The following is a 55,060-nucleotide window of genomic DNA, read 5'->3' on the forward strand; positions in this document are numbered from 1 at the left end:
CGTTGTTGCGGCATTTGCAGGAGTTGCGTTATCATTCGCATTCAGCACTATATTATATGTCGTGCCTTCCACCAGGGTATGGCCAAAACTATACAGGTCGTACGTCTGGGCGCCGGCATTAAGTTTCGAACCAGTCACCGTCAGAATATGCGGCGCGCTTGCATCCGCAGGGCCGGATATGTAATTGAACCGGATAGTCATTGAATACAGACCTTCGCTGTTTGTCCATCCTACAACCCTGCCTGTGGCATTTACTTTTGATTCCGAGACAGGCGTTACCGTGCCAAAATTCGGAATTACATTATCAAAGCTGAAGTTAACTGTAGTATACGAACTCTGCGCATTTTTCGGGTTTGAGGAGTCGATAGCTTTTACTTCAATTGTATAATTATTCGCGGTGTCCCACGTAGCATCAGCATAAGACCAGTTGGAAGTACCTGTCGCGGTCACCCAGTTTAACGTACCGGTCACCCAGGTGGTTCCGGACCAGACATAGTTATCAGTCGTTCTTTTTATATTAAGCTGCACTGTAGAGACTGCAGAACCCGTGTCGGATGCCGTACCGGTTATTACCGCCAGACTGCTGTACGAGGTTGAGGGCTGCGGAAGGACTACAGTCGAAGTAGGCACCTGGTCATCAAAGGTAAAGGTATTTCCCGCGCCGGCAGTTTCTGCAGTTCCGGTATTATCCGTCGCCTGGGATTGTATAATATATATTTTGTTCGTCGTCCAGCTGGCTGCAGGATAACTCCAATTCGACGTTCCGGTTGCAGAAAGAGTAAAGCCAGGATCTGAACCTTCCCATGAATCTCCGTCCCACCACAGGGTACTGCTCATATTTTTAATTTTTAATTTTATATTGCTCACTCCGGAACTTCCCGTATCAGAAGCAGTACCGGTTATAGTCCCCAAAGCGCCGTAGTAATTTCCGCTTACAGGGACGGTTATGATTGAACCGGGGGCCTGATTATCAAAGAGGAAGCTGTTACCATCTCCGAAACTCTCTTCGTTTAATGCAGCATCTATAGCTTTAGATTGCGCAAGATAGGTAACCCCGCTTGCCGGTGTCGGAATTTCCCAGGACCAGTTAGCCGTCCCGGTGGCATTTAGCCATACTTGCGGCGTATCCCATGCTCCACCGTTCCAGTATTTGGTATCCGAGAATCTCTTGTAGCTCACTTGTACAGTTACAACTCCGGTCCCGGTAGCCGGATCGCTTGCCGTACCTGTTATCAAAGATATAGTGTTAAGCTTTGAACCATTAACCGGATCAACTATAACAGAGGACGGTGCCACATTATCAAAGGTGAATGTTTTACCTGCCCCGGGTGTCTCTTCATTTCCGGCGAGGTCAACAGCCATTGACTTTACTATATATGTCTTACCGCTGGCCCACGCAGGCGAGGTTTTATTCCAGGAAGTCGTCCCCTCAGTAGCCGGCAGCCAGGTCTCTGTCCCTCCCCAGGTCCCGCCGTCATAATAATTATTATTTGTATCATTCCTTATTGAGATTTTAATAACACTGAGACCGTGAGTATCGGAAGCCGTACCGGTTATCCCCGCAAGAATTTTGAGTTTGGAACCGCTCAAAGGACTCGTTATAGTAGAGTTGGGTGCAGACGTATCATAAGTGAAAGTACTGCCGGTTCCTAGTGACTCCGTATTGGTGGCGTTATCTATTGCCTGCGACTGTATTTGATACACCTTATCGTTCGTAACAGTTACCGACCCGGTTGAATATGTCCAGTTAGCGCCTGTTGTAGTAATATAGGTAGAGGTTCCGCTCCAACTTCCTCCGTTCCACCATTGCGTATCTGTAACGTTCTTAATATATACCCTGACCAGGGAAAGCCCTGACATATTCGGGGCTACATCATTGGCCGTACCGCTAACCGAAGAGAAGGTTTTAATAACAGCTCCGTTTGCGGGAGAAACAACAGCAGATTCCGGAGAAGTCGAATCTGCAATATAAGTAAAGGTCACTCCGGAAGACGGTGTTTCCCAGAGCAAACCGTTATCCTGCGCCTTACTTCTTAACTGATAATCCTTGTTTGAGGTCCATACCGTTACGGTAGAACTCCAGGTGGTGGTCCCGTCAGCATCAACCCAGGTATCCGCACCCCAGGTGCTTCCGGTCCAGTAGGTTGTATCCGTAATATTTTTTATGTTGACCTGAACCTTCTTAACACCGGCAAGATTATCCGACGCGGTACCGGCAGGCGCAGGCGCAGAGTATAACGTCTGTCCGTTGGTAGGACTCGTTATGGCAGAAGACGGCGGTGTCGTATCAAATTTAAAGGAGTTCCCAACCCCCGCTGTTTCAGTATTGCCCGCAAAGTCCGTACCTTGCACCTGAATAAGATATATCTTTCCGCTGGTCCACGCAGGCGTCGCATAAGTCCAATTATCAGTACCAACAACACTAAGGTTATACCCGGGATCTGAAGAAGTCCAGCTCCCGTCATAGTAAGTTGTATCTGTGATGTTTTTTATCCTGAGTTTTACAAGAGTAACCCCGCTGGTAGTATCGGTAGAGGTACCGGTAATTCCCGCAAGAGCGGTAAAACTACTGCCGTTTGCCGGTGACGTCACGACAGAAACGGGCGCAGAGGTATCATATTTAAATGTCTTTCCCTCAGCGGCGGTCTCATTGTTTGCAGCGCCGTCTATAGCCCTGGAAGAGACAACATAAGTCTTGCCGTCAGTAAGTGCAGGTACCGTGAAAGTCCAGGCCGTGGTTCCGGCAGCGTTTATCCAGGTATCAACAATATCCCAGACAGAACCGCCCTGGAAATATAAAGTATCAGTTACATTGTAAATCCTTATCTTAACAAGGGTAACTGTAGCTGCATTGTCCGAAGCCGTGCCGCTAAACTCCGAAGGCTGTGTCTTTATATTCGCGCCTGCTGACGGATAAGTTATCGTGGAAGAAGGATTCGTACTGTCGAAAAGGAAACTGTTTCCCGTTCCGGCTGTTTCCACGTTCCCGGCTGTATCTGTATTTCTGGCCTGAATGAGGTAACTGACACCGCTTGCAAGCGTAGGCAGCGTATAAGTCCAATTAGTAGTTCCTGTCGTTGCAGGAAGCCAGGTTAAATTATCCCCCCACGGAGTTGTGATATCATAGTAGGTGTTATTCTGCATATTCTTTACGGAAACTTCGACCAAGGCCACACTCCTGTTATCCGCTGCGGTTCCGGTTAACGCCGCGATAGCTTTTAATTTAGCGCTGTTTGCCGGCACGGTTATCGTAGTAGTACCGGCAATTCTGTCTATTGTAAAAGTATTTCCTGAACCGGGAGTTTCAATGTTATTTGCGTAGTCCATGGCTTTTGTCGTAATCTGGTAGGTCTTACCGTCAGTCCACGTCGGGATTGTTCCGTTATACAGCCAGGCAGTCGATCCGCTTGTTGAAAGCCAGTTTATTCCGGCCAACCAGGCTCCACCCTGCCAATATTCGTTATCGGTAACGTTCTTAACAGCAACCTCCACACTGGAAACACCTGCCCCGGGCATCGTATCGGAGCTGGTACCGCTTATAACCGCGGGACTGAAGTAGTTGCCAGAATTAGCCGGGAAGGTAACTACTGAAGCCGGCTGTGTGGAATCGGCAAGATACTGGAAAGTTATACCTGATCCGGGAGTTTCGCTATTTATTGCGCCGTCAACAGCCTTCGAACGGATAAGATACCAGTGTGTTGTTGTATAAGTCGGTCCTGAATAAGTCCACGTTGTCGTTCCCCCGGCATTAAAGGCAAAATCCGGATCAGTGGTGACCCAGGTTGAGCCGGTCCAGTAAGTAGTATTGTCCAGGTCCTTGATATTCAGCAGGATAGTTACTATTCCCGTTGAGGCATCATATGCCGTACCTGAAAGTGTCGGTGAAGCATATATCTGCGAACCGGTAACGGGACTGGTCACGCTGGAAGTAGGAGCAGTAGTATCAAAGGTAAACGAATTACCGGTACCAGGAGTCTCGGAATTACCCGCATTATCAATGCCATATTTACGGATGAGGTAGCTCTTCCCATCTCCCCACGTTGGCGCGGTGTAGTTCCAGTTCTGAAGCCCTGCCGTCGGGGAAAGCCACGTTTCAGAAGCATCCACAAAAGAAGAGCCATTATACCATTTTGTATCCGCAAGGCTCTTTATGGAAATATAGAGAGCGCTCATGCCGCTCGTGGCGTCCGAGGACGTTCCGGTTATAACCGTCAAGGCCTTGATTTTTCCGCCATTTGAAGGCGAAACTATAGTTGTAGTGGGCACTGTAGTATCATACTTAAAGGTTATAAGAGCGGAGCCGGTCTCTGTATTATTTGCGCCGTCCTTACCTCTGGACTTTACTATATATGTCTTACCATCTTCCCAGAGAACCACTGCCCCGTTATAGTTCCAAGCAGTGGTGCCGCCGACATTTACCCAGGCCAGCGGTGTGTCCCAAACAGTGCCTGACCAGTATTTTGTATCTGTTTCGCACTTTAACTGCATTTGAACGAGAGAAACTCCTGTATTTCCGTAAGCAGCATCGGAACAGGTACCGGTAATCCCTTCCGGCGCGATTTTAAGATTTGCATTGCTTGCGGGATAGGTAACCGCGGAAACCGGTGCAAGAGCATCGTAAGTAAAGGACCACGCGGTCCCTACCGTTTCAAGGTTGCCTGCATTATCCTTTGCCATTGTGCTTATTTTATATGTGACGCCGGTGCTCCAGGCAGGAGAAGAGTACGTCCAGCCGGTTGTGCCGGTACAGAAAAGCCAGGACGAACCCGGCTCCCATGAATCTCCGTCCCAATATTGCGTATTATTATTATCAAATATATTAATGGAAACCGAGGAGGTGTCTGACGAAGCCGTTCCTGAAAGAACGGTAAGTGAACTCTTCTTGTCTCCATTCGTAAAAGCAGTTATCGTAGAAGTCGGTTTTGTCGTATCATAAGTAAAGGTGCTGTATGTGCCGGGAGCTTCAATATTGCCTGCGTTATCTTTTGCTTTCGTGTGTATTATATAATCCCCGTCCGAAGGTAACGCCGGCGGGGTGTAACTCCAGGCAGCCGTACCGGTACATACCAACCAGTATTCTACCGGAGAGGAGAAGGAGGTATTATTGTACCAGTTACCGCCCACAAACAATAAACTTATTGAAACACCGGTAGCAGCCGTATCAGAGGAAGACGTACCCGAAATTACGGTAAGCGTGCTTCGCAGAGAGCCGGTAGCGGGATATGCTATCACAGTTGTCGGCGGAGTATTATCAAAACTAAACGAGGATTCCGTAAATGCGCTTTGTGTATTGCTTGCAGCATCTGCCGCCTTAGACTGCACGGTGTAAACTTTGCCTGTTACCCAGGAGGAGATATTATAAATCCAGTTGTTAGTACCGGTTGCACCCAGCCAGTTAAGCGAACCACTAACCCAACTGCCCCCGTTCCATACGGTGCTATCGGTAATATTTTTAATGTTTACCTGGACGCTTACTACCGAAGAAGAAGCATCGGTAGCCGTACCCGAAATCTGACTCAGGGTATTATAGGTGGTTCCATTCAGAGGCGGGTTGATAGTAGAAGAAGGCGGTACATTATCCAGTCTGAAAGTATTACCTGTTCCCGGAGTTTCTACATTGGCAATATTATCCTCAGCCATAGTAACCAGCAAGTAATTCTTATCGGATTCCAGCGCAAACGGAGCCGTACTATAACTCCAGTTTAGCGTACCCGTAGCAGTATGCCAGTAATCTGTTGATCCGCTTACCCAGGAAAGACCGGTGGTAAAGGTTTCCGTATCTGTAAGATTTTTTATAGTAAACTTGACATTATTGACTCCGGCTGTCGCATCCGTTGCCGTACCTGTAAGGTACGGCAGACTATTATAGGTCTGGCTTAAAGGAGCTGCTACTGTTGAAACAGGTTTGGTTGTGTCTATCTTGAACGTAGTGCCAAATCCCGGAGTCTCTATGTTTTCAGTCGGAGTAACAAGATCCTTCGCTCTTGACTGGATAACATAGGTTCTATCGGATGTAAGCGGAGTTACTGAAGTGTCGTAAGTCCATGCAGCAAGACCGGTTGCGCTAACCCAGGCGCTTCCCGCCTGCCAGGTACCTACCCCATCCCAATATAAATTATCAGTAACGTTATAGATCCGTGTTTGAACAACCTGAAGACCTGAGCCGCCGGAGTCTGTCGCAGTTCCAGTAATCCCTGCCAGTGCAGTTTTTACATCATTATTTGAAGGATAAGTTATCACGGAAGAAGGAGAATTATCATCATAGATAAATGTCACACTTGTCCCGGAAGTAGCGGCGTTTGTAGCCGTATCCACGGCTTTTGTCCTGATTATATACTGCTGGTTTGTCCAAGTTGGCGCAGGATAACTCCAGCTTGTTGTTCCGGTTACTCCCTGCCATTGCGTTCCTGCTCCCCCGGAAAAATCAGAGCCGTTATAATACCCGCCAATCTGGTCCTTGATACTTACATATACATTAGTCAAAACACCGGGGGAGGTATCTGAACCAGTACCTGTTATTCCGGCGAGTGTTTTTATCTTTGCTTCGTTTGCAGGTACAGATATTGTTGACAAAGGATTTGTTGTATCATATATAAAACTGACACCTGCGCCGGGAGTTTCAACATTTCCCGCCTGGTCTGTGGCTTTTCCTCTAATAAGAAAATTACCATCACCAGAAATGTTTGTTAGAGTCTTTGTCCAAGTATTTAAACCTGTTACAGTAAGCCAAGTTTCCACACCGGCCGTCCAATCTGTACCACCTGCATACCACTTACCCAAATCGGTATTCTTTACGCTTATTTTTACATCACTTACCAACGCTGCATTATCAGAAGCCGTACCGGAGATAGTAAAAAGCGAATTAAACTGTGAGTTTGTTGCAGGATTGGTTACACTTGAAACTGGTGCTCCATTGTCAAAAAGAAAGCTGTTTGTTGTTGTTGTTGAGACATTTCCGCCATAGTCAGCAGAGTAAAAACTTACATCATAGTTCTTTCCGTTTGAAAACGTTACACTGCTTGTATCGTGCGTCCATGTCGGATCGGCATAAGAAGAGGGGCTTAACCAGGTATCAACGCCCCACGCCGCGCCGGTCCAGTAAAGCGTATCTGTTGTATTCTTAATTTTGAGATAGTTTGTTTTAACGCCGGTCGAAGCCGTATCCGTAGCAAGACCTGTTATCGCAGATAACGCATTGTATTTACCGCCGTTTGAAGGCATAGTAATTGAGGATGTGGGGTTGGTATTGTCTATTCCCCAATAGAAAGGAGCATCACCGTAAGTGACATCCGTCTGTCCTGTCCAATTATTGGTCGTAAGGGAAAAGTAACCTTGATTCTCAGAGGACCCGCCTTGAAAGCCCACCCTGAAATAAGGCGAGGTCGGCGTTGTATCATAATAGGTGTTTGCCAGTATATAATAGCCCGTTCCGGACGCTGAACCCGGAGAGGTAAAATACAACCTGTATTTTTTGTTAGCAAGCAGCGTTATTGGAGAAGGCAATACTTTTGATATCCAGGAATAAGATGTTGTTACATCACCGCTATTGCAAAAGAGTACACCGGTTGTTACAGAGGTAGTATCTGTAATATTATACAGGTTCCAGTACAAACTATCCGCCGGGCTTGAAACCTTTGCAACGTAAGCATAGAGTCTTGCAACATTTGTCTTGGGACCGCCTGTAACTGTGAATATCTCCCCCGCTGAACGAACCGTAGCCCCGGTACCGCAGATATTAACATTAGTTGTCGCTGCGATGGTGGCATCAGCGACAAGAACCAGGCTTCCTTCATAATCAGTAGTACCATAATCAATTACAAATTGCGGCTTACCATCACCAGCAACCCATGCACTTCCATCATAATATTCCGTTTGCAGATCCGGATCATCATACTCTGCAGTTATCGGAGTTGCGGTATTGCACTGATACGTCTGAGAATCAAAAGGAGATTTCTGTCTAAGAGTGGCATAGTCAGACGCACCTAGACTGCCGCCCGATTGATATTGAGTAACTATGTGGTAAACTGTTCCCTGGGTAAGAGTAACGTCCGGGAAATTTATAGTTGTGGTACGTTCCCCATTTCCACCCGTGGTAGCATCCAAAGAACAAAGCCAGGTACCTGTCGGCTCACCGTTGCTGTCGGCTTGAATACCCCATCGGTGTGTTCCCGAGGTACCCGCTTCAGTGGTGCGAAGCCTCATTTGAGTGGCAGTACCGCCCACCCTGCAGGTAAACCTTATACCGTTTTTAATCGTACTATTGGTAATATTGTAAAGATTTGAGCCGGAATTAAAAGCATTTGTATTACCCCAGGTGGTATCAGCAAAGGATTTTATAGGCAGAGAAATAATAAATGAAACTAATACAAATGCAAAAAGAGTTCTTAATAAAATATTAAGAGGGTTGGTGGTTGGTGCCTTCCTTCGGTATGTCCACCCTGCTCTTCTCATGGTCTCCTCGGGTTCGGTAGAACTTTTCCTGATTCTACAGCTATATTATAGCAAACGCTGTGCCAGTTGTCAACAAATACATAGAAATTTGTTATTGTACTGATTCCTAAATACTTCTACGATATTTTTAAAGTAATACTTTAACACACCTACCCCTATTTCTATGGATTCTCTTCCATACATATGGATTCCTTTCCATACAAGCGATATCATCCCCTAAATACAACTTTACAAACCTTAAAAACCTTTTATAATGGTGACAGTCACCGCAAATGCGTTATAGCATAAACTTTTTCTAGTTTTTAGATTTTTTAGACAAAACCTCACCTAAACCCCAATTGTAGCTGCTTGCAGATAGCACCAGCATCCAAAGCTTCAGCAATCACAATGGAATGGTTTCCATATCGCTATTTAGCCTATAATAATCAGTGTTATTCAGCTATTTTCTCCGTGTTTTAGTTATTAATACATTCCGTTGTCTATAAGCAAAACTTTTCTCGATATGTAAGATATATACATGCCAACATCCGTTGACAAAACGAGATAAAAGTCCGTAAGGTCTAAGGTCCATAAAGTAAAATCTTAAAAATATTTTTTAAGATCAAATACCTAAAATATATCAATACCACCTCTAAAAATAACCTTATAAACCTTACAAACCTTTTCTAGCCATCTTTCTCTCGACCCTATGTCCTATAATTCTAAGCTTACCTTTTGCATCGCAGCCAATTACTACATATGACAGATAATCCTGTCCTAAATGATCGTCAATTTCACGTTTTACCCAAATTCCGTAGTTATTTTTGTCCGATAGCACCATTTTTAATAGCTTCTGCACCTCATTCCTGTCAACCGGGATTCCGTGTTTTAACCTATCCACCAGGAAGTGAACTTCGTTTATAGAGTGAGGCACATGGCTGAGCATAAGCACCTCCGGTGAAAACTATTCCACTGATTACAAAGCTACCGGATTCCACTGATACAAACTAGTTCTCTTTTGCTTCTTTCCTTTCGTCTGCTTTCTTTGCCGTACGTCCTGTTTTCTTCTCCTGCTTCTTTTCCTTCACTTTCTTTACTTTTCCCACTTTCTCCACTTTTTTATTGAGCATTTTCCATGCCAGCTTCAAAACATATTACAAAACCTGAATTCTCGCCCTCGCGACCTCAAATACTGTGGAAGTATTTACATATAATGAGGAAGCAATTCCATATTATACCGATAAGAACCGATTGCTATTGACATAAGCGCACATAATGTATATACTTACTAACAAGTAGTGCATATATGTGCGGAGGTAATATGTCAATTAACACACAAAATATCTTAAAATTTTTTAAAGCTACTGGAGGAATAGCTAAATTTTCTGTACTAAGAAAAGCCGGGTTCCATCATGATACAATTAACGCTGTTGTAGCAGAAGATAGAGTAAAAATAATTTCACGCGGGATATATCAGCTGAGCGACCATGATATTGGAACATACCCGGATCTGGTTCTTGCTTCTCTTCAGTCACCGAAGGGAATTATCTGTCTGGCTTCCGCTCTTGCGTTTCATGAAGCAACAACCGAGATTCCCGGTTATGTGGAAATAGCTATCCCCGCACAGACACGAGCAAATAAAATTAAATACCCGCCGGTAAGATTTTACCGATTTGATGAAAATGCGTATAACGCCGGTATTGAAGAACATAAGATCGGATCACAAAAAATAAGGGTTTACTCTCTTGCCAAAACAATAGCTGATTGTTTTAAATTCAGAAGCAAAATAGGCATGGGTATTATCAGGAACGCCATGAAAACAGCAATAATGGAAAAAAATGTAAATCTGAATGAGTTGATAAAACACGCGAAAATTTGCCGGGTTGATAATGTAATTAAACCGGTCCTTGAGGCCATGCTATGAAAGATAATGTCAGGAATATTGCGGCTTCTGTGAAAGCCCGTTTAATGAGTAAAGCGAAGGAAACTAACCGGCCTTTTGCGGAAGTTTTGCAGTATTTTGGTATGGAGAGGTTTCTTTACAGACTCAGCCGGTCAAAATATTCAGAGAAGTTCATTCTTAAAGGCGCCTTAATGTTTACTGTCTGGCAAATTCCGGAGAGAAGAACAACTCTGGACATTGATTTCTTAGCACGTTATGACAATCAAATAGACTCAATTGAAAATGCTATGAAAGATATCTGTGAAATAAGCATTGAATCTGACGGTATTGTTTTTGACCTTTCTACCGTAAAAGGGACCAGAATAAAAGCAGATGCGGATTACGAAGGAGTGCGAATAAAACTTATTGGATTTCTGGAACAGTCAAGAATTCCATTACAAATTGATATAGGATTTGGTGATGTAGTCTATCCAAATCCAAAGACTATAGATTACCCTGTTGTTTTGGATTTTCCCAAACCGCATCTTAAGGGATATCCCGCTGAAAACACTATCAGTGAAAAGTTTGAAGCTATGATAACGCTTGGTTCTTTGAACAGCCGTATGAAGGATTTCTATGATATCTGGCTTTTAATGAGACAGCATGACTTTGACGGAACAAACCTTGCCGCAGCTATTCAAAATACATTTACGCAAAGAAAGATTGAACTTCCGGCGAAGAAACCACTTTTTGCCGAAGAAATCTACGATCACGGCTCCGATCGTCAAAAGCTCTGGAAGGCTTTCATCGTTAAAGAAGAAAGTAAAATCGCACCGGAGCACTTATCTAGTGTAGCAAAAGAGATAGAGGATTTTCTTATTCTACCTGTAAAGGCAATAGCCAAAACAAAAGAATTTAACAAACACTGGAAAGCTCCAGGCCCATGGAAATAGAGTATTTTTTTAATTCAGACTTTGTACTTTCACTTCCAGACTCTGTCTTCCCCTTTTCACTTGCAAATCCTCCAAACATCTAATCTTCAAACCCTCAAACCATCGGACTTCGTCCTTCACGGCCTCGGATGATATTTTTTATGCACTTCACGGAGGCGGGATCTGTCCACATGCGTATATATCTGCGTCGTCGAAATACTTGAATGCCCGAGCATCTCCTGCACGCTTCTGAGATCGGCACCGTGAGTGAGAAGATGCGTGGCAAAGGAATGTCTTAAAGTGTGAGGAGTCACGTGTTTTGCTATACCTGCCGCCGCGGCACGCTTCACTATTATCTTCCAGAGCCAGACCCTGCTGAATTTTTTTCCTCTTTTATTTAAAAATAGCTCTCCGGAAGAGGAGGAGGTTTTCTCGACTAATTCAATGCGTATTTTTCCTATGTATTCATCCACCCAATCCGCCGCTACCTTTCCTACCGGAACTATCCTTTCTTTGCTCCCCTTCCCCATGCACCTTATATACTGCGCAACTGTATCATAGTCATATATTTTCAGATTAGAAACCTCGGAGATGCGCATACCTGTGGCATACATCAACTCGAGGAGCGCGCGGTCCCGGAGATCATCTTTGTCTTTTTGATTTACAGACTCCAGCAGCCTGACAATCTCCTGTTCCGAAAGAACATCCGGCAGTTTTTTCATAAGCCGGGGAGATTCCAGTTCTGCCGCGGGATTTTCCTCCATCTTTTTTTCCAGAGAAAGAAATTTAAAAAAAGTTTTGATCGCAGAAAGTTTTCTTGCAGAAGAAGAGGGATCATATTTCTCCTTCACGGATGAAAAATAATCCAATATGTCATGCTTGGTGATTTTTGCCGCATCACCAATACCTTTTTTTTCGATGAACAGTAAAAACTGATTAATATCATTTTTGTACGAACTCACCGTACTGACAGGATATCGGCGTTCGGTGGAGAGGTACATTAAGAATTCAGGAACTAGTTCCAGCATGAAAACCTCACAAAAAAATGACTAAGGACTATTGACTAATGACTATTTATTGTTGGCGGAAAAACCCCGCCTCATATTTATATTTACACTTTATAATATCGCGGCGCTCTTTTGCCGCGTTCATCAAATAGTCATTAGTCAATAGTCACTAGTACTTTCTTTATTTGATTTCAAATCCGTTGAATTCTTCCGTCGCCTTTTCCCACTCTATCTCCGTATACTTTATATGTGTCGCAAAATATTCCTCTATTTTTTTAAGAAATTCAATCAGATGCTTTTTCTCGCCTTCGGCAATGAGCTCTACCCTGCCGCCTGAAAGATTTTCAACCGTACCCGTAACATTTCCGAGCCGTTCGGCGATATCCTGACAGGTAAAACGAAAACCCACGCCCTGCACGGTACCTGTAAAATAGACATGAACCCTACTAGACATTTAACCCCCCGGGTAAAGCAATCACTAACCTTAAATAATCACTAAGATCTAAGCACTAAATTCTAAACAAAAAACAAATACTTAATAATTAAATCTCAAACTAAATCGTTGGAACTATATTAATATCTTCCTTTTTAGTGCTTAGTGCTTTAATCTTAGTCATTGTTCTTCTTAGTGCTTAGTGCTTTAATCTTAGTCATTGCTTTACTCTTTCGTCCATATTCTTGTATTTAAATTCAAATCTTCTACTATCCCTGTCAAAAGCGCAAGGTCATTATAATACTCCAGCACTACATTAAAATCCAGAAGGGTGGTAAAAAGTTTGGGCTCGAAAAGGTTTTTATTATAAGAAAGGGCAATATAAACTTTTGAATCCACAAACGACATATGTAGAGGCCTTCCTGTTTTTTTCTTGAACTCCATTATTCTTTCCATTAAACTCGTAGAAAGGATGTATCTTGCAGTTACCTGGTTGTCACCGTAGACTGCGAACTCTTTTTCAAACTTCGGATCTTCAAGTTTTATCAGCTTTCCCCTCGTGAAATTATATTCCTGAAGCATCGTTCCGAGAAAACCAAACATTCTTTCAGCCGTATCGGGAAGCACAACCGTAACACCGGCAAAAGTCTTATTAAAATCTGCGATAAAGAAGATACCTCTGAAAATAGTATGCCAGGTGGTACGGACATTCCCTTTACTGTCACGTGATTCCGTCTTATACTCCGAATGCACCTCTGAGAATTCTATCGCAGTTTTATCCAGTTTACCTCCGACATAATCCTCCCCTTTATACCTGTCGGGATTCTTCGGAAATATCCGGCTCGTCATATACTGTGACCCGGGAATACAGGACCCCTGGTCAAAAAAGAGGCTGTCATCAAAAAACTTAACAAGCTTTCCTATTATTTCACTTTTGAACTGCCGTTTGTAACTTTTCGATACAATATAATATACCAATGCAAATATTGCCGCACCGATTAGAACGGGAATAAACACAAAATAGAGGCCTGAGTTCCCGGCAGAAGCAAGAATTATGAGACAAATGACAAGCACCATAACTGCTGTCACTGCTCCGGATATTCCTACAACACTGACAATCTTTTTACGCTGCCTCTCCAGAGGAAGGAGAGATATATACAGTTTTTCCCTATAGAATATTTTTAACTCTTCAATACTTTTCATTTTTTCCACTGCTCCGCGACATTAATATTCTCCCTGCCTTTTTCCGTAATAGAAAAATAGTCACCTTCTTTAAATCCGAGAAGACCGGCGAGAATATTGAACGGGAACAGCATAACCGCATTATTATAATCATTTACCGAGGCGTTATAGGCGCGCCTTTCGGCGGAAATTTGTTCCTCCACTTCATTAAGAGTTTTTTGCAGGTGCATAAAATTATTACTTGCTTTTAACTCGGGATAACTTTCGGAAACAGCCATTATGCTTTTTAGAGTATTTCCCATTTCATTATCAATTCCTTCTTTTTCTTTTCCGCTTTTTTGTCCGGAGATTGCCGCAGACCTCAGTTTTGCTATCTCGGTTAAGAGCGCGCTCTCATGCTTTACATAACCCTTTACCGCTTCAACGAGATTTGGTATCAAATCATACCGCTTTTTCAAAAGCGCATCAATCGAGGCAAAAGCATTTTTCACCTGGTTCCGTTTTGTAATCAAAAGATTAAAAATAAAAACAACTGCGACAAACAGAAGGCACAGCCCGATTATAAAATAATTACCCATTTAACCCCCATGCTATGGCACAAGCATTAAGAATAACCCTTTGAAAGACTGGCGGGTGGTTTAATAAATTCTTTATTGTTTAGAAACTATCTCTCCCTGTCAAAAGTTGTCTCTTTTTTTTCAGGAATGAATTCTTCATACTTTACTTCATATTTATAATTGGAAGGCATTATTTCCCCTTCATAAACTATATTAAATTCCTTTTCCGCCTTTGAATAAATGGATTCGTTAAATTTATATGTTTTGAGAAGCGCTTCGTTATTTTTACCGGTCAAAAGAGAGTAGTAGACCGTCACGTCCCTGATAGAAAGCATTTTACCGTTTCTTATCCTGGCCTTGACTTCCAGCGAACCCGGTTTTTTTAAAAATCTGCATTTTGCCACTTCGACCTCTTCGCCTGCAGTAAAACTACCGTACTCGATATCCCCAAAATCATATTGTTTATCTTTGGCCTGAAACGAATCGACTAATACTTTTTCTTCCTTCAGTACCGAGTATTTTATTAACACCTGATAGCTTGTATAATCGGGAAGATTATTTATCTTAATATTATAGGTCTTTGTTTTGCCTTTCCCTATTTTACCGTCTTCAAGCAAAACATCCTTTTCCTTCATAAGTTTTCTTTCAACATTAAGAAACTTTATATTAAGGGTTAAATCTCCGGCATCTGATTCACCGCTGTTTCTCACTATGCATTTAAGATACCCATTCTCATCTATATATTGGCTTAAAATGGTTATTACCGCTTCGTCTTTTTTTTCACCGTCCTGCTGCGGAGGGTTAAACAGGTCTGAACCGTGGAAAATAATCTCTTTTTTTCCTTTTTTATCGGAGTAATTTATCTTTAGATCATAGACTTCAAAATAAGGACAACCTTTTATATTTATATTAAAATCTTTTTTTGAATTTACATATATATACGGCAGGATAACAGGGTCGGACTCTTTTAAAACTTTCAAATCCCTGTCAAGAACTACAAGCTTTATACTGACATCCCGGAAACTGCTTTCGAAATTACTTCCAATACTGCCGCTAAAAAATACCTGATGTTCAAGTCTTGATCTTGCTACAGATATATTGGATACCTCTATACCGGCTTCACAGAAATTATTAGCCTCAAGGAATATAAATAATAGTATAAACAATTTTTTCATCAGACACTTCTTTCTTGTAACTTTAAAATTTCAGGGCGAATGCTACTCGGACACAAATGAAATATTCTTAATTCCGCTCTTTGCGCATAAATTCAAAACATCAATGACTTCCTGATAAAACACTGAGTCTCTTCCTTTTATGGATACAGATACGGTATCTGCAACAAGTGAAAGACCTTCTAATGTTCCCGCAAACACGCTAAGATCCTGCTCTTCATCATTAACTATCAGTTTTCCTTTTCCGACAACTTCAACATTCATAGCGGTAAAAGCATCCGTATCAGCCGCAGATTCCTGAATAATAGGCAATACAGCATCAAGTTTCAGCTCATCTTTAACCAGTTTGCCAAAAGTCATGTAAAATATCAGGAGCATGAGTATTGTATCAATGAGAGGGATTAATTCTATCCTGCCTTTTTTCAAAGCTCTTCTGGCTATTCTCACGTTTACTCCTTTTTACTCACTCTCTAAAGTCGCAAAAGTAATATTTGATATTCTGTTTCTGGAGCATAACCCCAGTATCTTTGATATTTCCCTGTACTGAAGCTTGGTATCCCCTCTGACCGCTATTGACATTTTCGGATTCTGCTTCATGTAACCGTTTATAAGTTTTTCCAGGGAATCCAGATCATATTTTTCTTTATTGACCAGGATCTGACCTGAAACAGGAATATTAATAATTAACGCATCGGGAGCTTTTTTCCACTTACTGGCCTCTGCAGCAACCGGAAGCTTAACGCCATACTCAAGCTCCATTTCGGCAAATGTCGAAAAACTCATATAAAAGATCAGAAGTATCAGCATTGAGTCAATCATAGGGATCAACTCTACTCTGCCTTTTTTTACAGGTCTCCTCTCAAATCTCATTAGCACTCCTTAGTTTTATTGTACAGGATTCGCGCTTGCTTCTCCTGTGCTTTCCGGTTGTTTTCCTGCTTCTACTTTGAACTCCTCTAATCTTAAAAGAAGCAAGGTAACATTTTTTTCAATACTCATCAGGATCTGTTCTTTTCTTCCGTTTAATAAATTATAGCAAAACAAAGACGGGATAGCTACTGCAAGTCCACCGGCTGTGTTTATCAGAGCTTCAGCGATACCGCCTGCCAAAAGCTCAGGTTTACCCATACCGACAGAAGCAACGACGTTAAACGATCCGATCATACCTATAACGGTACCAAGTAACCCAAGAAGCGGGGTCAGGGTAACCATGGTATCAAGTTGAGGAAGCCGTCTTTCCATGCCTATTGTTTCAGACAGTATCTGAGCTTCAATTTCTTCTTCCATTTTCTTTCTGTCAGAGCCTTTTTCATACTGCACCAAAGCTACTTTTACGACCCTTGGAAGAGCACCTGTAGTTCTATCACAAAGTGTCATTGACATTTTTATATTTGACGTTTTCATAAGAGCATCAATAAATTTCTTTTCTTCCTTTACAGTAGCATTTTTAAAATACGTAAACCTGTCAAAGATAAGCCCTACTGCAAACATAGAACAAATCAGTATTACTGCAAAGATCGGACCGCCGCCCTTAATAAACTGGAAAAAGGTCAGTTTTTTTTGTCCTAACCCGTCACCGCCGGCTTTTCCGTCCTGGGCATTTTCTATACCCGCGCCATCGGCTTTTGCCTCCTGAGCATTTACCATACTTGAGAACTGCAAACAAAGAAACAATGCAAGTATGCTCATTACTATAAAACTTATTTTTCTGTTAAACATTTTCCTTCCTCCTTTAGTTATTTTTAATTCTTTATTTTAAATTCGGCGTCTTTCTTGTATTTTCCATTAGGATATCTTTGAATTAATGCCTCATAGTACTTTTTTGCATCGTCCTTCTGTTCTAAAAATTCTGCGCACCTCCCTGCCTTAAACAAAGCTTCTTCCGCAATATCCTTATAGGCCGCATAAACAAACGCGACTTTTGCATACTGCGTCAGCGCTTCTTTGTACTTGTTTAATTTAAAATAACTGCTTGCAAGCTTATAAGTACTTTCTGCCGCCGTTTTTCCCCGGGCCTTATTAATAGACTTTTTGTAATATTTTATCGCCTCTTCCATATTTCCTTTATCAAAATTAACTTCAGCGAGCACCAGACTTATCTCCGGCAGGGAGTTCATATCTTTAAATTTTACCATAGGCTTTTTCAAGAACTCATAAACATCACTTGCTTTTTTTCCCGAATCAAGCTGATGGTAAGCTATTCTTGCATAAATATACGGCAAAACGCCATCATCAGTATACCTCGATATTGCCTCGTTGTAAAGTGTAAAAGCTTCTTTTCCTCTATCTATGGACTCTAAATTACTTGCAACAATATAATAATTCCTTGCAGAAAAATACTCTTTTGGTATGCTATTACTTACCTCTCCCCACAATTTCAGCGCCTGCTCCACCTTCTTTTGCCTGAAATATAAGTCTATCATTGCCATTTTTATTTTACCGAGTAAAGTATTATTGTTTTTTTTCTTTTCAGCAAATTTAGTAAACCTGGCAATTCCTTCATCCAGCGCCTTCTGTCTTGCATAGATCTCTGCCAGTCTGTCCAGACTGGTATCTACTATTGCGTAGTCGTTCACCTTGTCAACCAGATCTTCATAGTCTTTTTTAGCTTTCTCAAATTCTTTTTCGGAAAAATTATATTCCGCAATTTTGAATTGTATCTTTCTTCCAATTTCTGTATCATTCCACTTTTTAGCCTCATCAAAACTTTTATATCCCTGTTCTTTTTTGCCGTCAGTAATCAAACTCCAGCCAATCCAGTAATACGCTTCCGCGCAATACGGACTATCAGGATAATCTTTAAGCAGTATCTCATACATCTTTGACATATCTTTATATTTTCCTTGTTTATAATAAAGATCCCCCATTTGAGTCCTTATTCTCGGAGATGCAGGAGACTTGGGATAATCTTCCAATGCTCTTTCATATATATCGTAAGCTTCTTTATATTTCTGATCAGCCATATAAATATCGCCTATGGAAGAAAACACATTTGGACTCATCTCATCTTTGGGATATTTCTGGACAAATAACTTTAAATACTCTACCGCTTTTACATAGGCGCCTTTTTTTCCGTATGAAAAACCAATCTGATAGAGCGTATTTTTATAGTACTCTTCCTGCGGATACTCATCAATTATTCTCTGATAGGAAGCATTGGCTTTATCGAATTCCGATAAATTGTAATATGCATTCCCCTGATAAAACAAAGACCACCCGGTGAACAAGCTTTTTTCCTCTTTTTTTATTATTCCTTCAAAAATATTCGAAGCTTCATTGTAGTCTTCCAGTCCATAAAAGGCCAGACCTATCTTATACAGACCCTCATCTTCTATCTTTTTTGTATTAAACTTCAGCAGTCCGCTCTTGTACTCCGAAACTACGTCACTGTAATTCTTGGATTTTAAAAGAGAATCGATATAACCAAGCCTAATGTTGTCTCCCAATTCGGTATCCGCATTCTCTTTTATGAACTTTTGCGCATTTCTTTTGAACTCCTCGGTTTTTCCTTCAAGCAAATAGCTTACCGCTATGGCATAACTTGCATCCTTCACAAGATCGCCTTTGGGATCAAGAGTCAGAATCTCATTGAAACTTTTTCTTGCCTCTTCAAACTTTTTCAATTCGACAAAACACTGACCAATCTTGAGTTTGCTTAAAAAAGACGGATCCTTGCCGGCTTTAGCATTCTCCAGCGCTTTTTTCAAATCAGTTTCTTTCTTTTTTAAAAGACCTATAGCTTTTTCCATACCCGGAGCTCTTGTTTTCTCTATACCTTTGACCTTTTTAGAAACTTCATCTATTTGCTTTTGTATCGCAGCTAAGGTTATATCTTTGCCGGGAACTTTATTAAAGAAAATAATAGCATGTTCATAGCTTTTTGCCGCAACTAATTGATCGGCAATCTGATATATGATATTTGCTATCAGCGGATTTTTCCTCATATCCGCAATTTTACTTTCAAATATCTTATTTGCCCCTGCCGGATCTTTTTCATCAACAAGTATTCTTGCGAGTAATAACTCGGCATTATCCAGCATCTCATGTCCGGGAAATCTGTTTATTAAATATTTAATTGTTTCCTTGGCTTTTGAATTGTCTTTTTGGATAAATTGAAGGTTAGCTATGGCAACATACAGCTCCGGGGATCCGCCGGCTATTGCCTTATTGCCTCTTTCATAACTTGCCATCGCCTTGTCATAATCTTTCTGGTCTATGTAGCATTCACCCAGTGCCGTATAAATCATTACTTTCATATCCGAATTAAGTTTGCTCAATTCTTCAAGTTCTTTTATCGCTTCACCAACTTTTTTTTGCATAAAGTAGCAGATAGCAAGATCGTATTTTACATAAGGAATGAGCTCGGACTTGGAAAAGTCCGTCAAGAATTTTTGATACGCAGCTTCGGCTTTTGCATACTCGCCTTTTGAAGCTAATTCCGAGGCTTCTTTGTACACCGCATCAGGCCAAATTATCTCATCCTTAGCTCTTAGATTTGCAATAAACACAAAAAACAAAATAACAGAAAGAATTATCCTCATATTTCTCCTTAATATAAATCTATAATACTCTCCTGCATTTTTTTTAACTGCAAGATAGAGATATAAAAATCCGCGGCTAAAACCGGTTCATACCACTTTGCGGACCAGCTGCCGTCTTCTAATTGTTCCTTCATCAATTTTTCCACCAATTCCTTATAGTAATAATGTATATTATTATCCTTATCGGTTATAGTATCAAGCCCATACAGATTAAGCGACTCTGCTAATGCTTTCAAATAATAAGGATAATGCTTGTCGGATTTAGCTTTTGGATTCTCTTTCAAAGTATAATTTTTAGATAACCAGTCTATTGATTTTTTTACTTCATCAGAAGAAAGAGGTTTTTTAAAAAGTGATTGCAGAGAAAGTCCGACAGCAGTCATTGAACCGTATGAGCTCCTTGTGGTTTCATTGTCATCGGCATAACCAAAACCGCCGTCCTCATTCTGATGATTCTTCAAATAATCCAGCATCTTTATCCACATCTCGTCGTTTTTTTGGATATTCAAAAAATTATATCCTTCTTCCAGTCCCTTGGCTACATTTTCTGTTGCGCTCATATCAGCCCGGCTTCCTTTATAGTAGCCGAACCCGCCCTCTTTGTCCTGAATGCTTTTCATAAATTCAACAGATTTTTTCACTTTTTCTTTATATACAGGATTACCTGTCTTCGAAAGCACTTTTATAGCCATTCCTGTAAGGTATGAAACTTTTTCTTTTTCCACTTCATTATTCGAGAAATAGGAGCCATCCGCTTGTTCGTGTTTAAGCATGAAATCCACTGCTTTTTTCACCGGCTTATCTTCTTCACTCCATCCCTGTTTAAACAATACCAGAAGCGCCATTTGCGTGGCGCCTAAAGGAAAATATGCGCTTTTAAAACTGCCATTTTCCTCCTGCTGTGAAAGTAAGAACCTTATACCTTTCCTTATAGAAGCTTCTTTGCTTTGTTCAAATACTTTTCCGGTAGTTAATGTAAAATTCAAAGCAAGTAAATCCAGCTTTTCCTGTTTCTTTTTTATAATACCGGAAGTTATCTCGTCATAATTCATCCTTTCTATATCAAGCGCAGCAGCAGCAGCGGAACTGACCCATAAATCTTTGTCCTCCAAAAGTTCTTTGAGTTTTAAAATATCCTGTTTTTTAAAATTCTCACCCAAAGCTTTTATGGCAAACCATCTTACGGTAACATCCTTATTCAAATCTCCTGCTATAGCCAAAAGAAGGTCTTTAACCTCGCTAAGATTAAATTTACCCAGGGCATAGACAGCTCTTTGCGCCACATTTTTATCCGTATCCGAAAGCATTTCCAGCAGTTTTTCTTTTGATTCTTTCGTCCGGTTATCACCAAGCAGGGAAATTATCTCGTATCTCACAAGAGGGCTCTTGTCGGAAGCAAGGCTGAATAACTTCGGAAAAAGTTTTTCGTCCTTCAAATCTACAAGCAATTTTACGGCGATTAATCTTACTTTATCATCCTTATCTGCGAGAGAAGTCAGGAAAAGGTCCTTTACTTCCTGACTCATCGGTTTGATCATGCTTAATGCCGTAAAAACATACCACTTTATATCAGGTTTATTTAAAAATTCTATCAAAGGCCTGACGGCTTTCTCTTTAAAATCATGAGCCAATACTTCCGCGGCTTTTTCCCTGACCTTAAACTTGCCTTCGTAATGGCTATAATACGCATCAGAAAAAGTTTCTATAATGTATTTTATGGATGTTTCATTACCTATGCTGCCTAAAGCTTCCAGGGCGGATATTTTCAGCGAAGGCCTTGAAGTATTAAGAATCTCAATCAAATATTTTTCCGCGGCTTTTTCCTTGTTTTTTCCCAGTATGCCGGCTGAAAAACAGGCCCGGTAAATATTAATGCTGTTAAGCGCTTTTATCAAAGCATCCGTATTGCTTTTAGATATTTTTTGAAGTTTTGCTGCAGCTTTATTGCGGATATTGTAATCATCGGATCCCAGTTCTTTTATCAATAAATTTGTAAGCTCGTCGCCGGAATAGACCTCTTTTTCCTCTTCTTTTGCCTGCCATGCCGAGGTTTCAAGCAGAACTTTATACCTTGTCTCTATCTTTTTATAATTTACGTCATCTTTCTTCTCTTTGTAAATCTTCATAAGCTCTGCATATGCTTCCGGAAATGTCGAATCATAGAAGTCAATTATCTCTATTAGCATTCTTTCGGCTTCTGCGAGGTTTTTCTCTTTTTTATTCAATCCTTCAAGGACGATATTAAAATGCCATCTGGCTTCTTCACGGTAATCTATCTCGGGCAGAACCTGTTTCACATCCTCTGATGCGCTTTTTTCTTTTGCCTGAATACTGCAAGCCAGAAATAATACTAAAAATAATAATACTGCCTTTTTCACTACATCTCCTTTTGCTTGTTTATTTTAAATATTACATAAGCAGATGTCGAAGAGAAAATAAACAGGCTGACTATAACCATGACTGTGAGCCCCATATATAAGGCAACATCCTCATCATTCAAAAAATCCAACCCGCCGAACAGATATGATCTTATAAATAAAAATCCCGCAAGTAAAATTAAAATAGCCGCTCCCTGCAAAGTAAGGATTATGGTCAATTGAATATTTATTTTCTTTTTGCCGATAGAAGAGCTAATACTCGTAAAATCCTGCTGCTTACCCAGAAATTTAAGCAAATCATCTTGAGTTATAAAATTCATTTCCACAAGAACATCTCCGAGCCTTTTTTCTATACTGGTTTTCTGCCTTGCAACAGCCTTTTCTAATTGATCCGGAGTTATCAGATTTTCCTGAACAAGCATATCTCCTAAATGTTGTTTTGCCATAAAACGCCTCCAAGTATTTTACTTTTTTTCCTTCTTTTTTGATTCAATCAGCAAGACGCCCCTGAAGGCAACCTGCCTTATGAGCTCGTCATCATCATTTTTTGAAATATATTTCAGTCTTTTATATGATTCTTCATCGGCAAGATTGCTCAAGACATTCACGCAGGCACCGCGGATTGTCTTGTCACTTGCCGCAAGGCCCTCGCGTATGATAGATACATAGCCCAAATCCCCTGTTGCCGCAAGCATAGCGGCCGAATAGATCCTTACATCTTTATTCCTGTCTTTAGTCAGAGCTCTTACAGTTTCCAAGCCGGAAGAATCTCCAAAACTGTTCAGTGAAACGGCTGCCGCAGCTTTAACCATTGAATCCTTATCGCTCTGCATCAAGACCCTGAGAGCAGGAATGCATTTTTTCTCACCAAGGATGGCCAGGCTGCTTGCAGCCGATGCCCTCACCACTCCAAATTTATCTTTTAAACCCAGTATAATAATGTTAGTTATGGAAGGCTTGTCCTGCAAAAGCGACAATGAACTGATCGCCGCCGCTCTCACATTTTCATCCGGGTCTTCAAGTAACTCCCTGATAGACGGCAGCGCCGAAGTATCACCCGCAACTCCCAAAGCCATACAAGCATCCTGTCTTATAAAACTGTCCGGGCTTTTCAGCTCTGTTTTAAATTTTTCAAGATTGGCCTTGTATTCTTCCATTTTCTTGTCAAAATTTACGTCAACCTGAGCAAAAATACTGAAGCAAAAAACAAAACCAAAAATTATTCCGGGCATTTTTCTCATTTTTTTATCTCCTTTTCCGCGATCTGATATAAAGGGATGTACCTGTAATACACTTCAAGAGAAAGAACTACCATCGCTGTTGAATATGTAAGCGGAAGAGTTTTCTCCGTATAATTAATACGGGGAAGCTGTTGAAAACTTCCGTCTTCATTCTGAAGGGATACAATATAATCTCTGAATTGCTTGTTCCATCTTTCCCAGGTAGCTCCGCCTGCCTGGAACGAAGCCAGGTTCATGTAATAAATCGTATAAAAATCAGTTAACCTGGAAATTTCCACTTTATCGATCTGCCGTATCAGATCATTCGCCAGGGGGGTTTTCATTTTATTTCCCAAAGCAAGACAGAATAAACCTACCCAGGGAAGCGGAGGACCTTTTCCATCTTTCAGATAACAGCCTTTTGTTTTAATTACAAATTTAATCGCATCATCCAAAGCCGTTTTCGTTTCAGCCGGCATTATTCCGGCATAGTAAGCATCCTTCAATGCCATAATACCCCAGCCTGTAACGGAAAGATCCGCATCAGTTGAAGCCGATCCATATCTCCATGCTTTTTCAAGATTGTTACCTTGAGCATTTAATACAAATTCAGTTGCTTTTTGTACATTTGTTTTGATACCGCTGGCTCCGCCGACTGAATATGCTTCTGATAGAGCAATCATATCAATAAAGTGAGTATACATAGAATTTTTATTCGGAGTCCCAATCCCGCCGCTTTCATCCTGCTGGTTAACTAAATAAGACACGGCGTTTCTTAAGGTCTTCGCATATTTATGAGGAGAATCTACCCTGTAACCGGCTCCAAGAAACGCAAGAGTACAGAGGCCTGAGATCCCGTTAGTCGTATTTGCGCAGCTTCCCATGCCATATTTTTCTTTGCCTTCCCATGAACCGTCAGCTTTTTGTACTTTAAATAAGTATTCAAGTCCTTTATTTACCGCTGCTTCTGTCACCGGCGATCCGCCGTATTTTTTCGCCATTTCTGTCCTGTTCATCCTGGCAGAAAATATACCTATACCTGCTCCGATACCTTTACCAATACCGGTGCCCATACCGCCGCCCTCACCGCCTCCGGCTCCGACAATATCCAGCGGCTTAATGGCAGCAGCGGTTGATTTAGTTGAATCTGCAATCTTTGTGTTAATGACGACTTTCGCATCAGTAACTTTGATCTCTTGCTTTGCCGTTGAAGGAATATCCACGGGTTTTGAAGTCGGAAGTTGTTTTTGTGTTTCCCACTCCGGCGTCTCTGCCTTTCCGCCGCCGCCCATCTGAAGGATACCTCTAAAAACTGTTTTTCTCATTGTCGGATTTACTATAACTATCCCGCTGACTAAAAAGAGGATCAGAAGGTGCGCCGTGAAGGAAACAAAGAAAAACTTTGATTCTTTGATCTTTTCTTTAATTTTTTTCATTAGACCCATTAAAGCTCCTCTATTCTATGACTTCTTGGAATATTTTTGTTCTTTTAAACCTGTTTACAAGAGATACTTTTCCGGCAAATGTTACTTAAATTTATCTGCGCCTATATACCCCGTATATTCTTTATTATTATATTATATGGTCTGGATAAACGCAAGTGGTATCTCCTGAAATCCGAAGTAGAAAACATACCTTTATTGGCTCGCATAATATTAAGGTTTAGCGGGATTTTGGGTTCGATTCCCACTCAATACTTTCGGGTACAGGGCCATGAATCTGAAGTATGTCTTTGTTACAAAGCTACGGGAATCTCCGCTCTTGGCCCGCCTATTGGCGAGGTCTCGCACAGCATTGTAGCGGACGAGATCTCACCATAGGTGGACACTGATTAGGCAATAGACATTATGGTTTATGACGTTATGCCATAAACTGGTTATTTCTCCGCTCCTCTCCTATCGTGGTAAGATACCCGTGTCCGGGATAAACTTTTGTTGCATCCGGCAGCTTCATGAGCTTTTTAAGCGACTCCATGATAACGTAAAAGGACGCATTAGCAAAATCAGTTCTTCCTATGGAACGATAAAACAAAGTATCCCCGGAAAACAGCTCCTCCCCTGTTAATAAGCAGATGCCTCCGGGACTATGTCCGGGTGTATGGATCACTTTTAACTCCAGGTTACCCGCCTTAACCGTGTCACCTTCTTTCAGAAAAGCATCCGCCTTCGCGGAAACCGTACCGTCCCCGAATAAAGCAGAACCGTTTGCTTCCGGGTGCTCGGCAAAAATAACATCTTCTTTATGAATTAAGAACTCCGCCTTTGTCTTTTTTCTAAGCTCGTTTACCGCGCCCAGATGGTCATAATGACCGTGAGTTGCTACTATTTTTTTAACTATAACACCGTTTTTCTCTATATTTTTCCAGATCTTTTCAAAATCCGCGCCTGGATCAATAACTACGCCTTCTTTTGTTTCAGGATCGGCTAAAATATAGCAATTAGTCAGTATTTCCCCTACAATCACCGGTTTAATTAAATTAGGGACAGCGACCAATTAATTTCTCCTTTAACCCAAGTTCCGCTGAATTAGGCATATTTAGACTCATTTCCCTTATTTAAAGCCTTTTTTTATTAAAGGTCTGTACCACATTTCAATTTCAAATCGATTGAGAGTTTTTCAGGAATTCGGATTTTCAAAGCATTTAATAATAATCGTTCTTCCTCATCCGGTCGAAATACTCTACGCAATCGTAGTCTATATCTTTCTACTAAAGACCAGTAAACATGATCCTTGCCGTCTTTATTATGATTTTGTTTTTTTAAAAACATATTATGAGTATTTTCTAATACCCGCGCCAATATGTCAATATACTAGGTCTGTACCACACGCTATTTTAAAACTTTTTATGACAAAAATGCTGCTTTTATATGAACTAAATATTTTTAAAATCGCACTTTTAACATAATTCAGCGGAACTTGGGTTAAACAAGCTTATCTGTTATTTTCCAGCGTGTTCTTTTTCATCAGATAATAAGCAGCTTTGTTCGGGAACCCTCTGCTTGCAAACATTTCAGAGTTCATCTTGAGCAACTCTACTACTTTAGCCCTGGAATCTTTTGTGTTTTTCCCCGCAAAACGTTTGTTTTGCAGCAATACGCCGTCATAATACTTCTTTGCCATATCATAATTCTTTTCGGAAAGCTCCGCAAGCCGCCCCATGCTGATTAAGGCTTCCATATATGTAGGATAAATACTAAGGGCTTTTTCAAACATCAAAGAAGCATCGCTGTAAAACCGGTTTTTCAAGTAAAACTCCCCCTGCATAGTCATTGCCCAAGCATAATGCTCCAGTGTCATTTTTTCCCTTTCATAACCTGGAGAGTTTTTATCCGTGCCGCTTCCGTTTAATCCCTTATAGGAAGACCAGAGAGCGTCAACTTTCACTTTATCATATATGGTTGTCACGCCTTTTTTTTCAATCCGGTACATCATTCCAAAAGGGGCAATTTCATGTTCCGTCCATAAAGCGCTTTCGAAAGGAAAGTAATTTAAAAAGATATTTTTCTTCCCATAATTTTGTTTTAAAAATTCCGGAAGCACCAGCATATTACCCGGAATTATCTCAATACTTCTGTCGTAACCCTGCGCAAACTCAAGGTACCAGAGGGAAAATATCGGCAAGTCCCCGTTAACGACCACCACGGAATCTTCCTCCACGGTCTTTAATATATTTTTTCCGAAATTATAATCTGCAAAATAGTTCTTCATGTCAACTGTAGCATAATTACCGGGAATAAAAGAAATAGCGAATACAGAAAAACCGGCATAAGCGTATTTTTTATATCTCCCAAGATTTGCCATAAGCCATTTAATACCAAAGGCCATGATCACCGCCGCCGAGACAAAAGAGGCAAAATAGTAAGTTGCAATATTTTGAGGGTCTACAATATTGTAATTTACAAACAGAAAGGTGTTAACAACTATCACACCGAGGAGAAAATACCCTATTCTTGCTCTCTCAATATATATACGCCATAGACCGAGAAGTAAAAGTAAAAACCCTCCCGGAGTAAATTCATTCACATAATTTTTAATCAGATGCAGATAAAGTTTTTTAAAAATAGATACAGGCGCCGCCGTGAACATTGCATACCGGTAGTCCTTCGCAGAGATATGATTAATTATTTTTTCTATCGTATCCGGGGTCCCCCATTTCAAAGGCGTTGCAGAAGCGCGGAGCGGCAAGTACAGGTAAAGAAGTAAGGGAAGTAAAAAAAGCAGGGAAAGAAAAAGCCATTTTTTAGGATTATAACACTTCTTTCCGGTTAGAAATAAAAGGAATAGTACAGGTAAAACAAAAGCAACGATGGCAAGGTGGTGAGTGAGAGCCAATCCCAGAATGAAAACAATCAGTGGAATTGTTTTTTCTCTCAAATTAACCACAAGCCATATCAAAAGCGCCGCAAAGAAAGCGTAAAGAGAATATTTTTCCGCAAATATTGAATACGCCCAAAACGTAACGGAAAACGCAAGCATCAAAGAAACAATAGCTGAAATAAAGCTGCTCTTTAACAGCCTCTTGACCGAAAAAAACACCAAAATCACAGCTAGAGCCCCGAATAATGCCGACATCAGATTATATCGAAACGCTATCTCCGAAACAGGCATAAACGAAAACGCTTTTCCAATAAGCATATAAAGAGGAAACCCCGAAGGGTGCGATATCCCCAGAAGATACGAAGCCGTAACCATATCCCCCGAATCCCTAAAACCTATTGTGGGGGCAAGCGTTAAAAGGTAGACCGACAAGATGAATACGAATAGGACTGGAGCTATTAACTTGTTAATCAGCATACTTGTTACTGCAGGTTTTTTCCTTTTTTTCATACCTTACCTTCGTTGCCGACCGTCTAAAAGTCCATAAAGGTCTTTAAAAGTCTATAAGCCAAGCTTTTCTCGATATGTAAGATATATCCTTGTCAACATCCGTTGACAAAACGAGATAAAAGTAAAATCTCGAAATTAATTTATCTTGTCATCCTGAAATATATTCAGGATCCAGTGTCTTTATTATTAAATAACATTCCAGCTTTTACTTTTATAGACGTTATGGACTTTTACAGACCTTTATGGACAATCCTATATTATATTTCTGATCGCTTCAATAACTTCCCCTGCACCAATTTTCTCCGCACACCTATAATGTCTCATCCGGCATCTTTTTCCTCCATGCAACGAACACGGCTTGCACGGGAGCTCTACGTTCATTATTTTGTTTGTCTTCGCCCTTACGGCAAAACCAAATTTCGGGGTCGTGGCGCAGAATATTGATACTGCGGGGGTTTTTACGGCTGTTGCTATATGAAAAGGAGCTGAGTCGTTCGTAACAAGCACCGAGCACTCTTTTATCTTTAAGATCATATCTTTAAGTGTAGTTTTCCCCGACAGGTCATATATATTCTGTTTGTTTTTTACGCCAGAAAGTATCTTTGCATTTATTTCTTTATCTTTCTCATCTCCAAATAAAACAACTTTAACTCCCTTTCCCGAAAAATACTCCGCAACTTCAGTATAACTTTCCACCGGCCATCTTTTGGTGTTCTGTTTTCCGCCGGCATGAATTCCTATTGTTTTTACGAGTGATTTTTTAATTTCCGGCATTTTTATCTCCGGAAGTTCACCGGCGTAAGTTATACCGAGTGTTTTTAACGCTTTGAAATAATTTTTAATAACATTATCTTCTTTCTTGTAAATCTCCGGCAGGAACGGGAACAATCCCCGCATATACGCATGTCCAACCAGACCCCGGCGCCGCAGCACCCCTTTTTTATACCTGAGCGTTTTAATATCAGAATAAAGAGAAACAATAAAACTTCTCAGATTTGCATGCAGGTCAATTATCAGGTCGTAATCCTTATTCAGCCCTTCCGCAAACTTGATAAGCGCTTTCAGTTTAAGTTCTTCTTTTGAAAGTCCGATAACTTTATTAAAGGCCGTATTCCCTTCCAGCACTTCCGTATACTCTTTCTTTGTAAGAAAAGTAATAGTACTCTCCGGAAATTTCTTTTTTATCGCCGGCAGCACTGAAGTTGCAAGAATAACATCGCCGAGAGAGCTGAACCGGATTATCAATATATTCTTTGGATTCAAGAGAACTCCTCCATGTAGTTCATAAAGTTTTTAAAGTTTGTAAGGTTTGTAAAGTTTTACATTAATGTAACTTTATTATATAAATACCTCAACTGAAAAAGACCTTACAAACCTTACGAACCTTATAAACCTTTAACTTGGCGCGTTTTCCAGCGCCTATGCACCCAGAACCACTGCTCCGGATATTTCCTTACATATCTTTCCAGCACGGCTGACCAGTTCTCGGTATTTTTCTTTACATCTGATTCAAAATCCCCCGTTTTCACAAGCGGGAGCTCCGGTTCGATATGAAGAGTAAAAGTATTGTCCTTTTCCCTTACGATGAAAGACGTTATTATTGCTGCTTTTGTCTTGAGCGCCATTACGGCGGGGCCCCTGTTCGTGGAAGCCGGCCTTCCAAAGAAATCAATGAAAACGCCTTCCCCGTGCGCATCCTGATCCGCCAGAAAGCCCACCATACCTTTATTTTTCAACGCACGAAATATTTCTTTTACTGCATTTCCTGTAAAAATAATGCGTATACCTGCGTTTGTCCTGTATTTTGTGATTACTTTATCGGTTAGACTGTTACTTTGTGGAAAAGCTATCACGGTACTGGACCCATACTCTGTGTAACGGGCGCCCATAAGTTCCCAGTTGCCGAAATGCGAAACGATAACAATCACGCCTTTACCTTTATTTAGCGCGGCTTTAAGATACTCTTCACCCTGCACTTTTATAAGTTTCTTGATTTTCTCCGGAGATAATTTGGGAAGATATAAGAACTCGGCAAGACCCCGCCCCATATTATCGTAAACTTTTTTAATTATACTCTCTAGCTCCGTCTCGCTTTTTTCAGGAAATGACGGTTTTAAATTATCAAACGCTATAGTCCGGTGTTTTTTATCAAAAAGATAAAGAACCTTCCCAAAAAAAGCTCCTATCCCGGAAGCAGTACTGTACGGCAACCGTCTGAGTATAAAGCCGGTTGTGACAAAAAATATGTACTCTAAAAAATGAAATATTTTCCTCATATATTATTTATGGCGAGTATGCCGCAGAAAACCACGGAGGTAACTCCGTGGATGAATGCGGCATGAATAATAAATTGAATTCCATTCGCCGAAACTCCGGACGTAAGTCCGCAGAGGTTCATTTTATCCTGCAACTCTTTTTCGCCTTTCAATATTTTTAATTCCACATTTAAGGCATAGATCTTCTTTGATAATCCGGTTTTGTCAAGTAACTCAAGCTTAACTGCGTCTTTTTCCGTAGTTATAACAATATCGAATAAAGAAGAATTTTCATTTATTGTTTTTATATCTCTTTCAGAATATGAATAATGATCAGGATAAGACAACCATGTTATGCTCCCTGGGTTTAGACCGGAAATAACTTTTCCAAAATACTTAGGATTACCTATTGCAGACAAAGCCAATACTTTTTTCCCGCCAACCGAAGAAAGCGGAAGCTTGTCATTGTTATCGAAAATATTGTAAAGTTCATACGGTTCATAAATGCTTTCCGCTATTTTCGCATGATCATTCCATTTTTGAATTACCGCCAAAAGCTCTTTCATATTAACGGCGTCATTAGTTTTTGTAAGTATTATCATATCCGCATCCGCCAGGTTTTCCATCTTTTCCCTTAGAATTCCCGCAGGCAAAAGCTTTCCATTCCCGAAAGGATTTGAAGCATCAATAACAAGAAGCTCCAGATTGCGATATAGAGAATGTCTTCTCTGAAAACCATCGTCTAAAACACAAAACTGCACGCCATATTTTTCTATTGCGTACAAACCGCCCTTATACCTGTTAACCGCGGCAATTACAGGCACATTTGTTTTTCTTGCCAGTAATACCGCTTCATCCCCGCATTCCTTAGGGCTGCTTTCAGGTTTTACATCGAGAAGTTCCGCCTTATTCTCACGCTTATAACCTCTGGTAAGTATTGCCGCTTTTCCTGTTTTTGAAAGTTGTTTTACCACATATTCGGTTACAGGAGTCTTCCCTGTCCCTCCTGCTGTAATATTTCCCACGCTGATGACTTTGCATTGTAAACTCTTAAGCTTAAGTACGCCCAATTTATAAAGCGCTTCTTTTATTTTAAGCCCCAGTAGGTAAACCATAGCCAAAATACTTTTCATTTAAATCATCCTCTTTGAAACATTATAGACTTTTAAAGACTTTTACGGACCTTTGGACTGTCTTTTAAAATATCACCTGAAAATAGTAATCAAATTTAATATCTTTTATTTCCTTTTTTTCTTCAGGTATTTTTGGGGCAGTAAGATAGCTTTTATCTACGAAAAGCTTTCTAAACCAATCCTCCGGAACTTCGCAAAACACCCCGTAAACAACAGCTTCTTTTGTCCAATCTTTTGCCCAGCCGGGAGAGTAAAAATCATACCGCTTCTGCAAACCGCCTTGAGGGGTTCCGTCATCGACAAAAATTGAGGTATCATGAACATCCACTTTTATGAACTGCAAGTCCGTACCTCCCCATTTCAGCGCAACCAGCTTCCAGATATACTTTTGCCTGTTTTGTACAAGCTCGTCGGTCCTTACGACAGGAACACGGCTTTCTTCATCCGAACTTTCAAGTTCTTTTTCAGAATACTGCTTAAATTTTTCATTCCCTTTTCCAAGAGTTTCCTGCAATATAACCTGCTCCCAATAACTCTGTGATATATAAACACCTCTGTCAAAATAGCTCCCGTTAAGTTTTACGGAATAAAAAATCAGTTTGTGTAATCTTACGTCTTTCTTTACTGCAAAAAAATCCGGTTTTCCGGGATAGAACCTGAAATTAAGAACCTTTTTATTTACATCAATAAGTTCTACCACATAACCCAAAATATCAAGATCCCTGCTGTCCGGATAAAGATCAAAAACATAAAACCCTCTATACTCCCGGATATTCGGAAGTTTTTCAAAGGGCTTATAATAACCGGAGGCATAATAACCTTCATGTCCGTAGTCATACCTATCAAGCAGGTATTTAAAGCCCGGCACTTTTTCCGCCTCAGGAGAGGTAAGACCCCTGCCTCTTGTTTTTAACAGAGCTGTATCCTTAATATCTTTATTGTTCCCGCAGGACAGAAAAAAGATCAAAAGAAAAATAGAACCACCCTGAATAATTATTTTTTTCATTTATTTAACGCCTTCTTAGCCATCAGTATATTTTCTTTAACCCTAGGATAGTCCGGCTTCAAAGAGTAAACAATCTCCCACTCCCGCAGGGCTTCAGTATACATATTTTTCTTATAATATATTACTCCGATATTATGGTGGGATTCCACCTTGGAGTGATCAAATCCGGCTGCTTTTTTATATTCAATAAGCGCCCTGTCAAGATCCCCGATATTTTCGTAGGCTACGCCAAGATTATTACACGCATCGGAATTGCCCGGATTCAGAGCCAGCGCTTTGTTGTAGTATTCAACGGCTTTTTTAAATTCTTTTTTCTGATGATAAAGTATTCCCATATTAGCAAAGGGTTCGGAATAATCAGGCCTGAGCGCTATTGCATTTTCATAAGCTTTTATTGCCAATACATCCTTGTTTTGTATGGCATAGATTGTCCCGATACCGTTATATGCTTCGGCATAATTGGGATTAAAACCCAGGGCTTTATTGTAGAATTCCAGCGCCTTATCGTAATCCCCCTGCTGGTAGTAAATCACGCCCATATTAGTATAATCTCTTGCAGAAGAAGGACTGTTACTCACAGATTTTTGCGTATACTTTATCGCCCGTTCTTTATCCCCCATACCCATAAAGATTACGCCTAGATTATTTGGAACCCATTCGGAGTCATAGCCCGCCAGCCCGCATTTTTCATAAGCTTCAATTGCTTTTTCCTTAGCCCCTATTTTCATGTAATATTCACCATAAGCATAGTAATACTGCGCCACAACATCTCTAAGGAGATAATCCTTATGGTAATTCTCAGAGCCGGAAAGATCATATCTTAGTCCGGGATCTGCCGGTTTTCCGGGCTCGCCTTTTACAAGTTTTAAAAGTATCCCATGCTGTTCTTTTCTGAAATCCTGGAACAGGTAATCTTTACTTCCTATTATGGGAATATATACCGGCCTGGAAGTTTCCGAAACTATATCCCTGTGCATCTTATTCCGGAGAACATCCCTGTCTCTTCTCGGCATTTTAAGAAAATCTTCGCCATAAATATTTTTAAAGACAATTCCTATTTCATCGTAAATCGTAACATCCGGACGGAGTTTATCTACATATTTAAGGTAACCAAGAACGAACATCTGATTATCTCCCTCGCAGAAAAATATTGCATTTTTTTCCAGAGATTTTAAAATATTAATCCCGTAATTATACGCGATCTTATTGTTCCCGAGATTGTTAATTTTAATATTATTTATGAAGGTCGGCAGCAGCAGCAGGGGGATAAACATAAAAGTATATCTTATTTTTCGGGCAATTAACGTATATCCGAATCCCGCGAAAACAGCTATAAAAGCAAAAGCCGGAATGAAAAACACTTCATTGACATAAACATTTTTCGGGTTAATCTCGTAGTTAATCATATACATCATCCCAAAAACGGAAGTTAACAATAAAAGCATGAAGATATAAAATAACTTCTTATCTTTTTTATAAAAAGCGTAAATTCCCGGGAAAGCAAGAAGGAGCGGGAAAATAGTAAAATCAGAACCGAGCCATTTAATAAACACTTTTGTCATGGCATAAAAACTCGAAAATGACCTTGCTAAAGTTGTCAGCTCTCCATATTGTTTCCTGAAGATATGATATAGCATTCTTTCAATGTTATACGGGTTCCCCCAGTTCATCGGCGGATTCGAGTTTGCGCTGACTATCAGATAGAAATAAGAAGAGAGACCGATAAGGGAAAGGGAAAGTATCTTTAATACCGTAACCAGCTTTAACCAATCTTTTCTTGCAAGATAAATATACAGCAATAACCCCGGAAAAACAACTGCCACAGTATGGTGATTGGCCAGAGAAAAGCCAAGAAGTATCCCGAATAAATATTTTTTATTATACTGCACCGCAAGTATAAGGCTGAAGATAAAAAGAATATTTAAAGTATAGATTCCGCCTTTGGAATGAAGCGCCTGCACCCAGAAAGTCTCGCCCAACAGCATCATAAAAGAAGTGAAAGCAGAAGCAGTCAAAGCATACTTTTCTTCCTTTAATAATTTTCTCATTATTAAGAACAGAAAAACAATTGAAAGCGCGCCGCAAAGGACGGAAAGCAGATTTATCCTGTAAGCAACATTGGCTAAAGGTAAATACGTAAACAGATGGGAGAACATCGTAAAGACAGGATAACCCGGAGGATGTCCGACTCCTAATGTGTAGGCAGCGGCATTCAACTCGCCGTCATCTCCTATATATATAGTAGGACAGGCGGTATAGACCAGAAGAAGAAGAGAACAAATCAGTATTGCCGAGGATAAATACTTTCGCATTTAACCTTCCTTTTCTCTCAACTTTTTAACTTTAGCAAAAACTGCAAAAACAAGGTCTTTCAGCCCTTCTCCTTTCATCGCACAGATGGAATAAACTTTTCCCTTTCTTTTTGAACTCAGATACTTCTGTAGTTTTTTCAAATTTTCTTCGGCACCGGGCATGTCCATCTTATTTGCGACTATTACTTGCGGCTTTTTGAGTAACTCTTTACTATAAGCGCCCAGCTCTTTATTAATTGCTTCGTAATCTTTCCTGGCATCCCTTCCATAAGCGGAAATATCTATCATATGCACAAGAATTTTTGTCCTCTCAATATGTCTTAAAAATTCATCTCCGAGCCCGACCCCGAGAGAGGCGCCTTCAATAAGTCCCGGAAGGTCTGCCCAGACAAAACTGGTATATTCGTCAATTTTTACAACACCCAGATTCGGGGAGAGCGTAGTAAAAGGGTAATTTGCAATCTTTGGATTGGCATTGGAAACCTTTGAAAGCAAAGTGGATTTTCCCGCATTCGGATAGCCGATAACTCCGACATCCGCAATAGTCTTTAATTCAAGGAGAAGTTCGCGTGACTCTCCCCGTTCTCCGTTTTCCGCTATCCTTGGTGTCTGAAAGGTGGAAGTTTTATAAGAAGCATTCCCCCTCCCGCCTTTTCCTCCCTTAGCAACAAGAAGTTTTTGGCCCTCTTTTAAAATATCACCGAGAAGCTCTTCTGTCTCAAAATCCCTGACAACAGTACCAAGCGGTACGTTGATTATTATATCTTTAGCGTTTTTTCCGAACATATTACTGCCCAGGCCATGCTCACCGTGAATGGATTTGTAATAAGGCTTGAATTTAAAATCAATAAGCGTAGCCATACTGCTGTTTCCAACAATGATAATATCCCCGCCCTTCCCGCCGTTTCCGCCGTCCGGACCGCCCTTTGGAATGTACTTCTCCCGCCTGAAACTTATACAGCCCCGCCCGCCCGCTCCCGCCTCAACGTATATTTTTACTTTATCTATAAACATAAGTGTATTTTAGCATATTTTGGGGGATTTTTCCATGAACCATTCACAAATTTTGGAAATGGGGAGGTAATTTGTCCGGTTCCCACCCCTCCAAAGTAACAGACGGGCAAAAAAGAATCAGGCGTAAAAGGAGCAAAAATATTCCTTATGCTCTAAATAATATTTGGAACAGATTTACCGCCCAGGAGTAAACTATAGAATTAAGATCTCTTTTTTCCAACACTCTTACCTTTTAATCCGTTAAATCCCTCTTTTTTATTCGGAAAATCAGAGTCCGCAGCTTTGCTAAGGACTCTTTTTTCTTCCGCCACTACTGCTTCAGCGGCTCTTTTAAACCAATTTGAAGGATTTAAATATCTTTTATATTTTTTATACGTTTCTTCCCCGACCAAGAACACTCCTATCCAAAATATTATTTCAGCAAAAACGAAAAGCACGGTAACAATTGACAGCTTGACTTTATCGGAATACGGAAGAAAAGGTATATAAGCCCCGATCACCCACTTTAAAAAAGACAGTATTATGAGTACAACCCCCAATTTAAAAAGAAAGGTGGTTTTCTTCAAACGCCGGTTATTTTCTTTATCTTCCACTTCTCATCCTTTAAAACAGCAGATTTATTTATGCAAACATATAAATTCTAAGCACTAAATTCGAAACTCGAAACAAAACTAATAAAAAATCAAACAAAAGCAATATCAAACTCAATTTCTTTTTTTATTACTTTTCCTCTTCGGATTTGTTTCGAGTTTCGAGCTTAGAATTTCGAATTTCCAGCACCTGACAGCAAAAGCTTAGAAAACATCAAAAAGTCACTTCATCTCACTTGTTTACTTCGTAATACGAATAAAGACATCCTTGGCAATATTTTCATCCACCGCAAACTGGCTGTTACCGACTTTAAACAAATACGATGGGAAATTCTGAAGAAGAGCTATCTCCATGCCGGGAAGTATTCCCATTGCCATAATTGTCTGGAGTTTATCCTTGTCTTCAGACTGAATGTAAGAGATCTTTCCTTTTTCCCCCGGTTTTACAAGGGAAAGAGGAGCCATTACTCTTATATCCTTTATTCCCCGCTCTTTGCAACACTTTCCTTCCGGTATTTTCGTCCCGTGCGGACAGGTAGTCGGATGTCCGAGAAGCCTGCATATCTGCTCGTCAATACCTCTATGCAAAATATGCTCGAACTCACAAGCCGATTCGTGTACGCAAACACCTTTCATATCAAAAATGTCGGTCATGAGCCTTTCTGCCAGACGGTGCCGCCTGACAACATCTCTTGCCTCGACCTCGCCTTCTTTTGTCAGTTTTATAATCCCGTTTTTATCTGTTACCAGGTTTTTCTTTATCAGTTCTCCGTACACTGCCCCGTCCTGCTTGATCTTTAATTGCTCGCAGGTAAGGCCTTTTCTTTTTTGTTCGATAATTTCTATATATAACCTTTCCAGTATCTCTTCTGTCTCATGCGAAATAGTCATAATACACCTCGATTAAAGCGTGATTTTAAATAAATTTAATAATAAATTAAGAACAAATCCGGTAGTAAATGAAATGACGGTAACAACTCCGGTAAGAGCCATTGCCGTGCCGAATTTTCTTTCTTTGATCATCATGATTAGCTGGGCAATACACGGCAAGAACAATGTCATGACCACTATAGCTACAAGTATCTGATTGTGTGACAGCAAGCCCGCTCTTTGCATATCAAATAAACCGGCCGCTCCGTAATCTCTCCTGAAAAATCCCATAATAAATATAGCTGCAGTGTTTACCGGAAGGCCGATGACTTTAAGCGGATACTCCACAGTTTTTATTAAGAAAGCCAGCAGATGCGTATGATCGGCCGCCCACATGGCGACACTGACTATTAAAAACACCGGTATTACTTCCTTTATATACCACTCCATTCTGGTATAGGTTTTTACGAATAAATTGGAAAGTTTAGGGAGCCTTAGAGGCGGTACTTCCATGAAGAAAACAGGCGCTTCCCCGGGCAATATCTTTGCAGCAAGAAATCCCGCTGTTATAAAAATTACGTTTATTACACCGAGCCATATCCCGAGTATCACCGGAAGTCCGCTTAACATTGCCATAATAACCCCAAGCTGGGCGGAGCAGGGAATTGCAAGAGCCAGAAGTAATGTTGCAATAAGGCGTTCTCTCTTGGTTGCCAGAGTTCTGGTAACCATCGTCGCCATAGTACCGCAGCCAAGTCCAAGCACCATAGGTATTACCGCTCTTCCTGAAAGTCCCATTTTTTTAAACACCCTGTCTATTAACATTGCAAGCCGCGGCAAATAACCGGTGTCTTCAATAATTGCAAAAACAAAAAAGAAAGTAGCAACAATAGGAAGAATTATCGCAAAAGCGTACCGGAGGCCCAGAGTCACCAACCCGTATTCATGCACAAATAAATCCTGCGCGATTCTCCAGGGCAGAGCGTGTTCAACAAAATTCGCAACGGGAGGAATTATCCATTTATCAAACATTGTTTTTTCCAAAAAGTCGACGAACACACCGGCACCAAGCTTACCTACGAACAGATAAAGCCCAAAGTAAAGGACCGAAAATAAAATGATATAACCGCCAAAAGAGCTCATGGTAAGACGGCTTAGCCATTCGGCAAACCCGCCCATCTGCTTGCCTTTGTTAACACCCGCTCTATCAAGTATTAAAGAAGCTTTGGCCTGTCTTTCCAGCGCAATGAGATAACTTAATGGTTTGGAATATTTCTTTTTTAGTTTTTCAATTTCTTTTTCGGCGTTCTTTGCAGCTGTTTTATTTTCTTTGGAAAGTTTTTCCGCAATTTCTGTATCTTCCTGAAGAAGGAGCAAAGAATTAAGCCTGCCAAATTCTGACTTTGATAAAAACTCTTCAAGACGGGCGTCATACTTAACAATATCATTTTTACTCCCGCCTTGCTTATAATTTGCTATTTTATCTTTTAGATTGGAAAGTCCCTGCCCCATAGTGCCGATTGCGGTAAGCACGGGAACCCCGAGTTCGGCTTCTAATAGTTTTGTGTCAAGTTTTATGCCCAAACGCTCAGCTTCATCCATTATATTTAAAACGAGGATAACAGGTAGGTCCGCCTCAATAAGCTGGAGAGTAAACGGCAGCATTCTTTCAATATTTTTTGCATCCAGGACGTGAATAATAACAAACGGTTTTTCCGCAAAGATAATGTTTCTGGAAACCCTCTCTTCCTCCGTAACCGGTACAAAAGAGTACATACCCGGAGTGTCTATTACTTCATACTCCTGTCCGCCTATCTTTGAATTGCCGCGAAAAACTTCCACCGTCGTCCCCGGATAATTAGACACCGTAGCATAGCTTCCTGTCAGCGCGTTAAAAATAACGCTCTTCCCGACATTAGGATTCCCCGCTATTATTATCTTCTTAACTTCCATATAGTTATTTTACAGGTTTTAACAAGCTTTTTATATGATATTTATCACACGAAATTCAAATGCTGTCTTTGATGAATTTCGTGTTCGATTCCGCTGATTTTAAGAGCGGATTCCACTGATAAAAGATAAGACAGTTCTGAATTTTTGTAGTGTCCGTTTTCTAAGACAGAAGAATCTTTCTCTTTTGTCAGCGCAATATTTTAGCTTATAAATCATTCGTTTTGAATCAGCGAAATCCCGTAGCTTTGCAATCAGTGGAATCGGACCCCGGATTTAGAACATACCGAAGTATTCTCTATAATTAAGAAACCAGTTGGCAAACAGTAGTTTTCAGGTTGCGCTGTCGGGGTCCCATATGTTATTATATTTTTACTATGACAGTAGACACAAAATCTATAGCTTTAATATTAGTTTCTGTACTTATGATAGCCCTTGGACAGGTTTTCTGGAAATTAGGGACCAATCAGACAGGCGCCGGAGCTTCTCTTATTAAAACAATCACCAATATCTGGTTTATTCTCGGTTGTTTAATGCTTCTCGGCAGTTCCTGGGTATGGATTTTAGCTCTTCAACGTGTTGATCTTAGTTACGCCTTCCCCTTTCAAGCCCTAGCCTATGCCCTGATATTTTTCTTCTCCATCTTCCTCTTTAAAGAAAAAATAACCCTTCTAAAAGTTATAGGCACATCCCTTATCATCATCGGAGTATTATTTGTAGCTAAAAGCAAATAAATTAGGGACAGCGACCAATTAAATTAATTGGTCGCTGTCCCTAATTTTCTCTCCTTGCTTCTCTTTCTTTGTTTGCTGTCTTTGCTTTCTCCGCTTTACTTGCTTTTTCACGCATCATGCGCTGAGACCGGCAAGCCATTTGCCGGCGGGGGTAACGAGTATACCGTCAGGTTCGCTCGTCTTGTCAAGATTGTGAACAAGCTGGACCGCTTTTGCTTTTTTAAAATGTTCTGCAAAATATCTCAATCCGGGGGCAAGGCTCCTGTCAGAGAGTTTCACCTCTATAAGTTCTGTCAAACTGCCGCTTTCTGCGATCGCAAAATCTGTTTCTTTTCCTTCTTTGGTTTTTACATATTTTAAACTGATATCGGATCCCTTGGTGTCCTGCAGATACTGAACATGCTTTAAAAGAGAAACAGCAACGGTATTCTCCAGCTTTATTCCTTCATCCCCATCAACATAACCGGTATCATAGAAGTAAACTTTTGGTTCCTTTAGTATGGACCTTGCGATGTTCTGATGAAAAGGGTGAACCACAATAATAATAAAAAGATCTTCCAGCACCTGCAGATATTTTTTTACCGTGACGGGAGAAACCTGCATATCAACGGCCAGACCGCTGTAAGATATGGGTGAGCCGACCCGCTTTCTGAGAAGTTCAAGCAGAAGCTTCATAGCCCGGAGTTCCGTCACTTTCCCAAATTCAAGAATGTCTTCTCTTATAATATTTGAGAAATACTGAGCTCTCCATTTATTCGCATAATCCAGAGAGCCTGAGAGAAAAGGCTCGGGAAATCCGCCCAGCCGGTTCAAAGTTTCAAGCGTTTCAAAAGGATCCCTGCCTGCAGATAATTCTTTTACACTGAGAGGATTAAGCCTATAACCAAAATATCTCCCGGCCAGAGAATCACCTGCTTTTTTAAAGGTCTCAAGTCTCGCGCTTCCGGTTACCAAAAAGGTCTGTTTCCCCGACCTGGTATCAAACACCCCTTTTAGATAGTTTTTCCAGTCTTTCTGCTTATGTATCTCATCGAATATTACAAGATCGGTTTTTAAAGACCATGTACGATTTAGTATTGTCTTGGCATCATTAATATCGTCATAATTTAAATACAGAGGTTCCTCAAATGACTCAGCTAACTGCTTGGCAATGTAAGTTTTGCCAACCTGCCTCGGACCTGTAATAAAGACCATCTTCTTTTTCAAGTCTTTTACTATGTCTGTTTCCGTATATCTTTTCATGTGACTATTATACACGCAATTATTGTTTAGTCAAGATTATTCGATAATACACTTTAGTTTGGTCAGAAGTATTGCAATATAAGGAGTATTCTATGTCTTTTTTGCCAAGTATATTTAATTTATTGAAGACAGATCTTTTTTTAGAGACTTTCTCAAAGATATCTTCATCACTGTAGATATCACCTTTCTTTACTGCTTCCAGCAAAGCCTTTTTTCTCACTCAAGCGCAAAAACTTTTCCTTGCTCACTTTCTTTTCTTCCTCCGCCTAGGCGGATTTTGCAAAGGATTAATGGTTAGATATTTATACCTTTGCTCACCTTCGTACTTTCGCCCGCTACCCTAACACGATACCCGCCGCCTCCTTTTATAATTCTTCAGGTCCTGCTATTACCGGCCTTTTCAGGCTTTAGCTTATGCCCTAATTTTCTTTTTTTCCATCTTTCTTTTTAAAGAACCGGTAACACTTCTAAAAGTTATTGGTACGGTCATGATCATCGCAGGAGTCATTGTCGTATCCAAAAGCAAATGAGATTTTATATTTACAATACTTTTAAAAAATTTGTATATATTATCTGAGCCCGCCGTTCATATTCCACCTTGTTTTTATAGGATTCCAGTATTATTTTAGAGCGCTCCCGGGATAACAGTTCGTTTTTTAGCCAGCCTTCTATCATCTGTGGTGTTGCTTCTATATGAAACTGAAACCCATATGCATTTTCTCCGTATTTAAAAGCCTGACTTACCTCTGTATCAGAAACCGAGAGTAAAGTACTTTTTTTAGGGAGTTCGAACATATCCTCATGCCACTGGAAGACATTAAATTTATGGGAAATATTTTTAAAGAAAGGATCCTCTTTTCCTTCTTTTGTCAGACTGATCTCATACCATCCAATTTCTTTTACAGGAGCCTTTTTTATCTTTGCTCCAAGCGCTTTTGCCAGAAGCTGGGCTCCGAAACAAATTCCGAGAAAAGGGATCTTTTCCCGGAGAATTTCCTTTATAAATATATTTTCTTCCTTAAGAAAATAATATTTATCTTCTTCGTAAACATTCATCGGACCGCCCATTATCACTACAGCTTTATATTCTTTGATATTTTCCGGAAAGGATTCTCCTTTTGCCAATTCGAGAATGACAGGAACAAAACCTCTTCCCTTAAAAAATGTTTCAAGCGTTCCGGCTCCCTCATTTTCAATATGTTTGACTATTAAGATCTTATTATACATATATTTATTCTCCGCATTTGTTTTTTTAATCTGCATATTGTCAGTAGAATTTCAAAATGACCGCTAATTCGAAATTGTTTTTACCGCTTCTTCGGCTGCCTCGGCTACTCCGGGGTCGGGATCTTTCATGCCTTCATATATTACAGACAGAAATAGTTTATCATTCAGGTTTTCAAAACCTTGCATTGCTGCTTCCCTCGTTAATGGATTCCAATCCTTAGCGGCCGTCAGCAGTATCGGAATAACTGCTTTTTCTTTGAGCTTTCCAAGCGCTCTAATCTCAACAGGGCGGAGATTGAATCTAAAATCCTGTTTATTAATTATTTTAAGTATATCTTTCGAAGTTTCCTTCATTATTTTATTGCCGTCTTTCACAGACACCTCATAGACTTTTTGTGCGGCATCCGCACCGGCTGCTCTCGCATAGGCAGTCAGCGCCGTAACTTTTATAAGACGATCCCGGTCGTTAATGCATTTTTCCAATATTTCCATAATTTTCGCTTTGTCACTCTTATAATAATTCATCAATAAATAACCAAGAGCCCTTATGGCCGTAAACTTTATCTCTTTCGAAGAAGTTTCTGTTAAGGCTAAAGCCACTTCTTTGGCTGCATCCGGATAAAACACATTTGAAACTGCTTGAATGGCTTTTCTTTTAATATCATCCTCCGGGTCTTTAACTGCCTCCAGAAGAGCAGGAAAAGTCTTAGGATCATTTAACCTCTCAAGAGCGCGGACAGCATACCATCTGACATTCTTTTCCGGATCTTTTAATTTTTCCGCTACTTTTAACGTTATTTTTTCCGTACCTATTCTCCCAAGAAGTTTTACCGTATTGCATCTTATATTTACATCCTTGCTGTCTAAATCTTTGACCAACACCGCAATATCATACGTCTTCTCTCCTAAATTGGCAAGTCCTACAGCTCCGCCGATTTTTGCTTCTATTTCACTATCACCAACCATCCATTTTAACGGATCTCTGGCCTCCATTACTTTCAGTTTTCCGAGAGATATTGCGGCATACATTCTGACAATTTTATTCTTATCGCGCAACGCTTTAAGCAAAGGCCTTGCCGCTTCCTTGCTCCCTTTTCCCGGCATACCCAGATTAAGAGCCGCCTCCGCCCTTACTGTTTCATCAGGGTCATTTAACAGGCCGATTACAGTTTGTATCTCCTCCTTTCCTTTAATTTCGATTAGAGTTTGAATAGCCTGTATTCTTAGAAGCCGGTCCTTATCTTTCGCGGCATCTAAGGCGCTTACCGGGGTAACAAACCTGCTAAATCCGGAAATCACGGTCATATTCCCTTTTGTAAGCTGGGTCTTTTCCGAGCGTCCCTTTACAGATACATTTCCCTCTATTACGCTGACAATAGTTTTAAATTTCATTGCCGAGACTATAAAACCGGTACCAAGCACCATTATCTCACCATTGTCCGTCTTTACGGTAAATTCCTGGCCCGGATACTTTCTAATGTCTGCTTTCATCTCTCCAAAAAGCGAACATGTTTTTTTACGCCGTCCAAAAGTATTTATTACAAACCTTGCACCCTTAGTAAGTTTTATCATACTTCCGTCATTCAACAAAAGTTCAAGGTCGGAACTTCCTGCATATACCGGTTCGCCCGTCTTTATCACAAACACCCGGCCTTCTTCAAATGCAATTTTATCTCCGGTTTCTTTTCCCTGTCCGACAATAACAGGAAGAGAAAAATAATAAACCGCCGTCAGGATTATTATTAATATAATAGCAATAAAACCGGCAAACGCCGGCTTAAAGAATGAAAAAAGGAAAGACTTGCTTTTTTTAGTTTTTTTATCTGTAAGCGCTGATATTACTTTTTCTTCAAAGTTTCCGTTTACCGGAGGGACTCTCCATTTTGAAAGGATTTCATTCATCTTCTCATATTCTCTGAAAAACCAGGAACAATCCGCGCATTCCTGCAGGTGCTTTTCCGTGTTTTCATACGCTTGTTTTGAAAGAGATTTTTCAAAATAGCTCTGAATATTTTCCCTTATTTTTTCACATTGTTTTTCCATGATCCTCTTTAAGATACGGCCAAAGCAAATCTTTTAGTTTTATTTTGGCCCGGTTCAATTTTGATTTTACAACAACAGAAGGTGTATTCATCAGACCTGCTATTTCTTCATAAGAAAACCTTTCATATTCTTTCAGGATAAAGAACATTCGCTGATCATCAGGAAGCGTTTCGATACATTTTTCTACTCTTTGCTTTAATTCTCCTGTAAGTTCTTCGCTCTCCGTACCGTCATCCAAATAAATATTTTCTTCCACAGGATCCAGCTGGAGCCGCTTAATCCTCAACTCATTAAAGCAATAATTTCTGACAACAGTAAAAACACATGCTGAGAACTCACCCCCCCCGTCCGTATCATACTTTTTCATAAAATCATAAAGACGTACAAATATTTCCTGTACATAGCCTTCAACTTCATTGGCATACTTCCCGCCTAAAAATCTATAAACAACTGAAAAAACAAAGCCCTGATAATGACGAATAACAAGGCGGTATGCTTCCATATCGTTTTTCTTGCATTTTATTAGTATTTCATTACTTATATTTTCCATTAATTATATAATACAATATTTTCTGTGTTAAGTAAACGACGTTGAAACTTTATTTTACATAATTGGTCAGTCAACAGAGGTAGGCGCAGGCTTTAGCCTGCGAAAAGTACAGGTAAATACGGATTTATGAAAATCGAAGAAAAGAAAGACGATAGCAACACGAAAAATAAGAAAGTACATTAAAGGGGACTGTACCGACCTTGGGGCTGTCCCCTATCTTTTCTTTTTTATTAATATTTTCATTACACTTCCCAAGATAAATTTAAAGTCGCTGTCCCGATTATTGGTATGGTAAGTGTTTCTTTTCCTTCATCCACGCTTTCTTCACGCTCTCTTATGCTCGTGAGGTAGCTTTGAGAAACTTGTTTTTTCAAGGCTTTTATGCCGTTTTCAATATCTTTGTTTTCTATCGCTCTGATCTCTTTTATAAACCTGCTATGTTTTAGTGCTTGGAAGGATGTTATTAATGACTTCGGCAAGTACTTTTTCCTGATCTGTTATGAACTTTATATTCATCTATTCTCCCCCCAAGAGCCGGAATATTTACTTGATTTTACCACAAAAGCTGTGCGTTTTACAGGTTAAAGCTAAACAAAACCTTTGTCTATCAAAGTAAAAAAATAATAAGAGCAGATTATTTATGATGCCTTACCGATAGTATAATTCTATTTATCCGTGTCATCTCTTTTAATTATCAGCGCCATCAGACCCTGAATTCCGGGTCTTTTTTTCATACATATATACGCATAATATATGGTAAAATATTTAGACTTATTTAAAATCTCTATTTTTCAACGGAGAAAGGCTTATGAAAGCTAAATTTCTGACCAGGGAGCAGTTTGAAAAGGAAGAATATCTTTTTCTTGCCCCTTATGCAATGAAAAGCGGGGATTCCAAAGGCAGGGAATATCCGGAACCGGAGCATAATTTACGCTCGGCTTTTCAAAGAGACAGGGACAGGATAGTTCATTGCAATGCTTTCCGCCGTCTGGAATATAAAACCCAGGTATTTGTTATCCATGAAGGGGATTACTACAGGACCCGTTTAACCCATACCATTGAAGTATCCCAGGTAGCACGTTCTCTTGCCAGGAATCTCAGATTAAATGAGGACCTGACGGAGGCAATTGCACTCGCGCACGATCTCGGGCATACGCCTTTTGGCCATTCCGGCGAAGAAGTATTAAACAGACTGATGAAAACTCACGGTAAATTTGAACACAACCAGCAAAGTTTAAGAATTGTAACAAAACTAGAAAAACGCTATCCGGATTTCCCCGGCCTAAACCTTACTTTTGAAGTAAGGGATGGCTTGGATAAACACAAATCAGATTATGATATTCCGGCAGCAAAAGGAACTACAACAACACTGGAGGCAGAGATAGTAAATCTTTCGGATGAGATCGCATATCATACACATGATCTTGATGACGGGATAAAATCCCAGTTAATAAACATTGAGGATCTGAGTAAAGTCAGGATTTGCAAGGAATTACTGGGGAAAATACAGACAAAAGAGGATGAGCTTAGAAGGTATGAACTGGTTAAACTGCTTATCAACTATTTTTGTAAAGATCTTATTACCCAGACCCTGGCAAACATAGAAAAATGCAATATTAACAGTATTGCCGACGTGGAAAGATCAAAGATCAAGGTCGTTTCTTTTTCCAAGGAAATGAATGAAAAAAAACGGGAGCTCAGGGATTTTCTTTATAAAAATCTATACAAGCATTACAGGGTCGTCAGAATGGAAGTAAAGCATCAGAACATTCTTGAACAACTGTTTGAAAAATACGATAAATTTTTTGAACATAATCCTGCAAAAGGAAAATACAGCATGCTGCCTCAGGAGATCAGAAACAGAGTGTCAAAAGATTCTGACAAATACAGGGTTATTTGCGACCACATTGCGAACATGACGGACAGATACGCACTGGATGAACATAAAAAGCTTTTTGACGCGTCGGAAAAAGTCTAGAAAAGCAAAATCACTAAGAATTAAGCACTAATCACTAAAAAGACATATAATATAGGTTCGATGATTTTGTTTAGAATTTAGAATTTTGATTTTAGTGATTGAATTTACATTTGTATCAATGTAATCTAATTCGTATAGGAGAACAAATGTTAACAGAAATAACATTAGAAACAACCGTTGAAGCCGGGGTAAGTGCCGGAATAATCGGAAAAATTATCGGTGTTTTGGCGGGATTTATAATCGGCACTATATCTACATTGGGTTATTCCGGAATCGTTTTAATGATGGCCATTGAGTCCGCCTGCATTCCCCTTCCCTCCGAGATAATAATGCCTTTTTCCGGATATCTGGCGGCAAAAGGGCAGTTTACACTCTTCTGGGTATCTTTCGCGGGAGCACTCGGTTGTCTGGTCGGCTCTATTCCTACATATCTTGTCGGTCTTTACGGCGGCAGACCTTTGCTTGAAAAGTACGGCAAATACGTACTTATTTCTCATCATGACATGAAGATCGCCGATAAATTCTTCGAAAAATACGGTGACCTGGCAACTTTCATCAGCAGATTACTTCCGGTAGTACGCACCTTTATCTCGCTTCCTTCCGGAATAGCCAAAACAAATTTCCCAAAATTCTGTCTGTATACTTTTCTCGGATCTTTTGTCTGGTGCTGGTTTCTGGCCTGGGTCGGTTTTAAAATGGGCGAGAACTGGGACACGCTCGGGGTATATTTCCACCGATTTGACGCCGTTATCGGAATAGTAATCCTTGCCGGAGCGATCTGGTATGTAAGAAGGCACTTGAAACAAAAATAGCAGAAAAGCTGAGGCTTAGAGGTTTAGATGGTTGGAGGCTTAGCAAAATCTCGAGGACAGAGGTCGGGTAAAGCAAATAATACCTCCTCTAAAGAAAACTTTACAAACTGGTTTTCATTTTATACCAGTGTAATAATTTAAAGGAAAACCTATGACAACAGTACGCTTTGCTCCTTCACCTACGGGGAATCTTCATATCGGGGGCGCCAGGACGGCGCTTTTTAATTATTTATTTGCCAAACATACAGGCGGGAAGTTTATTTTAAGGATTGAAGATACGGATCAGGAAAGATCCAAAAAAGAGTTTGAAATAAATATTCTTGAGTCAATGAATTGGCTGAGACTGGATCACGACGAATTATACCGGCAGTCGGAGCGCATGGATATTTACAAAGAGTACGCTAAAAGACTTGAGGATAACAACAGCACATATAAATGTTTTTGCACAAAAGACGAACTGGAACAGAAGAGAAAACTTTTCGAAAAACTGAAAAGACCCTACAAATACGACGGTACGTGCAGAAAACTATCAAAAGAAAAAGCTGAAGAATTCAAAAACGCCGGCAAGCCGTTCGTAGTCCGCTTTAAGATGCCCGAAGAGGGTGAAACGGTGATAAACGACCTTGTCAGGGGTAAAATAACTTTTAATAATAAAGAACTTGACGATATCATCCTTGAAAGAACCGACGGTGTGCCGACTTATAATTTCTGCGTGGTCGTAGACGACGCCTTAATGAAAGTAACGCACATCATTCGCGGTGAGGACCATATCTCCAACACTCCCCGCCAGATACAGCTCTATAAAGCGATGGGGTTTGAGCTTCCGGAGTTTGCCCATATACCTTTGATACTTGCCTCCGACAAGACCCGTCTTTCAAAAAGAGCGGGAGCCGCGGCAGTCACAGAGTATCAGGAGGAAGGTTATATTCCTGTTGCCGTGGTTAATTTTCTGGCGCTACTCGGGTGTTCCTACAGCGCAACGGAAGAAATATTCCCTTTAAGCGAACTTATCAAAAGATTTGAGATGAAACAGGTGAATAGAAGCCCTGCGATTTTTGATTTTACAAAACTGGATTTTTTGAACGGCTATTATATAAGGCAAAAAACTGAACCGGAGATAGCAGATTTAGTCCGGCCTTTTTTGTTAAAAGCAGGAATAACCCCGGAAGAAAATCTTCTCTTAAAGGTCGTCAAACTAGAGAAAGAACGCCTTAAAAAGCTTACGGACATTATTGATTCCAAATATTTCTTCACCGACGTTACGGAATATGACCCGGCGGCCTTTGAGAAACACTTTAAAGATCCGGCCAAGATAGAACTTTTTAAGAGATACCGCACCGAAGTCGCCGCTCTCTCCTTCACCGCCGCGGAACTGGAAGCTTTTACAAGGTCCTTTGCAGAGAAAAACGGTAAAAAACTCGGAGAACTGGTGCATCCAGTACGTCTGGCTTTAACAGGAAAACTTATCTCCCCCGGACTCTTTGAAGTAATGGAAGTGCTTGGGAAAGAGATTTGTTTGAAAAGATTTGACGTAATACTATCTAAAAATTAATATAAGCGGTTTACATCTACATTAAATTGTCAATCGTAAATCTAGACTGTGTCGCAATGTAGTTGATTCCCTCCTTAAAGATTGGCGGGCAAGCATCAGGCACGCTCGCCTTCGCCGGAACGGCCTAAATCGAGCAACTACAACCTATGAAATATCTTGTATCTCTTCGCTCCAACAAAAAAGCCCGGCTGGAATTAACCAACCGGGCTTGATTTTTTTAAGTTAGAGTTTTACTACTTTCGTAGCCTGCTCACCCTTGGGACCGTTTTCGATTTCGAATTCGACAGCCTGTCCTTCGCTTAAGGTCTTGAATCCGTCACCCTGGATCGCGGAATGATGTACGAATACATCTTTTCCTGATTCCGGAGTAATGAAACCATAGCCTTTCTGGTCGTTAAACCATTTCACTTTTCCTGTTGCCATTTTGTTGTATCACTTCCCTTTTTATTAGATTCTTGGAACAAAAAGCCCGACCGGCGTAAACCAACCGGGCTTTATTTTTTAGGTTAGAGTTTAACTACTTTAGTAGCTTGCTCACCCTTGGGGCCGTTTTCGATTTCGAATTCGACGTCCTGTCCTTCTCTCAAGGTCTTGAATCCTTCACCCTGGATTGCGGTATGATGTACGAATACATCTTTTCCCGATTCCGGAGTTATGAAGCCATAACCCTTCTGGTCGTTAAACCATTTTACTTTTCCCTTTGCCATTTCTTGTCTCACTTCCTTTTCCTTAAGATTTTACCAACAAAAAAACCGCCCGGAGAAGCATTTTCTCCTTGCGGTCGAAAACTGCTCTTGCTGGTACTGTTAGGTACATTTACAGTATACACTATAATTCCGGTTTTGACAAGCCCCCCTGCCTTATTTTGATCTAAAAGCTTATAATGAAACGTGTTTTTAGCCTTTAAAAACTACAATTAGTAGTGGTTTTGAAGATTTATTGTCAATATATAGTATTTTGATAATTCTTGCATTTTTGACGGTTTTTCAACAAAAAGGGCGCGATTTTCACCGCGCCCCGTAATTCTTTACTGAGAAATAGCAACCTATTTTTTTGCCGCTATGGCTTCTTTAATATTCTCCACAAAAGGCTTAAGTAACGTTGTAAACTCCATCGGGAAGATATATTTCGTTGACGGAGAAGCACCAAGTGCTTTTAGTGTATCGAGATACTGCAAACTCATTGTCTTTGCATCAATTGATTTCGCGGCGCCAAATATGCTCTCAAGCGCCTTCGCATAACCTTCAGCTTTCAGTATCTGCGACTGTCTTTCACCTTCGGCTCTAAGTATCGCTGACTGCTTTTCGCCCTCGGCAATCGTAACAGCGGCCTGTTTTGTACCGTCTGATTCGGTTACCACCGCTCTTCTGTGTCTTTCTGCCGCCATCTGCTTGGTCATTGCGGACTGAACTTCCGTCGGCGGAAGAATTTCACGGATTTCTACGGAGGTTACTTTCCCTCCCCATCTGCCGGTTACTTCATCTAATTTGGTTCTTAGAATGACATTTATCTGTTCTCTCTTGGAAAGTACTTCATCAAGTGCCATATCGCCGACAACAGCTCTTAAGGTTGTTGTTGCTATACCCTGCAAAGCTCCCGCGAAATTGCGTACCTGAATAACGGAAAGCGCCGGGTCAATAACCTTCCAGTAAATAAGAAAATCAACGGAAACAGGCGCATTATCCTTGGTAATGCAGGTCTGCTCAGGAATTTCAAGAAAGGATTCTCGAAGGTCCACCCAGACTATCTGATCCATTATCGGCCAGACAAAAGTAATCCCGGGACCAAGAACGCCGCCGGGAGCATGTTTTCCGAATCGGAATAAAACTAACCGTTGATACTCCCTTACGATCTTTATTGCATTGAACAACACCAATAGTACAAATATTATTGGCACAACTACAAAAACAAAAAACGTCCCCATGTGCTACCTCCTTAAATCTATTTTAATATATTTTCTCCACAATTATTTTTACTCCATCAACAGCCACAACTTTTACTTTTGCTCCAACTTCAATCGTGTCCTGATTCTTACTTCTTGCCGTATAATCCTCACGGCTGACATATACGATGCCTTCCGGTTTTAGAATCTTTGTTACCTTCCCTGTTTCTCCGAGCAAACTTTCAGCTCCGCTCACCGCTTTACTACGTAACGCCTTAATACCAAGTAACGCAAGAAAACAGACAAAAATAAAACATAGTACAGCAAGAACTATCGAGATTAAAGACATATTTTTCACCTCTTCTTATCGCTTTATATTAGATATTTTAACATATTTTTACGCAATATTTCCTGCTTTTATTTTATTTTCCTAAACCCTTTTTCCCTTAACAAGCACGAATCACACACCCCGCAAGGCTTTTTACCGCCGTTATAGCAAGACCAGGTTAACTCGTAAGGCACTTTAAGCTTAATCCCTAATTTAATTATCTCCGCTTTTGTCAGATTAATCAACGGCGTTTCTATCTTTAATTTATTTCCGGAGACACCGCTTTTAGTTCCGAGGTTCACTGCTTTTTCATAGGCCTTAATATAATTCGGACGGCAGTCAGGGTATCCGCTGTAATCCAATGCATTTGCTCCTATGAAAATCTTTTTAGCACCGATTGATTCGGCATAAGACGCGGCAAAACCTAAAAATATTGTATTTCTCGCCGGAACATAAGTAACGGGTATATCTTTTCCGATTTGCTTATTCTTCACCGGTACTTTAACCTTCCTATCCGTTAATGCGCTCTTAGACCATGGCAGCGCTATTTTAACTACGATGTAGATACATTTGTTCATTTTTGCCAGTTTTACAGCCGCTTTTAACTCTTTCTTGTGCCTTTGCCCGTAGTCGAAAAGGAGGCAAAAACATTTAAAGCCCTTTGCTTTTGCATAATACAGAGTTGTTGTGGAATCTAGCCCGCCTGACAGTAATATTACCGCTTTTTTATTCGCCATAAGATTTTATACTCTCCATTACTTTTAAGCTTTTTAATTTCAGCTCAAAGTTATATTCAAGAAAATGTTCCACTACTTTTTCTATCTCCATATGAGATTGATTATCTATGGTTATTTTAGAAAGTGTATCAAATGTTTTCCTGTGAAGAAAATCCATAAGTTTAAGCGTATTATTATACACTTCGACCGTTGAAACTCCGCTTGCGCACGTTTCGCAAACTACACCCCCGTGTTTGGGACTTACGGACATCCGTTTATTCTGTTTTAAATCAGAGCCGCAAGAGGTGCAGGAATCAAGCGCGATTCTGAAACCCACCTGGGTGAGGAACTTCACCATAAACATTGAAAATATCTTGTCTTCATGTTTTTGCGTATCCAATCTATGCAGAGTATGAATGAAAAGTTCATACAAAGAATGACTTTTTTCCCCGAACGGTACAAAAGTATTCACAAAATCAGAGACCGCAGAAGCATAAGTATATTTTTTTACGTCTTTGGAGATATTCTTAAAATGCGTGGCAATCTGACTTTGAGTTAACAGATAAAGATCCGCGTATGTTTGCTTATACAAAAACAATTTTGTCTCCGTAAAAAGTTCCACCGTAGAGCCAAACCGGCTCTTCATCTTCTTTGCACCCTTCGCCACCGCGTGGATCTTCCCGTATGCCTTGGTATAAATAGTAAGGTGTTTGTTCGCTTCGCCATAGCTTCTGACTTTAATGATTATGCCGGTAGTTTTATGATACGGATTCATTTTTTCCTTGGTGCAAACGTTTTCATCGTATATTTATACTTCGCTTATTTATTAGCAGTTACTTATTTGCTAGCAATGATTACGCATCCGCCAGTTATTTTAGGCGGATCTTTCGAAGAGATTACAAAGCTAGCTGATTCCGCTGATTTAGTAAAAGCGTGTTCACTTTATATATAGTATTATAGCAAAAAAACAGATTATAATGCTATTTTACAATGAAAGGCCGTTTCTTGCGGAAATTGGAGGTCGCAATTTTCTACCTCAAATTTGATTAATACGGCGGAAAGTACTATTCCGCTTTCACTAAATCGTCATTTGTCATTTGTAAATCGTAAATATCTTTACTAGTAGTACATCTTTAGTTTGCCTTTTATTACCAGTTTGCCACTATAGTCATTTGTTATACAACTCAATACTTTTCGAATTTATAGTTCGACTTACTTTAATATATTAGATATTGTCGTCCGCCGGTCTTTATGCCTGCCCGCCAGTTATTTTTGGAGGGGAGGATAGTGCTTAGTTATTTATCTTTGATGGGGTCTATCGGCTGCGGGCCGTCTTCCACCGGTTTACTTTCCGGTTTTACTTCGGGAAGCGGGGCAACAGGACTGATATCAAAGTTATAGCAGAGAGATATCACAACATAAGGCGAGAAAGTGGTAGGGAATCTGTAATAAAAATAATCTGTGTTTGCAAAGTCGTAGAACAGGTAGTTTTTATAGGGATAAACAGTGAGGCCAAGGCCGATATCCAGCCACCAACCCTTGGCAATCGTATTTCTAAGTCCCGCTGAAACACCGTTATGCACTTCCCCGATGAACCTCATCGTGTCGGAAAGTTTTGTTTCAATACTTGCAAAGACAAAATACGGAAAAGGATTTATGCCGATAGAAAGCTCTCCAAGATCAATATTTTTTGTCCAGACCGCGTAAGGGTAAAGTCCGAAAACAAAGGAAGCGCCGAGAGCCAGCCGTCCGCCTTCAAAATCTTTTAAAAGCTGGTATTTTATCCCGTGCGCTCCTATTTCCAGACTGTCAGCGATGGAGAGATCCAGATAGATAATGCCGGCGGATAAAGTATTTTTTGGAAGGACATTTGCAGTAGGAACTGACATAAGCCAGGTAGGCTCATTGTCTGAATATGCCATGCCAGAAAGTATAACAATCAGTATTAATATTTTTCTCATAGTTTAACCCCCTAAAACGATTCCTCCAAACTCGAAGCACAATCCTCCCCTCCAAAAATAACTGGCGGGCAGGCATAAAGACTGGCGGACGACCAGTTTCTATTAAATCAAGGTCAGTCGAATTCGAAACTCGAAACAAAACTAATAAAAAGAAAACAAAAGAAACACTAACCTCGGCTTCTCTTTTATTTATTTTTTTTCGAATTTGTTTAGTCCGCCAATTATTAGGGCGGATAGAATTTTGTACTTTTTAACGCCATCTATTATCCCATGCTTAACCCAAGTTCCGCTGAATTAGGCATATTTAGACTCATTTCCCTTATTTAAAGCCTTTTTTTATTAAA

44 protein-coding genes and 1 pseudogene are annotated in these 55,060 nt (G+C 40.3%); 6 read left to right on the forward strand and 39 right to left on the reverse strand.

The features are described from left to right. Together A2536_10755 and A2536_10760 are read right to left on the reverse strand one after the other, a co-directional pair. A pseudogene (locus A2536_10755) lies at window positions 1-8,451 on the reverse strand (hypothetical protein). 652 nt (window positions 8,452-9,103) lie between these two features. After that, window positions 9,104-9,376, reverse strand: a complete 273-nt coding sequence (locus A2536_10760) for a hypothetical protein (GenBank protein ID OGF46367.1) — start codon at window positions 9,374-9,376, stop codon at window positions 9,104-9,106. Window positions 9,377-9,751: 375 nt separating this feature from the next. On the opposite strand from A2536_10760, the gene A2536_10765 reads away from it, so the two are divergent. After that, window positions 9,752-10,354, forward strand: a complete 603-nt coding sequence (locus A2536_10765; protein ID OGF46368.1) for a hypothetical protein — start codon at window positions 9,752-9,754, stop codon at window positions 10,352-10,354. Continuing rightward, on the forward strand, window positions 10,351-11,265 hold the full coding sequence (locus tag A2536_10770) for a hypothetical protein (protein OGF46369.1): 915 nt from the start codon (window positions 10,351-10,353) through the stop codon (window positions 11,263-11,265). The genes A2536_10765 and A2536_10770 overlap by 4 nt, the downstream gene beginning before the upstream one ends. A 116-nt stretch (window positions 11,266-11,381) precedes the next feature. Here A2536_10770 and A2536_10775 read toward each other — a convergent pair whose 3' ends face one another. The 24 genes from A2536_10775 to A2536_10890 all read right to left on the reverse strand — a co-directional run bounded on the left by A2536_10775 (window position 11,382) and on the right by A2536_10890 (window position 39,694). Next, window positions 11,382-12,272 carry a site-specific tyrosine recombinase XerD gene (locus tag A2536_10775; GenBank protein ID OGF46370.1) on the reverse strand — a complete coding sequence of 297 codons (891 nt, stop codon included), beginning with the start codon at window positions 12,270-12,272 and terminating at the stop codon, window positions 11,382-11,384. A gap of 160 nt (window positions 12,273-12,432) precedes the next feature. Continuing rightward, the gene (locus A2536_10780; GenBank protein ID OGF46371.1) at window positions 12,433-12,705 is read right to left on the reverse strand and encodes a hypothetical protein; all 273 of its coding nucleotides are present in this window, start codon (window positions 12,703-12,705) and stop codon (window positions 12,433-12,435) included. 204 nt (window positions 12,706-12,909) lie between these two features. Continuing rightward, on the reverse strand, window positions 12,910-13,887 hold the full coding sequence (locus A2536_10785) for a hypothetical protein (GenBank protein OGF46372.1): 978 nt from the start codon (window positions 13,885-13,887) through the stop codon (window positions 12,910-12,912). Then, window positions 13,884-14,444, reverse strand: coding sequence for a LemA family protein (locus A2536_10790; protein ID OGF46373.1), 561 nt, complete (start codon window positions 14,442-14,444; stop codon window positions 13,884-13,886). Before A2536_10790 ends, A2536_10785 begins: the two co-directional genes overlap by 4 nt. An 86-nt stretch (window positions 14,445-14,530) precedes the next feature. Then, the gene (locus A2536_10795; protein ID OGF46374.1) at window positions 14,531-15,598 is read right to left on the reverse strand and encodes a hypothetical protein; all 1,068 of its coding nucleotides are present in this window, start codon (window positions 15,596-15,598) and stop codon (window positions 14,531-14,533) included. Window positions 15,599-15,640: 42 nt separating this feature from the next. Then, window positions 15,641-16,042, reverse strand: coding sequence for a hypothetical protein (locus tag A2536_10800; protein ID OGF46375.1), 402 nt, complete (start codon window positions 16,040-16,042; stop codon window positions 15,641-15,643). A gap of 12 nt (window positions 16,043-16,054) precedes the next feature. Next, a complete protein-coding gene (locus A2536_10805; GenBank protein OGF46376.1) occupies window positions 16,055-16,465 on the reverse strand; it encodes a hypothetical protein in 411 nt (136 codons plus the stop codon). Window positions 16,466-16,480: 15 nt separating this feature from the next. Further along, window positions 16,481-17,314 carry a hypothetical protein gene (locus tag A2536_10810; GenBank protein ID OGF46377.1) on the reverse strand — a complete coding sequence of 278 codons (834 nt, stop codon included), beginning with the start codon at window positions 17,312-17,314 and terminating at the stop codon, window positions 16,481-16,483. Window positions 17,315-17,337: 23 nt separating this feature from the next. Further along, window positions 17,338-20,136: a hypothetical protein gene (locus A2536_10815; protein ID OGF46378.1), complete on the reverse strand. Its 2,799-nt coding sequence runs from the start codon at window positions 20,134-20,136 to the stop codon at window positions 17,338-17,340. A gap of 8 nt (window positions 20,137-20,144) precedes the next feature. Continuing rightward, window positions 20,145-22,514: a hypothetical protein gene (locus A2536_10820; protein ID OGF46379.1), complete on the reverse strand. Its 2,370-nt coding sequence runs from the start codon at window positions 22,512-22,514 to the stop codon at window positions 20,145-20,147. Further along, the gene (locus A2536_10825; GenBank protein OGF46380.1) at window positions 22,514-22,960 is read right to left on the reverse strand and encodes a hypothetical protein; all 447 of its coding nucleotides are present in this window, start codon (window positions 22,958-22,960) and stop codon (window positions 22,514-22,516) included. Before A2536_10825 ends, A2536_10820 begins: the two co-directional genes overlap by 1 nt. Window positions 22,961-22,978: 18 nt before the next feature. Beyond that, on the reverse strand, window positions 22,979-23,755 hold the full coding sequence (locus tag A2536_10830; GenBank protein ID OGF46381.1) for a hypothetical protein: 777 nt from the start codon (window positions 23,753-23,755) through the stop codon (window positions 22,979-22,981). Then, on the reverse strand, window positions 23,752-25,179 hold the full coding sequence (locus tag A2536_10835) for a hypothetical protein (protein ID OGF46382.1): 1,428 nt from the start codon (window positions 25,177-25,179) through the stop codon (window positions 23,752-23,754). Before A2536_10835 ends, A2536_10830 begins: the two co-directional genes overlap by 4 nt. Window positions 25,180-25,594: 415 nt before the next feature. Further along, a complete protein-coding gene (locus A2536_10840) occupies window positions 25,595-26,227 on the reverse strand; it encodes a hypothetical protein (protein ID OGF46383.1) in 633 nt (210 codons plus the stop codon). Between the two features lie 438 nt (window positions 26,228-26,665). Continuing rightward, complete coding sequence (locus A2536_10845) at window positions 26,666-28,561, reverse strand: hypothetical protein (protein OGF46384.1); 1,896 nt, start codon at window positions 28,559-28,561, stop codon at window positions 26,666-26,668. A 252-nt stretch (window positions 28,562-28,813) separates the two neighbouring features. After that, on the reverse strand, window positions 28,814-29,824 hold the full coding sequence (locus A2536_10850) for a hypothetical protein (GenBank protein ID OGF46385.1): 1,011 nt from the start codon (window positions 29,822-29,824) through the stop codon (window positions 28,814-28,816). A gap of 122 nt (window positions 29,825-29,946) precedes the next feature. Continuing rightward, complete coding sequence (locus A2536_10855) at window positions 29,947-30,837, reverse strand: hypothetical protein (protein OGF46386.1); 891 nt, start codon at window positions 30,835-30,837, stop codon at window positions 29,947-29,949. Further along, a complete protein-coding gene (locus A2536_10860) occupies window positions 30,834-31,949 on the reverse strand; it encodes a tetraacyldisaccharide 4'-kinase (GenBank protein OGF46387.1) in 1,116 nt (371 codons plus the stop codon). Before A2536_10860 ends, A2536_10855 begins: the two co-directional genes overlap by 4 nt. A gap of 64 nt (window positions 31,950-32,013) precedes the next feature. Continuing rightward, a complete protein-coding gene (locus tag A2536_10865) occupies window positions 32,014-32,955 on the reverse strand; it encodes a hypothetical protein (GenBank protein ID OGF46388.1) in 942 nt (313 codons plus the stop codon). Further along, a complete protein-coding gene (locus tag A2536_10870; protein ID OGF46389.1) occupies window positions 32,952-35,267 on the reverse strand; it encodes a hypothetical protein in 2,316 nt (771 codons plus the stop codon). The genes A2536_10865 and A2536_10870 overlap by 4 nt, the downstream gene beginning before the upstream one ends. Further along, window positions 35,268-36,281 (reverse strand): GTPase ObgE, encoded by a 1,014-nt coding sequence (locus A2536_10875; protein ID OGF46390.1) that lies wholly within the window; start codon window positions 36,279-36,281, stop codon window positions 35,268-35,270. Window positions 36,282-36,481: 200 nt separating this feature from the next. Then, the gene (locus A2536_10880; protein OGF46391.1) at window positions 36,482-36,874 is read right to left on the reverse strand and encodes a hypothetical protein; all 393 of its coding nucleotides are present in this window, start codon (window positions 36,872-36,874) and stop codon (window positions 36,482-36,484) included. A 237-nt stretch (window positions 36,875-37,111) separates the two neighbouring features. After that, window positions 37,112-37,762, reverse strand: coding sequence for a hypothetical protein (locus A2536_10885; GenBank protein OGF46392.1), 651 nt, complete (start codon window positions 37,760-37,762; stop codon window positions 37,112-37,114). 12 nt (window positions 37,763-37,774) lie between these two features. Continuing rightward, window positions 37,775-39,694: a ferrous iron transport protein B gene (locus A2536_10890; protein ID OGF46393.1), complete on the reverse strand. Its 1,920-nt coding sequence runs from the start codon at window positions 39,692-39,694 to the stop codon at window positions 37,775-37,777. 374 nt (window positions 39,695-40,068) lie between these two features. Here A2536_10890 and A2536_10895 point away from each other — a divergent pair, with 374 nt between their 5' ends. Further along, a complete protein-coding gene (locus A2536_10895; GenBank protein ID OGF46394.1) occupies window positions 40,069-40,425 on the forward strand; it encodes a hypothetical protein in 357 nt (118 codons plus the stop codon). A 114-nt stretch (window positions 40,426-40,539) separates the two neighbouring features. Here A2536_10895 and A2536_10900 read toward each other — a convergent pair whose 3' ends face one another. The 6 genes from A2536_10900 to A2536_10925 form a co-directional block, all read right to left on the reverse strand. After that, entirely contained in the window at window positions 40,540-41,667 is a 1,128-nt protein-coding gene (locus A2536_10900) for a hypothetical protein (GenBank protein ID OGF46395.1), read from the reverse strand. A 19-nt stretch (window positions 41,668-41,686) separates the two neighbouring features. Continuing rightward, a complete protein-coding gene (locus A2536_10905) occupies window positions 41,687-41,887 on the reverse strand; it encodes a hypothetical protein (GenBank protein ID OGF46396.1) in 201 nt (66 codons plus the stop codon). 320 nt (window positions 41,888-42,207) lie between these two features. After that, a complete protein-coding gene (locus tag A2536_10910) occupies window positions 42,208-42,894 on the reverse strand; it encodes a hypothetical protein (protein ID OGF46408.1) in 687 nt (228 codons plus the stop codon). 63 nt (window positions 42,895-42,957) lie between these two features. Further along, the gene (locus A2536_10915; GenBank protein ID OGF46397.1) at window positions 42,958-44,937 is read right to left on the reverse strand and encodes a hypothetical protein; all 1,980 of its coding nucleotides are present in this window, start codon (window positions 44,935-44,937) and stop codon (window positions 42,958-42,960) included. Continuing rightward, complete coding sequence (locus A2536_10920) at window positions 44,921-45,487, reverse strand: hypothetical protein (protein ID OGF46398.1); 567 nt, start codon at window positions 45,485-45,487, stop codon at window positions 44,921-44,923. The genes A2536_10915 and A2536_10920 overlap by 17 nt, the downstream gene beginning before the upstream one ends. 242 nt (window positions 45,488-45,729) lie before the next feature. Next, window positions 45,730-45,966, reverse strand: a complete 237-nt coding sequence (locus tag A2536_10925) for a hypothetical protein (protein ID OGF46399.1) — start codon at window positions 45,964-45,966, stop codon at window positions 45,730-45,732. Between the two features lie 329 nt (window positions 45,967-46,295). Here A2536_10925 and A2536_10930 point away from each other — a divergent pair, with 329 nt between their 5' ends. The 3 genes from A2536_10930 to A2536_10940 all read left to right on the forward strand — a co-directional run bounded on the left by A2536_10930 (window position 46,296) and on the right by A2536_10940 (window position 49,829). Continuing rightward, window positions 46,296-47,465 carry a deoxyguanosinetriphosphate triphosphohydrolase gene (locus tag A2536_10930; protein ID OGF46400.1) on the forward strand — a complete coding sequence of 390 codons (1,170 nt, stop codon included), beginning with the start codon at window positions 46,296-46,298 and terminating at the stop codon, window positions 47,463-47,465. A gap of 200 nt (window positions 47,466-47,665) precedes the next feature. Continuing rightward, window positions 47,666-48,277, forward strand: a complete 612-nt coding sequence (locus A2536_10935) for an alkaline phosphatase (protein OGF46409.1) — start codon at window positions 47,666-47,668, stop codon at window positions 48,275-48,277. Window positions 48,278-48,428: 151 nt separating this feature from the next. Further along, the gene (locus A2536_10940; GenBank protein ID OGF46401.1) at window positions 48,429-49,829 is read left to right on the forward strand and encodes a glutamate--tRNA ligase; all 1,401 of its coding nucleotides are present in this window, start codon (window positions 48,429-48,431) and stop codon (window positions 49,827-49,829) included. Window positions 49,830-50,051: 222 nt separating this feature from the next. Here A2536_10940 and A2536_10945 read toward each other — a convergent pair whose 3' ends face one another. The 7 genes from A2536_10945 to A2536_10975 form a co-directional block, all read right to left on the reverse strand. Further along, complete coding sequence (locus tag A2536_10945; protein OGF46402.1) at window positions 50,052-50,252, reverse strand: cold-shock protein; 201 nt, start codon at window positions 50,250-50,252, stop codon at window positions 50,052-50,054. Window positions 50,253-50,335: 83 nt separating this feature from the next. After that, the gene (locus A2536_10950; protein OGF46410.1) at window positions 50,336-50,536 is read right to left on the reverse strand and encodes a cold-shock protein; all 201 of its coding nucleotides are present in this window, start codon (window positions 50,534-50,536) and stop codon (window positions 50,336-50,338) included. A gap of 338 nt (window positions 50,537-50,874) precedes the next feature. Next, entirely contained in the window at window positions 50,875-51,753 is an 879-nt protein-coding gene (locus A2536_10955) for a hypothetical protein (protein OGF46403.1), read from the reverse strand. Between the two features lie 22 nt (window positions 51,754-51,775). Next, the gene (locus A2536_10960; GenBank protein ID OGF46404.1) at window positions 51,776-52,060 is read right to left on the reverse strand and encodes a hypothetical protein; all 285 of its coding nucleotides are present in this window, start codon (window positions 52,058-52,060) and stop codon (window positions 51,776-51,778) included. A 68-nt stretch (window positions 52,061-52,128) separates the two neighbouring features. Beyond that, window positions 52,129-52,776, reverse strand: coding sequence for a 7-cyano-7-deazaguanine synthase QueC (locus A2536_10965; protein ID OGF46405.1), 648 nt, complete (start codon window positions 52,774-52,776; stop codon window positions 52,129-52,131). Further along, complete coding sequence (locus tag A2536_10970; GenBank protein ID OGF46406.1) at window positions 52,766-53,530, reverse strand: DNA repair protein RecO; 765 nt, start codon at window positions 53,528-53,530, stop codon at window positions 52,766-52,768. Before A2536_10970 ends, A2536_10965 begins: the two co-directional genes overlap by 11 nt. Before the next feature lie 520 nt (window positions 53,531-54,050). Continuing rightward, on the reverse strand, window positions 54,051-54,716 hold the full coding sequence (locus A2536_10975) for a hypothetical protein (protein OGF46407.1): 666 nt from the start codon (window positions 54,714-54,716) through the stop codon (window positions 54,051-54,053). Between the last annotated feature and the right edge of the window lie 344 nt (window positions 54,717-55,060).

It is taken from the genome of Candidatus Firestonebacteria bacterium RIFOXYD2_FULL_39_29 (assembly GCA_001778375.1).
Classification (GTDB): domain Bacteria; phylum Oederibacteriota; class D2-FULL-39-29; order D2-FULL-39-29; family D2-FULL-39-29; genus D2-FULL-39-29.

What these genes read in the sequence shown, in the direction of transcription:
- A2536_10760 (OGF46367.1), bottom strand. Translation starts at nt 9,376, where the DNA reads ATGCTCAGCCATGTGCCTCACTCTATAAACGAAGTTCACTTCCTGGTG.
- A2536_10765 (OGF46368.1), top strand. Translation starts at nt 9,752, where the DNA reads ATGTCAATTAACACACAAAATATCTTAAAATTTTTTAAAGCTACTGGA.
- A2536_10770 (OGF46369.1), top strand. Translation starts at nt 10,351, where the DNA reads ATGAAAGATAATGTCAGGAATATTGCGGCTTCTGTGAAAGCCCGTTTA.
- A2536_10775 (OGF46370.1), bottom strand. Translation starts at nt 12,272, where the DNA reads ATGCTGGAACTAGTTCCTGAATTCTTAATGTACCTCTCCACCGAACGC.
- A2536_10780 (OGF46371.1), bottom strand. Translation starts at nt 12,705, where the DNA reads ATGTCTAGTAGGGTTCATGTCTATTTTACAGGTACCGTGCAGGGCGTG.
- A2536_10785 (OGF46372.1), bottom strand. Translation starts at nt 13,887, where the DNA reads ATGAAAAGTATTGAAGAGTTAAAAATATTCTATAGGGAAAAACTGTAT.
- A2536_10790 (OGF46373.1), bottom strand. Translation starts at nt 14,444, where the DNA reads ATGGGTAATTATTTTATAATCGGGCTGTGCCTTCTGTTTGTCGCAGTT.
- A2536_10795 (OGF46374.1), bottom strand. Translation starts at nt 15,598, where the DNA reads ATGAAAAAATTGTTTATACTATTATTTATATTCCTTGAGGCTAATAAT.
- A2536_10805 (OGF46376.1), bottom strand. Translation starts at nt 16,465, where the DNA reads ATGAGATTTGAGAGGAGACCTGTAAAAAAAGGCAGAGTAGAGTTGATC.
- A2536_10810 (OGF46377.1), bottom strand. Translation starts at nt 17,314, where the DNA reads ATGTTTAACAGAAAAATAAGTTTTATAGTAATGAGCATACTTGCATTG.
- A2536_10815 (OGF46378.1), bottom strand. Translation starts at nt 20,136, where the DNA reads ATGAGGATAATTCTTTCTGTTATTTTGTTTTTTGTGTTTATTGCAAAT.
- A2536_10825 (OGF46380.1), bottom strand. Translation starts at nt 22,960, where the DNA reads ATGGCAAAACAACATTTAGGAGATATGCTTGTTCAGGAAAATCTGATA.
- A2536_10830 (OGF46381.1), bottom strand. Translation starts at nt 23,755, where the DNA reads ATGAGAAAAATGCCCGGAATAATTTTTGGTTTTGTTTTTTGCTTCAGT.
- A2536_10835 (OGF46382.1), bottom strand. Translation starts at nt 25,179, where the DNA reads ATGGGTCTAATGAAAAAAATTAAAGAAAAGATCAAAGAATCAAAGTTT.
- A2536_10845 (OGF46384.1), bottom strand. Translation starts at nt 28,561, where the DNA reads ATGAAAAAAAGGAAAAAACCTGCAGTAACAAGTATGCTGATTAACAAG.
- A2536_10855 (OGF46386.1), bottom strand. Translation starts at nt 30,837, where the DNA reads ATGAGGAAAATATTTCATTTTTTAGAGTACATATTTTTTGTCACAACC.
- A2536_10860 (OGF46387.1), bottom strand. Translation starts at nt 31,949, where the DNA reads ATGAAAAGTATTTTGGCTATGGTTTACCTACTGGGGCTTAAAATAAAA.
- A2536_10865 (OGF46388.1), bottom strand. Translation starts at nt 32,955, where the DNA reads ATGAAAAAAATAATTATTCAGGGTGGTTCTATTTTTCTTTTGATCTTT.
- A2536_10870 (OGF46389.1), bottom strand. Translation starts at nt 35,267, where the DNA reads ATGCGAAAGTATTTATCCTCGGCAATACTGATTTGTTCTCTTCTTCTT.
- A2536_10875 (OGF46390.1), bottom strand. Translation starts at nt 36,281, where the DNA reads ATGTTTATAGATAAAGTAAAAATATACGTTGAGGCGGGAGCGGGCGGG.
- A2536_10885 (OGF46392.1), bottom strand. Translation starts at nt 37,762, where the DNA reads ATGACTATTTCGCATGAGACAGAAGAGATACTGGAAAGGTTATATATA.
- A2536_10890 (OGF46393.1), bottom strand. Translation starts at nt 39,694, where the DNA reads ATGGAAGTTAAGAAGATAATAATAGCGGGGAATCCTAATGTCGGGAAG.
- A2536_10895 (OGF46394.1), top strand. Translation starts at nt 40,069, where the DNA reads ATGACAGTAGACACAAAATCTATAGCTTTAATATTAGTTTCTGTACTT.
- A2536_10900 (OGF46395.1), bottom strand. Translation starts at nt 41,667, where the DNA reads ATGAAAAGATATACGGAAACAGACATAGTAAAAGACTTGAAAAAGAAG.
- A2536_10910 (OGF46408.1), bottom strand. Translation starts at nt 42,894, where the DNA reads ATGTATAATAAGATCTTAATAGTCAAACATATTGAAAATGAGGGAGCC.
- A2536_10915 (OGF46397.1), bottom strand. Translation starts at nt 44,937, where the DNA reads ATGGAAAAACAATGTGAAAAAATAAGGGAAAATATTCAGAGCTATTTT.
- A2536_10920 (OGF46398.1), bottom strand. Translation starts at nt 45,487, where the DNA reads ATGGAAAATATAAGTAATGAAATACTAATAAAATGCAAGAAAAACGAT.
- A2536_10930 (OGF46400.1), top strand. Translation starts at nt 46,296, where the DNA reads ATGAAAGCTAAATTTCTGACCAGGGAGCAGTTTGAAAAGGAAGAATAT.
- A2536_10940 (OGF46401.1), top strand. Translation starts at nt 48,429, where the DNA reads ATGACAACAGTACGCTTTGCTCCTTCACCTACGGGGAATCTTCATATC.
- A2536_10945 (OGF46402.1), bottom strand. Translation starts at nt 50,252, where the DNA reads ATGGCAACAGGAAAAGTGAAATGGTTTAACGACCAGAAAGGCTATGGT.
- A2536_10950 (OGF46410.1), bottom strand. Translation starts at nt 50,536, where the DNA reads ATGGCAAAGGGAAAAGTAAAATGGTTTAACGACCAGAAGGGTTATGGC.
- A2536_10955 (OGF46403.1), bottom strand. Translation starts at nt 51,753, where the DNA reads ATGGGGACGTTTTTTGTTTTTGTAGTTGTGCCAATAATATTTGTACTA.
- A2536_10960 (OGF46404.1), bottom strand. Translation starts at nt 52,060, where the DNA reads ATGTCTTTAATCTCGATAGTTCTTGCTGTACTATGTTTTATTTTTGTC.
- A2536_10965 (OGF46405.1), bottom strand. Translation starts at nt 52,776, where the DNA reads ATGGCGAATAAAAAAGCGGTAATATTACTGTCAGGCGGGCTAGATTCC.
- A2536_10970 (OGF46406.1), bottom strand. Translation starts at nt 53,530, where the DNA reads ATGAATCCGTATCATAAAACTACCGGCATAATCATTAAAGTCAGAAGC.
- A2536_10975 (OGF46407.1), bottom strand. Translation starts at nt 54,716, where the DNA reads ATGAGAAAAATATTAATACTGATTGTTATACTTTCTGGCATGGCATAT.